Annotated in this window: 49 protein-coding genes (1 of these 49 cut by a window edge); 26 read left to right on the top strand and 23 right to left on the bottom strand. The window is 70.3% G+C overall.

Annotated features, from left to right (window positions below):
* The 4 genes in view from ACZ61C_RS34620 to ACZ61C_RS34605 are tightly spaced (at most 42 nt apart) and all read left to right on the top strand, a layout consistent with a single transcriptional unit that may run on beyond the window.
* A protein-coding gene (locus tag ACZ61C_RS34620) for an AMP-binding protein (RefSeq protein ID WP_465312087.1) crosses the window boundary here: on the top strand, positions 1-776 show its end. The gene continues 871 nt to the left of window position 1, outside the view; the window shows 776 of its 1,647 coding nt (coding positions 872-1,647); its start codon lies beyond the left edge, outside the window; its stop codon occupies positions 774-776.
* 4 nt (positions 777-780) lie between these two features.
* The gene (locus ACZ61C_RS34615) at positions 781-1,749 is read left to right on the top strand and encodes a phosphotriesterase family protein (protein ID WP_465312086.1); all 969 of its coding nucleotides are present in this window, start codon (positions 781-783) and stop codon (positions 1,747-1,749) included.
* Between the two features lie 42 nt (positions 1,750-1,791).
* Positions 1,792-2,415 carry a TetR/AcrR family transcriptional regulator gene (locus ACZ61C_RS34610; RefSeq protein WP_465312085.1) on the top strand — a complete coding sequence of 208 codons (624 nt, stop codon included), beginning with the start codon at positions 1,792-1,794 and terminating at the stop codon, positions 2,413-2,415.
* An 8-nt stretch (positions 2,416-2,423) separates the two neighbouring features.
* Positions 2,424-4,832, top strand: coding sequence for a hypothetical protein (locus tag ACZ61C_RS34605; RefSeq protein ID WP_465312084.1), 2,409 nt, complete (start codon positions 2,424-2,426; stop codon positions 4,830-4,832).
* Here the strand turns inward: ACZ61C_RS34605 and ACZ61C_RS34600 are convergent.
* A complete protein-coding gene (locus ACZ61C_RS34600; RefSeq protein WP_465312083.1) occupies positions 4,829-5,716 on the bottom strand; it encodes an alpha/beta fold hydrolase in 888 nt (295 codons plus the stop codon). The two genes, ACZ61C_RS34605 and ACZ61C_RS34600, sit on opposite strands and share 4 nt — an antisense overlap.
* Positions 5,717-6,555: 839 nt before the next feature.
* Between ACZ61C_RS34600 and ACZ61C_RS34595 the strand changes: the two genes are divergently transcribed.
* From ACZ61C_RS34595 to ACZ61C_RS34580, 4 genes are all read left to right on the top strand, one after another.
* A complete protein-coding gene (locus ACZ61C_RS34595; protein ID WP_465312082.1) occupies positions 6,556-6,915 on the top strand; it encodes a hypothetical protein in 360 nt (119 codons plus the stop codon).
* A 185-nt stretch (positions 6,916-7,100) separates the two neighbouring features.
* On the top strand, positions 7,101-8,210 hold the full coding sequence (locus ACZ61C_RS34590; RefSeq protein ID WP_465312081.1) for a cytochrome P450: 1,110 nt from the start codon (positions 7,101-7,103) through the stop codon (positions 8,208-8,210).
* 65 nt (positions 8,211-8,275) lie between these two features.
* Positions 8,276-9,595 carry an AfsR/SARP family transcriptional regulator gene (locus ACZ61C_RS34585; protein ID WP_465312080.1) on the top strand — a complete coding sequence of 440 codons (1,320 nt, stop codon included), beginning with the start codon at positions 8,276-8,278 and terminating at the stop codon, positions 9,593-9,595.
* A gap of 21 nt (positions 9,596-9,616) precedes the next feature.
* Complete coding sequence (locus ACZ61C_RS34580; RefSeq protein WP_465312079.1) at positions 9,617-11,452, top strand: tetratricopeptide repeat protein; 1,836 nt, start codon at positions 9,617-9,619, stop codon at positions 11,450-11,452.
* A gap of 101 nt (positions 11,453-11,553) precedes the next feature.
* Here ACZ61C_RS34580 and ACZ61C_RS34575 read toward each other — a convergent pair whose 3' ends face one another.
* The 6 genes from ACZ61C_RS34575 to fabG form a co-directional block, all read right to left on the bottom strand.
* Positions 11,554-12,648: an acyl-CoA dehydrogenase family protein gene (locus ACZ61C_RS34575; RefSeq protein ID WP_465312078.1), complete on the bottom strand. Its 1,095-nt coding sequence runs from the start codon at positions 12,646-12,648 to the stop codon at positions 11,554-11,556.
* A complete protein-coding gene (locus tag ACZ61C_RS34570) occupies positions 12,645-13,829 on the bottom strand; it encodes an acyl-CoA dehydrogenase family protein (RefSeq protein ID WP_465312077.1) in 1,185 nt (394 codons plus the stop codon). Before ACZ61C_RS34570 ends, ACZ61C_RS34575 begins: the two co-directional genes overlap by 4 nt.
* Positions 13,826-15,049, bottom strand: a complete 1,224-nt coding sequence (locus tag ACZ61C_RS34565; protein WP_465312076.1) for an acyl-CoA dehydrogenase family protein — start codon at positions 15,047-15,049, stop codon at positions 13,826-13,828. The genes ACZ61C_RS34570 and ACZ61C_RS34565 overlap by 4 nt, the downstream gene beginning before the upstream one ends.
* Positions 15,050-16,066, bottom strand: a complete 1,017-nt coding sequence (locus tag ACZ61C_RS34560) for a phosphotransferase family protein (RefSeq protein ID WP_465312075.1) — start codon at positions 16,064-16,066, stop codon at positions 15,050-15,052.
* A 151-nt stretch (positions 16,067-16,217) separates the two neighbouring features.
* Positions 16,218-16,670 (bottom strand): MaoC family dehydratase, encoded by a 453-nt coding sequence (locus tag ACZ61C_RS34555; protein ID WP_465312074.1) that lies wholly within the window; start codon positions 16,668-16,670, stop codon positions 16,218-16,220.
* A gap of 5 nt (positions 16,671-16,675) precedes the next feature.
* A complete protein-coding gene (fabG, locus tag ACZ61C_RS34550; protein ID WP_465312073.1) occupies positions 16,676-17,437 on the bottom strand; it encodes a 3-oxoacyl-ACP reductase FabG in 762 nt (253 codons plus the stop codon).
* A 296-nt stretch (positions 17,438-17,733) separates the two neighbouring features.
* Here fabG and ACZ61C_RS34545 point away from each other — a divergent pair, with 296 nt between their 5' ends.
* Positions 17,734-18,819, top strand: coding sequence for a helix-turn-helix domain-containing protein (locus tag ACZ61C_RS34545; protein ID WP_465312072.1), 1,086 nt, complete (start codon positions 17,734-17,736; stop codon positions 18,817-18,819).
* Positions 18,820-18,851: 32 nt separating this feature from the next.
* Entirely contained in the window at positions 18,852-19,973 is a 1,122-nt protein-coding gene (locus ACZ61C_RS34540; protein ID WP_465312071.1) for a hypothetical protein, read from the top strand.
* On the opposite strand, the gene ACZ61C_RS34535 is transcribed toward ACZ61C_RS34540, so the two are convergent.
* From ACZ61C_RS34535 to ACZ61C_RS34485, 11 genes are all read right to left on the bottom strand, one after another.
* Positions 19,948-20,529 carry a hypothetical protein gene (locus ACZ61C_RS34535; RefSeq protein WP_465312070.1) on the bottom strand — a complete coding sequence of 194 codons (582 nt, stop codon included), beginning with the start codon at positions 20,527-20,529 and terminating at the stop codon, positions 19,948-19,950. The two genes, ACZ61C_RS34540 and ACZ61C_RS34535, sit on opposite strands and share 26 nt — an antisense overlap.
* A gap of 358 nt (positions 20,530-20,887) precedes the next feature.
* Positions 20,888-21,952: a tyrosine-type recombinase/integrase gene (locus ACZ61C_RS34530; RefSeq protein ID WP_465312069.1), complete on the bottom strand. Its 1,065-nt coding sequence runs from the start codon at positions 21,950-21,952 to the stop codon at positions 20,888-20,890.
* Complete coding sequence (locus tag ACZ61C_RS34525) at positions 21,949-22,482, bottom strand: AbrB/MazE/SpoVT family DNA-binding domain-containing protein (RefSeq protein ID WP_465312068.1); 534 nt, start codon at positions 22,480-22,482, stop codon at positions 21,949-21,951. The genes ACZ61C_RS34530 and ACZ61C_RS34525 overlap by 4 nt, the downstream gene beginning before the upstream one ends.
* Entirely contained in the window at positions 22,482-23,603 is a 1,122-nt protein-coding gene (locus ACZ61C_RS34520; RefSeq protein ID WP_465312102.1) for a 3-oxoacyl-[acyl-carrier-protein] synthase III C-terminal domain-containing protein, read from the bottom strand. Before ACZ61C_RS34520 ends, ACZ61C_RS34525 begins: the two co-directional genes overlap by 1 nt.
* A 5-nt stretch (positions 23,604-23,608) precedes the next feature.
* Complete coding sequence (locus ACZ61C_RS34515; protein WP_465312067.1) at positions 23,609-23,803, bottom strand: hypothetical protein; 195 nt, start codon at positions 23,801-23,803, stop codon at positions 23,609-23,611.
* Between the two features lie 93 nt (positions 23,804-23,896).
* On the bottom strand, positions 23,897-24,370 hold the full coding sequence (locus tag ACZ61C_RS34510) for a hypothetical protein (protein WP_465312066.1): 474 nt from the start codon (positions 24,368-24,370) through the stop codon (positions 23,897-23,899).
* A 22-nt stretch (positions 24,371-24,392) separates the two neighbouring features.
* A complete protein-coding gene (locus tag ACZ61C_RS34505) occupies positions 24,393-25,499 on the bottom strand; it encodes a hypothetical protein (RefSeq protein ID WP_465312065.1) in 1,107 nt (368 codons plus the stop codon).
* A 209-nt stretch (positions 25,500-25,708) separates the two neighbouring features.
* Positions 25,709-26,461, bottom strand: a complete 753-nt coding sequence (locus ACZ61C_RS34500) for a hypothetical protein (protein WP_465312064.1) — start codon at positions 26,459-26,461, stop codon at positions 25,709-25,711.
* A 34-nt stretch (positions 26,462-26,495) separates the two neighbouring features.
* Positions 26,496-27,365 (bottom strand): L,D-transpeptidase family protein, encoded by an 870-nt coding sequence (locus ACZ61C_RS34495; protein ID WP_465312063.1) that lies wholly within the window; start codon positions 27,363-27,365, stop codon positions 26,496-26,498.
* An 84-nt stretch (positions 27,366-27,449) separates the two neighbouring features.
* Positions 27,450-29,369, bottom strand: a complete 1,920-nt coding sequence (locus tag ACZ61C_RS34490) for a S53 family peptidase (protein WP_465312062.1) — start codon at positions 29,367-29,369, stop codon at positions 27,450-27,452.
* A gap of 426 nt (positions 29,370-29,795) precedes the next feature.
* A complete protein-coding gene (locus ACZ61C_RS34485) occupies positions 29,796-30,200 on the bottom strand; it encodes a hypothetical protein (RefSeq protein ID WP_465312061.1) in 405 nt (134 codons plus the stop codon).
* Between ACZ61C_RS34485 and ACZ61C_RS34480 the strand changes: the two genes are divergently transcribed.
* The gene (locus ACZ61C_RS34480; protein ID WP_465312060.1) at positions 30,187-32,538 is read left to right on the top strand and encodes an ATP-binding protein; all 2,352 of its coding nucleotides are present in this window, start codon (positions 30,187-30,189) and stop codon (positions 32,536-32,538) included. The two genes, ACZ61C_RS34485 and ACZ61C_RS34480, sit on opposite strands and share 14 nt — an antisense overlap.
* Here the strand turns inward: ACZ61C_RS34480 and ACZ61C_RS34475 are convergent.
* Positions 32,492-33,727, bottom strand: a complete 1,236-nt coding sequence (locus ACZ61C_RS34475) for a cytochrome P450 (protein WP_465312059.1) — start codon at positions 33,725-33,727, stop codon at positions 32,492-32,494. The two genes, ACZ61C_RS34480 and ACZ61C_RS34475, sit on opposite strands and share 47 nt — an antisense overlap.
* A gap of 249 nt (positions 33,728-33,976) precedes the next feature.
* Here ACZ61C_RS34475 and ACZ61C_RS34470 point away from each other — a divergent pair, with 249 nt between their 5' ends.
* Together ACZ61C_RS34470 and ACZ61C_RS34465 are read left to right on the top strand one after the other, a co-directional pair.
* The gene (locus ACZ61C_RS34470) at positions 33,977-34,453 is read left to right on the top strand and encodes a hypothetical protein (protein ID WP_465312058.1); all 477 of its coding nucleotides are present in this window, start codon (positions 33,977-33,979) and stop codon (positions 34,451-34,453) included.
* Positions 34,446-35,663 (top strand): hypothetical protein, encoded by a 1,218-nt coding sequence (locus ACZ61C_RS34465; RefSeq protein ID WP_465312057.1) that lies wholly within the window; start codon positions 34,446-34,448, stop codon positions 35,661-35,663. The genes ACZ61C_RS34470 and ACZ61C_RS34465 overlap by 8 nt, the downstream gene beginning before the upstream one ends.
* A 10-nt stretch (positions 35,664-35,673) precedes the next feature.
* Here the strand turns inward: ACZ61C_RS34465 and ACZ61C_RS34460 are convergent, their stop codons facing one another.
* Positions 35,674-36,327 carry a hypothetical protein gene (locus ACZ61C_RS34460; RefSeq protein WP_465312056.1) on the bottom strand — a complete coding sequence of 218 codons (654 nt, stop codon included), beginning with the start codon at positions 36,325-36,327 and terminating at the stop codon, positions 35,674-35,676.
* Between the two features lie 235 nt (positions 36,328-36,562).
* On the opposite strand from ACZ61C_RS34460, the gene ACZ61C_RS34455 reads away from it, so the two are divergent.
* The 12 genes from ACZ61C_RS34455 (at position 36,563) to ACZ61C_RS34400 (ending at position 48,963) form a co-directional block, all read left to right on the top strand.
* Complete coding sequence (locus ACZ61C_RS34455) at positions 36,563-37,489, top strand: hypothetical protein (protein WP_465312055.1); 927 nt, start codon at positions 36,563-36,565, stop codon at positions 37,487-37,489.
* Positions 37,490-37,579: 90 nt separating this feature from the next.
* On the top strand, positions 37,580-37,870 hold the full coding sequence (locus ACZ61C_RS34450) for a hypothetical protein (RefSeq protein ID WP_465312054.1): 291 nt from the start codon (positions 37,580-37,582) through the stop codon (positions 37,868-37,870).
* 3 nt (positions 37,871-37,873) lie between these two features.
* A complete protein-coding gene (locus ACZ61C_RS34445) occupies positions 37,874-38,689 on the top strand; it encodes a hypothetical protein (protein ID WP_465312053.1) in 816 nt (271 codons plus the stop codon).
* Positions 38,686-40,125, top strand: a complete 1,440-nt coding sequence (locus ACZ61C_RS34440; protein ID WP_465312052.1) for a hypothetical protein — start codon at positions 38,686-38,688, stop codon at positions 40,123-40,125. Before ACZ61C_RS34445 ends, ACZ61C_RS34440 begins: the two co-directional genes overlap by 4 nt.
* Positions 40,122-41,627, top strand: a complete 1,506-nt coding sequence (locus ACZ61C_RS34435; RefSeq protein WP_465312051.1) for an SCO6880 family protein — start codon at positions 40,122-40,124, stop codon at positions 41,625-41,627. The genes ACZ61C_RS34440 and ACZ61C_RS34435 overlap by 4 nt, the downstream gene beginning before the upstream one ends.
* Complete coding sequence (locus tag ACZ61C_RS34430; RefSeq protein WP_465312050.1) at positions 41,624-43,165, top strand: ATP-binding protein; 1,542 nt, start codon at positions 41,624-41,626, stop codon at positions 43,163-43,165. The genes ACZ61C_RS34435 and ACZ61C_RS34430 overlap by 4 nt, the downstream gene beginning before the upstream one ends.
* Positions 43,166-43,188: 23 nt before the next feature.
* Positions 43,189-44,286 carry a C40 family peptidase gene (locus tag ACZ61C_RS34425; RefSeq protein ID WP_465312049.1) on the top strand — a complete coding sequence of 366 codons (1,098 nt, stop codon included), beginning with the start codon at positions 43,189-43,191 and terminating at the stop codon, positions 44,284-44,286.
* 45 nt (positions 44,287-44,331) lie between these two features.
* A complete protein-coding gene (locus ACZ61C_RS34420; RefSeq protein ID WP_465312048.1) occupies positions 44,332-46,188 on the top strand; it encodes a type IV secretory system conjugative DNA transfer family protein in 1,857 nt (618 codons plus the stop codon).
* On the top strand, positions 46,185-46,826 hold the full coding sequence (locus tag ACZ61C_RS34415) for a hypothetical protein (RefSeq protein ID WP_465312047.1): 642 nt from the start codon (positions 46,185-46,187) through the stop codon (positions 46,824-46,826). The genes ACZ61C_RS34420 and ACZ61C_RS34415 overlap by 4 nt, the downstream gene beginning before the upstream one ends.
* Before the next feature lie 318 nt (positions 46,827-47,144).
* Entirely contained in the window at positions 47,145-47,957 is an 813-nt protein-coding gene (locus ACZ61C_RS34410; protein WP_465312046.1) for a hypothetical protein, read from the top strand.
* A complete protein-coding gene (locus tag ACZ61C_RS34405; RefSeq protein WP_465312045.1) occupies positions 47,954-48,376 on the top strand; it encodes a deazapurine DNA modification protein DpdA family protein in 423 nt (140 codons plus the stop codon). The genes ACZ61C_RS34410 and ACZ61C_RS34405 overlap by 4 nt, the downstream gene beginning before the upstream one ends.
* A 152-nt stretch (positions 48,377-48,528) precedes the next feature.
* Positions 48,529-48,963, top strand: coding sequence for a histone-like nucleoid-structuring protein Lsr2 (locus tag ACZ61C_RS34400; protein ID WP_465312044.1), 435 nt, complete (start codon positions 48,529-48,531; stop codon positions 48,961-48,963).
* Between the two features lie 121 nt (positions 48,964-49,084).
* Here ACZ61C_RS34400 and mobF read toward each other — a convergent pair whose 3' ends face one another.
* The 3 genes from mobF to ACZ61C_RS34385 form a co-directional block, all read right to left on the bottom strand.
* On the bottom strand, positions 49,085-54,199 hold the full coding sequence (mobF, locus tag ACZ61C_RS34395; protein ID WP_465312043.1) for a MobF family relaxase: 5,115 nt from the start codon (positions 54,197-54,199) through the stop codon (positions 49,085-49,087).
* Between the two features lie 358 nt (positions 54,200-54,557).
* The gene (locus ACZ61C_RS34390; protein WP_465312042.1) at positions 54,558-54,779 is read right to left on the bottom strand and encodes a hypothetical protein; all 222 of its coding nucleotides are present in this window, start codon (positions 54,777-54,779) and stop codon (positions 54,558-54,560) included.
* 70 nt (positions 54,780-54,849) lie between these two features.
* Positions 54,850-56,061, bottom strand: coding sequence for a hypothetical protein (locus tag ACZ61C_RS34385; protein WP_465312041.1), 1,212 nt, complete (start codon positions 56,059-56,061; stop codon positions 54,850-54,852).
* Between the two features lie 859 nt (positions 56,062-56,920).
* Here ACZ61C_RS34385 and ACZ61C_RS34380 point away from each other — a divergent pair.
* Complete coding sequence (locus tag ACZ61C_RS34380) at positions 56,921-57,532, top strand: hypothetical protein (protein WP_465312040.1); 612 nt, start codon at positions 56,921-56,923, stop codon at positions 57,530-57,532.
* The last annotated feature ends 139 nt before the right edge of the window (positions 57,533-57,671 follow it).

Below are 57,671 nucleotides of genomic sequence, written 5' to 3'. Positions count from 1 at the left end.
CGGTCGGGCCGTCCACGGCCTACATGGCGCTGATGGCCCACCCGTCCTTCAGCCGCGACCACTTCGCGTCGTTCGCCCTGCTCTACTCGGGCGGGGCCGCGTTGCCGCCCGCCGTCGTCGAGGCCTTCCGCGCGAAGACCGGGCACTACATCCACAACGGGTACGGCCTCACCGAAACCACCGCCGGCTGTGTCGTGGTGCCCGGCCACCTGGAAGCGCCGATCGACCCGGGGTCGGGCACGATCTCGATCGGCCTGCCGGTGCCGGACACGATCGTCCGGATCCTCGGTGAGAACGGGGAAGAGCTGCCGGCCGGGCAGCCCGGCGAGATCGCCGTCGAAGGCCCGATGGTCGTTTCGGGGTACTGGAACCGCCCGGACGCGACGGCCGAGGCGCTGCCCGGCGGACGGCTGCTCACCGGCGACATCGGGTTCATGGACGAACGCGGCTGGGTCTACGTCGTCGACCGCAAGAAGGACATGATCAACGCGTCCGGCTTCAAGGTCTGGCCGCGCGAGGTCGAAGACGTCCTCTACACGCACCCGGCGGTCCGCGAGGCCGCCGTGGTCGGGATCGCCGACGAATACCGCGGCGAGACGGTCAAGGCCTACGTCAGCCCGGCGCCGGGCTCGACCGCCGACCCGCAGGAGCTGGTGGCCTGGTGCAAGGAGCGGCTCGCCGCCTACAAGTACCCGCGCACCATCGAAGTCCTCGACGAGCTGCCGAAGACGACCAGCGGCAAGATCCTCCGCCGCGAACTGCGGGCCCGGGGGTGACGACGTGGTCGAGACCGTCCGCGGCGCGATCGCGCCGGAAGCGCTGGGCCGGGTGCTGATGCACGAGCACCTCTTCGTGCTGAGCCCCGAATTCGCCGAGAACTACCCGGAGCACGAAGGGTTCCGCGAGGAGGAGCACGTCCCCGAGGCGATCCGGCGGCTCAAGGAGCTGAAGGACGCCGGGATCGACACGATCGTCGACCCGACGGTGATCGGCCTGGGCCGCTACATCCCGCGCGTGCAGCGGGTCGCCGCCGAGGTCGAGGTCAACATCGTCGTCGCGACCGGGCTCTACACCTACAACGACGTCCCGCACTACCTGCACTTCCGCGGGCCCGGGACGATGCTGCAGGGCGAGGACCCGCTCGTCGGGATGTTCGTCGGGGACCTCCGCGACGGCATCGCCGGCACCGGCGTCAAGGCCGGGCTGCTCAAGTGCGCCACCGACGAACCCGGCGTGACCCCGGGAGTCGAACGCGTGCTGCGCGCGGTCGCGAAGGCGCACGTCGAAACCGGCGCGCCGATCATGACCCACACCCACGCCGGCACCAAGCGCGGGCTGGAGCAGCAGGCGATCTTCGCGGACGAGGGTGTCGACCTGAGCCGCGTGCTGGTCGGGCACTCCGGCGACTCGACCGACCTCGGGTACCTGACCGAGCTCGCCGACCGCGGGTCGCTGCTGGGCATGGACCGCTTCGGCCTCGACCTGCTGCTGGCGTTCGAAGAGCGCGTGAACACGGTCGCGGCGATGTGCGAGCGCGGGTACGCGGGCAGCATGGTGCTCTCGCACGACGCGTCCTGCTACATCGACTGGCTGCCCGAGGACCAGCTCCCGGTGCTCACGCCGAACTGGCACTACCTGCACATCACCCGCGACGTCCTGCCCGCGCTGCGGGACCGCGGGGTGTCCGAAACGGACATCTCGACGATGCTCGTCGACAACCCCCGGCGGTTCCTCGACTGGGCTCGCTGAGCCGTTATCCTGTGCGTTCGACTGCGGAGAGGGGTACTGGCCGTGACCCGAGCGAGCACCCGTAAGCCCGGCGAGGCGGGTGGCGACGAGCAGGCCGCCGTGCCCCGGCGGCTGCTGGAGCACGCCACGAAGCTGTTCGCCAAGAAGGGCTTCGACCGCACGTCCGTCCAGGAGATCGTCGAAGCCGCGGGGGTCACCAAGGGCGCGATGTACCACTACTTCGGCTCGAAGGACGACCTGCTCTACGAGATCTACGCCCGCGTTCTGCGCGAGCAGACCCGCCAGCTGGAGAGCGTCGCCTCGTCCGACGCGCCGCTGCGCGAGCGGCTCGGCGCCGCCGCGTCCGACGTCGTGGTGTCCAGCATCGACAACCTCGACGACAACACGATCTTCCTGCAGTCGATGCACCAGCTCTCGCCGGACAAGCGGAAGGCGGTGCGCGCCGAGCGGCGCAAGTACCACGAGCGCTTCCGCGGCCTGGTCGAAGAGGGCCAGGCGTCGGGGGAGTTCCGCACGGACAAGCCGGCCGACGTGATCGTCGACTTCTTCTTCGGCTCGGTGCACCACCTGGGCTCGTGGTACCGCCGCGGCGGCACGCTCTCGGCCCGCCAGGTCGGCGACCACTACGCGGACCTGCTGCTGGACGCGCTGCGCCCGCCTGGTTGATTGGGAGCGTGACGCTCCCCGTTCTCGACAAGCTGACCGGGGCGGAGCGCGAGCTGCTCGACGCGGCCCGCCACGGCCTCGCCTACGTGACCGACGCCCCGGTGCGCGCCGCGGTGCTGCGCGAGCTGCTGCTCGGCCTGCGTGGCCCGCTGGACCCGCGCGGGGTGCGTGTCGGCGGCGCCCGGATCGCCGGGACGCTCAACCTCGACCACGTCGAAGCCACGGTGGGGCTCGCGCTGGTCGACTGCGTGGCCGTGAACGAGATCAGCGCCCGGCAGGCCCGGCTGCCGTGGCTCGACCTGTCCGGCAGCCGGATCGCGGGCTTCGACGGCACCGGCGTCCGGATCGGCCACGACCTCGACTTCAGCGGGGTCCGCGCGACCGGCTCCGGCGACTTCGGCGTGATCTGCCTGCGGGACGCCCGCGTCGACGGCCTGGTCGTCTTCGCCCAGGCCGAGATCCGCAGCGGCGACGGCCCCGCGCTGTTCCTCGACGACCTCGAGTGCCGGGATTTCAAGGGACGCGCGCTGCGGGCCACCGGCGCCGGGGACAGCGGCGCGATCCGCCTGCTCGGCGCCCACGTGGCCGGGGAGGTCGCCTTCGACGACGCGGTCCTCGGCAACGAGTCCGGGCCCGTGGTGCACGCCGACAGCGCGGTCGTCGACGGTGACCTGCGCCTGGCCGGGGCCACGGTGACCGGGGCCGGCGCGGAGGGCGCGCTCCGCCTGCTCGGCGCGCGGGTCGGCGGCCAGCTCGACCTCGACGGCGCCACGCTCGTGAACACCAGCGGCCCGGCCGTCGGCGCCGACCGCCTCCGGGCCGGTGGCCTGTACGCCACCGGCGTCACCGTGACCGGGGTCAGCCCGGACGCCGCGATCTCGCTGCTCGGCGCCCGGATCGAGGGCCAGGTCAACCTCGGCGGCGCGGTGCTCGACAACCCTCGCGGCCGGGCGCTGAGCGCCGACAGCGCGCGGATCGAAGGCAGTGTGCACGGCGTCGGGCTGCGCGGGAGCGGGGCGGGGGAGTACGGCCCGGTCTGCCTGCAGAACACGCACGTGGGCGGCCAGCTGTATCTGGAGGACGCAGAACTCGTCAACCAGACCGGACCGGCCTTCAGCGGCGACCGGCTCCAGGTGGGGGCCGGCCTGCGCCTGGCCCGGCTGCGGGCGACCGGCACGCTCGACCTCGACGGCGCGCGGGTCGGCGGCCACGCGGACCTCGGCGGCGTCGAGGTCACGGCGGACAACGGCCCGGCGCTGTCCGCCGACGGCTGCGTGGTCGGCGACACCCTCGACCTCACCGGTGCACGGCTGACCGCCACCGGCCCGTGGGGGGTGCTCCGGCTGCGCCGCGCCGACATCGCCGGCCGGGCCCTGCTCGGGGACGCCGAGCTCACCAACGAGTCAGGCCCCGGCCTCGGCGCCCACGACATCCACGTCGGCACCCACCTGGATCTCGCGCGGCTGAAGGTGACCTGCTCGGCCGCGGCCGGCGCGGTGATCCTGCCGGGCGCCCGGATCGACGGTCCGTGCACCCTCGAGGGCGCCGTGCTCGTGAACGACGCCGGTCCCGCGGTGGCCGCCGACCGGTGCCGGGTCAGGGAGAGCCTGGAGGCGGCCGGGCTGAAGGCGACCGGCGCCGGCCCGGCCGCCGCGGTCGGCCTCCTGGGCGCCCAGGTCGGCGGCCGGCTCGCCTTCACCGGGGCGGAGATCGTCAGCACCGGGACCGTCGTGAGCCTCGAAGACGCGGTGGTCGACGGACCGGTCTTCTTCCCGGCCGAGCTGGTGGGCTCGAGCGGCCTGGTGGACCTCGACGGGTTCCGGTTCGGCTCGCTCGGCGGCGTCACCTGGAGCGAGTGGCTGGAGCTGGTCCGCTCGCACACGGCCGCGTACCGGCCCGGGCCGTACCAGCGGCTCGCCGCATCGGAGCGGGCCGCGGGCCACGACGGCAACGCCCGCCGGATCCTCATCGCCCAGCAGCGCGACCTGCAGCGACGAGCGCCGGAGGCGATCGGCGGCTGGCCCGCGCGGCGGTTCCACGGGCTGTGGGGCGCACTGGCCGGGTACGGCTACCGCGCGCGTCGCACCGCCGCCGCGTTGCTGCTCGCGGTGGTCGCCGCCGGCGGCTTGGGGCTCTGGGCCGGGCACGTCGGCGACGGGAGCCACCGCGCCGCCGAGCGGACGTCGGACCTCACGGCCGCGCGCGGCACGCCCTGCACGACCGTGGAGCTGGTCGGCGTCGGCCTGGACCGCGGGCTGCCGCTGTCGCCGGGGGTGCGCGGGCGGTGCGACCTCAACACCGGGATCCCCGCCGGGCAGTGGTTCACCGTGGCGATCTGGCTGGTCCAGGCCGCGATCTGGGCGCTGGCGACGCTCGCGCTCGTCGGGTACACCGGGCTGGTGCGCAAAACCGGTTAGTGGCGGTGGAGGTGGTCCAGGAGCAGGGCGCTGACCTCGTCCGGGGTCTCCATCGCCATCCACTGGCTGGCGCCCTCGATGATCTGGAAGCGGTACTCGGCGTCGATGTGGTGCACGGTCAGCTCGGCGGCGCTCTGCCCGAGGTAGGGGTCCTCGCTGCCCCAGAGGTACAGGGTCGGCACGGTGACGCGGCCCGCCGGGATGTCGTAAACGTCGTTCGTGGCGCCGCGGTACCAATTCAGCGTCGCGGTCAGCGCGCCGGGCTCCGAAAGGCGCGCGACGGTGCGTTCGAGGATTTCGACGGGTATTCGCCGGTCGTAAACCGCGCGTAGTTGTGCGGCATCGTCGCGTAACAGGAATTTCTCCGCTTTTCCGGCTTGGTGGCGGAAGAATCGGACGTAACCGAGGTCGTGGGCCTGCCCGTCGTCGATCGCGATCGCCTGCTGCAGCGCCGCGGGGTGCGGCGTCCCGAGCACGGCCAGCGAGCGCAGCCGGTGCGGGTGGGACGTGGCCAGCGTCCAGGCCACCATGCTGCCCCAGTCCCGCGCGACCAGGTGAAACCGGTCGGCGCCCTGGCTGTCGGCGAAGGCGAGCGCGTCGGCGACGAGCAGTTCGATGCGGTAGTCCTCGACCCGTTCGGGCCGCGCTTCCCTGGCGTACCCCCGCTGGTCGACGGCCACGGCGCGGTAACCGGCCTCGCCGAGCGCGTGGAGCTGCTCGGTCCAGGCGTCGGCGAACTCGGGAAAGCCGTGCAGCAAGAGGACGAGCTCACCCGACTCGGGCCCGGCCGCGAGCGCGCTGTGCCGATGACCCCCGACCACGACGGTCAATTCCTCCAGCGAGCCGGCGACACGGGCATCCGTCGGCGCGACGGCGAATTCCATGGCGCCCAGGCTAGATCCCGGCGGGTGCGGAAAACCATGGGAAGAAGGGCACTTTTGCCACCCGTTTGCCCGAAAGGTGGTCTAGCTCACAGCATTCTCGCTCAGATGAGCGAAAGCCGGGAGGAAAATGAAGAGTTTTCACGAACTGGAATGGGTGAGGGCGGGCTGGGGTGGCTGCACGAGGGTGGGATGGCGGGCGGGCGGCGAAGTTGCGGGCGGCTGCGGCGGGGCGGGGCGGCGGAGGAAGTGGCCCGCCGGGCGGCAAGGAGCCTGGGGTGGTGGCGATCGGAGCGGCCTCCGCGGCCATCGCGCCAGCCGAGGAGCGACTGGGTGCGGCCATCGCGCCAGCCGAGGAGCGACTGGGCGCGGCCGCCGGGCCGGCTGAGGAGTCGCTGACCGGCCCGCGAGAGTTGGGCTCGGCGCGGCCGCCGGACTGGCTAAGGAGTGGCTGACCGGCCGCACGGGTCGGGTGTCGGCGAGGGGCGCGGCCGCCAGGCTGGCCGAAGAGCTGCCCGCCAAGCGGCCAGGGCCACGTGCTGGCCGGAGCAGGCTCAGCGCGGCCACCAAGCCGGCTGAAGAACGGTTCGCCGTCGCGCGCGCGGCCACCCCGCCCACCGGGTTTTACCCGGCTTTAGCCGCCACCCGGCAGGATCGACCCCGTCAGACGGTCGGCCGTGCAAGCTGGGGGCCACGGCGCGGGGGTGCGCCCGTGGACGGCGGCCGTCTGGCATCGGGGGGCTTCGGGGGAACCAAGTTCCGCGTTGCGGTCGCGACGCGCACTGCCGGGCTGAGAACGCGCAGTGCCGCCCCTCGGGCACACCTGGGGAAAGGGGAATCCAGTGCACAGCACAGTCAAGCGCGTCCTGGTCGCGGGAGCCATCTCGGCGAGTGCGCTCGCCGTCGTCGCGCCCGCCGTCGAGGCGGCCGAACAAGGGGGCATTTCGCGCACCTGTCCCGACAGCGCCTGCAGCACGCCGCCGGTCTGGTTCCCGGGCGGGACCCTCTCGGTCGACGCGGACGTGCACGGGAGCGGACCCGCCGAATGGGTCGTCCGCGGCTCGCGCGGCGTGGTCTGCCGGACCGGTTTCGCCGCCGAAAGCGGCCCGCAGTCGTGGGTCTGCCGCGGTGTCCCGGCCGGCGAACTGGAAGCCGTCGTTTCCGGGCCCGCGGGCCCGTCGAACATCGGCCTCCGCTGGTAGTGAACACCCACTGGGAAAGAGGAGAACAGCCATGACGACGATCCGCTTCTTCACCCGCTCCGTGGTGCGCAGCGTGCGCAACCGCCGGCTCGGCAACACCTGGGTCATCTACTACGAAATCTACTGATCACCCCCGTGCCCGCGGCGGCTCCCGCCGCGGGCACGGCCCGTCCGGGGAGACTTCCGTGCGCACCTCCGCCACCCTCGCCGACCCGCTGCCGACGCTCGCCGGCTGGGCGGCCGACCCGCTGCCGATCCGGCCGTTCGGACCGGGGAAGTACCTCGTGTCCGGGGACGAGCTCGTCCGCGCCGCGCTGGCCTCGACCACCCGCCCGTTCGAAGCGAAGGCCGCGACCTTCGGCGCCGTCGCCGACTGGGTGCCCGGGTCCGACCGGAGCCGTCCGGTCAACGCCGCGCTGGGGCGGGAGCTGGACCGGGCCTGGCAGGCGGTGCCCGACGACACGATCCGGACCGCACTGGCGGCCGCGCGGGACCCGTGGCCCGGCGCGCTCGCCGGCAGCTACCTGCGGTTGTTCGGCGAGCAGCTTTTCCCCGGCCTCGAGCACCAGGCGTTGCACAACGCGCTGGCCGCGTCCGACGGGCTCGACCGGGCCGGCTCGACCCTGCGGCGGCTGCGCGGCCGGATCGCGCACAGCCGGGCCGACGCCGCCCTGCACCGCTGGGCGGCGGGCAACAGCGCCGCGGTCCCCGAGGCGCTCCGGGCCACGCTCGGCGCGTCGGACGACGTCGCGCTGGCCCTGCACGGCCTGGTCGGCGCGGTCTGCCGGGCCGCGTCCCTGGTGGCCGCCTGGACCGTCCTGCTCGACCGGGGCTGGCGCCCCGGCACGCCCGCGGGCACCGTCTTGCGGCCGCGGGAGAGCGCGGCGCCCGCCGATCATCGCGTCCGCGAGGCGCTGCGACTGTGGCCGGTCGCCTGGCAGCTCGCCCGCACCGTCACCGAGGCGACCGAGCTGGGCGGCGTCGACCTGGTCCCGGGTGACCGGCTCTACCTGTGCACCTACCTGCTGCACCGCGACCCGGGCCTCTGGGCGGAGCCGGGGGAGTACCGCCCGCAGCGGTGGGACTCGCCGCCCGAGGGGTACAAGTCCCGCTACCTGCCCTACGGCTTCGGCAGCGCCGCGTGTGTCGGCTCGCGGTTCGTCAACCGGGTGAGCGCCCGGGTCGTCGCCTGTTCGGACGCGCTCGACGACCGTGGCCTGCTGGTCGTCGACCCCGAGCCCGTCTTCGGCTCGCTGCTCGCCCCGCCGGTGGTGCGGCCCGTTCCGCCCGGCTGATCGTTTCCCGCTACCCTCACGACCGGGAATGACCGGTTTGCCCGGTCAGCGGGGGGTGCGGAGAGGTGCTCGAGTTCGGGGTGCTCGGACCGTTGCGGGTCCGGCGGGACGGCGTGCCCGTGCCGGTCAACGGGCCGAAGGTGCGGGCGCTGCTCGCCGTGCTGGCGGTGCGGGCGAACACGACCGTGTCGTTCGACCGGCTCATCGAGCTGCTCTGGGGCGGGGATCCCCCGGAGACCGCGCGCAAAAGCATCCAGGTGCACACCGTCCGGCTCCGGCGGCTGCTCGGCGACGGCGTCGTCGAGACCGGGCCGACCGGGTACCTGCTGCACGCGCGGCCCGAGGGCCACGACCTGCTGCGCTTCCGCCGGCTGCTCGCCGACGCCCGCGCGGAGGCCACACCCGAGGCCGAGCGCGCGCTGCTCGCCGAGGCCCTCGCCTGCTGGCGCGGCCCGTTGCTCGCCGACCTCCCGGCGGACATCCTCAGCCGCGTCGACGCCGGGCCCGCCGAGGAGCGGCTGTCGGCCCAGGAGCGCTTCTTCGAGGTGAGCCTGGAGCTCGGCCGGCACACCGAGGTCACCGCCGAGCTGGGCCGGCTGACCGGCGAGCACCCCTGGCAGGAGGCGTTCTGGGCGTTGTACCTCGAAGCGCTGCACGGCTCGGGGCGCCGCGCCGACGCGCTCGAGGTGTACCGCCGCGTGCACCGGAGGTTCGCCGACGAGCTGGGGATCGGCCCCGGCGAGCGGCTGCGCACCGCCCACCAGGCGGTGCTGGCCGGTGCGCCGGCCGCCGCGCGGCCGCGGTTCCGGCCGCGCCAGCTCCCGCCGGACGTCGGGGCGCTCGCCGGGCGGGGCGCGTTGCTGTCCACTTTGGACGCCGTGCTGGGCCCGGACCGCCCGGCCGCCACCCACCCGCCGATCGCGCTGCTCGTCGGACCGGCCGGCGTCGGCAAGACGACGGCCGCCGTGCACTGGGCGCACCGGGCGGCCCGGCACTTCCCGGACGGCCAGCTCTTCGTCGACCTCCAGGGCAGCTCGACGGTCCCGGCACTGTCCGACGTCGAGGTGCTGACCCGGTTTTCGCACGCGCTCGGCGTCCGGCCGGGGCAGGTCCCCGCCGAGGCCGCGGACGCCGCGGCGCTGTACCGGTCCGTGCTGGCCGACCGGCGTGTGCTGATCGTGCTGGACAACGTGGCCGGGCCGGAGCAGGTCCGCGCGCTGCTGCCCGGCAGTCCCGGCTGCGCGGTGCTGATCACCAGCCGCGACCGGCTCGGCGGCCTCACCGCCACGGTGGACACCCGGCGCGTCGAGCTGGCCGAGCTGCCGCCGGACGACTCGCTGGCGCTGCTGGCCGCAGTCGTCGGCGCGGACCGGGTGCACGCGTAAGAGGACGCGGCGCGCGAGCTCGTGCGGCTGTGCGCCGGGCTGCCCCTGGCGCTGCGGATCGTCGCGGCGAACCTGGCGCTGTGGCCGGACCGGTCGGTGCGCGGGTACCTCGCCGAGCTGGCCGGGCCCGACCTGGTGACCCGGCTCGCGGTGCCCGGCGCCGAGCAGCAGGGCGTGCGCCGGGCGTTCGACCTCTCGTTCGACGCCGTTTCCCCGGCCGCGGCGGGGTTCTTCCGCCTGCTCGGGCTGGTGCCCGGCGCCGACTTCGACGTGCCGAGCGCGGCGGCGCTGGCCGCCGCCGACGAGGTCCGGGCCGGCTCGCTGCTGCGGGAGCTGGCCACGAGCCACCTGGTGCAGTCGCGGGGCGACGACCGGTTCGGGCTGCACGACCTGCTACGCGGCTACGCCGTCGCCCGCGCCGGCGACGACCTCGCGGCGGCCGACCGGGCGGCGGCCCTCGACCGGCTCCTCGAGCACTACCTGCGCACCGGGGCCCGGGCGGCGGCCGCGCTCTACCCGGACCTGCAGCGGCTGTCCGGCCCGCCCGGCGCCGCCGAAGCCGCCGAACCGGCCGAAGCCCGTCGCTGGCTGCTGGCCGAGCACGCGAACCTGCTGGCGGCGATCCGGCAGGCGGCCGGGCCGTTCGCCTGGCGGGCGGCGGACCTGCTGCGCGGGTTCTTCCACTCCCACCGGCTCGACGCGGAGTGGCAGGCGGCCGCGACCGCCGGGCTGACCGCGGCGCGGCGCGCCGGGAACGAGCAGGCGGCGGGCGCGATGCGGCACAGCCTGGGCGCGCTGGCGTGGAGCCGCGGCGACTACCCGGCGGCGCTGGTCGAGCTGGAGGCCGCCCAGGAGTCCTACCGGGTCGCCGACGCGCGCGACGGCGCCGACTCGGTGTTGCACGCCCTCGGTGTGGTGCACCTCGACCTGGGCCGGCTCGACCGCGCGATCGAGCACTTCACGGCGGCGCTGGCCGGCGCCCGGCGGCACGGCACGACGATCCGGGCCGCGAACGGGCTGATCAACCTGGGCGCCGTGCTCATCGAACACGGCAAGCTCGCCGAGGGCATCCGGCACAACGAGCAAGCGCTGGAGCTGTGCCGCGAGCTCGGCTCACCCCACGCGGCGGCGATCGCGCGGTGCAACCTCGGGTACGGCTACCGCGTCACCGGCGACCTGTCCCGCGCGCTGGTGGTGCTGACCGAAGCCCTGGAGGCGTTGCGGGAGCTCGGTTCCCGCGACGACGAGGCCGACGCCCTGGTCCGGCTGGCGGCGGTCCACCGGGTATCGGGCGACGTCGCGCGGGCGTGGCCGGCGGTGCGGCTCGCGGTGACGGTGGCGCGCGAAGCGGGCAACCAGCGGTTCGAGGTGGACGCGCTCTGCGCGCACGGCGACCTCCACCGCCAGGCGGGCGACGCGGCCGCGGCGCGGGCGGACTACGGCCGGGCGCACGCGCTGGCGGAGAAGATCTGCTACCTCCGTGGTGAGCTGACAACGCTGATCGGGATGTCCACTGTGGACGGCACGGCGGCCGACGCGGAGACCGCGCTGCGCGCTGCGGAGCAGGGAGGGTTCCGGCTGCTGGCCGAACAGGCCCGCACGAGCCTGGCCGAAGCGGCCCTGGCGGCCGGGCAGCCGGAGGAGGCGGAGACGTTCGCGGCCGTCGCGGTCGCCGGGTTCCGGAAGGCGGGGCATCGCCTGGGGGAGGCCTGGGCTCTGCTCGTCCTCGGCAAGGCCCGGCGGGAGACCACGGGCCCGGAGCCGGCCCGGGAATGCTGGCGCGAGGCGGAGAACCTCCTGGCAGCGGCCGGAGCGGCACCAGCCCTGGCCGCCGTCCGCCGCCTGCTGTCCACCTGACCGAGCGCCCCAATGCGGCCTTGGGTGCGTCTGACGCACCGAAGGCCACATTGGGTGCGTTCAACGCACCGAAGGCCACATTGGGGCGCGGGTTGCCGGGGCTAAGCGGGGAGGTTCACGAGGTCCGCCAGCCGGGCCCGGTGCTTGCCCGGCGTGCCCAGCGCCAGCTCGTCCGCCTTCGCGCGCTTCAAATACAGGTGCGCCGGGTGCTCCCACGTCATCCCGATGCCGCCGTGGAGCTGGATCGCCTCCTCCGTCGCGTGAACCGCGATCGGCGCGTTGCGGGCCTGCGCCACCGCCACGGCGATCGGGACGTCCGTGCCCGACGCCAAAGCGTCCGCCGCGTTGCGGGCGGCCGCCCGGGCGAGGACCAGGTCCGTGTACAGGTTGGCCAGCCGGTGCTTGAGGGACTGGAACCCGCCGACCGGGCGGCCGAACTGGTACCGGCCCTTCAGGTAGCGCACCGTCTCCGTGAGCGCCCACTCGGCGACGCCCGTCTGCTCCGACGCCAGGATTCCCGCCCCGAACAGCAGCGCGTCCTCCAGGGCCGCGGCCGCGTCCGGGCCCGAGGCCACGAGCACCGCCGGCGCGTTGTCGAGCACCACGTCGGCCACCCGGCGCGTCAGGTCGAACGACACCAGTTCCGTCACCGTCGCGTCGGCCGCCGAGACCACGTACAGCGCCGGTCCGTCCGGGCCCGCCGCCGGAACGACCAGCAGGTCCGCCACCGACGCGTCGGCGACCGTGCCGACCCGGCCGCTCAACGCGCCGGACTCGGACGCCGTCACCGACGACGGGAAACCCGCGCCGGGCGCCGTCGACAGCGGCACGGCCAGCGCGCCGATCGCCGAGCCGGACGCGAGCCGGCGGACGAAGTCACCGGCGGACGCCCGGACCAGCGCCGTCGTCGCCAGCACCACACTGCCGAGGAACGGCACCGGCGCCACGCTGCGGCCCAGCTCCTCGGCCACCACGGCCACTTCGCGGGCCGACGCGCCATGCCCGCCGAGGTCCTCGGGCACCGCCAGCCCGGCCACGCCGACCTCGTCGGCCAGCGTGCGCCACAGCTTCAGGTCGTAGCCCTCGCCCGTCTCGACGCGCGCCAGCAAGGCGGCGGCGTCGGCCTTGGCGGAAAGCAGGTCGCGGACCGAAGCCCGGAGGTCTTCCTCGACGTCGGAGTAGAGCAGGTCGGTCATCGGGGGAGGTCCTTCCAGGCGACGTCCTTGTCGACGCGCGGCTCCGACGGGAGGCCCAGCACGCGCTCGGCGATGATGTTGCGCAGGACCTCCGAGGTGCCGCCCTCGATGGAGTTCCCCTTCGCGCGCAGGTAGCGGTAGCCGGCCTCGCGGCCGAGGAAGTCGACGATCGCCGGGCGCCGGAACGACCAGTCGTCGTAGGCCAGGCCCTCTTCGCCGAGCAGTTCGACCTCCAGGCCGGTCAGCGCCTGGTTCAGCTCCGAGAACGCGACCTTCATGGCCGACCCCTCCGGGCCGGGCGCGCCCGCGGTGAGCTGCTGACGCAGGCGCGTTCCCGCCAGCCGCAGCGTCTCCGCCTCGACCCAGCGCTGCACGAGCCGGTCACGCAGCTCCGGCGTGCGCAGCTCGGGACGCTCGCGCCACGTCTTGGCGACGATCCCGATCAGCCCGCCCTCGCGCGGCAGGACGTGCCCGCCGATCGCGACGCGCTCGTTCATCAACGTCGTCTGCGCGACCTTCCAGCCCTCGCCGACGGCGCCGAGCCGTTGCGTGTCCGGGATCCGGACCTCGGTCAGGAAGACCTCGTTGAACTCGGCCTCGCCGGTGATCTGGCGCAACGGCCGGACTTCGACGCCGGGTGCGGTCATGTCGCACAGGAAGTACGTCATGCCCTGGTGCTTCGGGAGGTCCGGGTCGGTGCGGGTGACCAGGATCGCCCACTGCGACTCGTGCGCGCCCGACGTCCACACCTTCTGGCCGGTGACGACCCAGTCGTCGCCGTCACGCACGGCGCGGGTGCCCAGCGCGGCGAGGTCGGAGCCGGCGCCCGGTTCGCTGAACAGCTGGCACCACACCTCGTCACCGGTCCACAGTGGACGCAGGAAGCGCTCGCGCTGCTCCGGCGTGCCGAAGGCGAGGATCGTCGGGGCGGCCATGCCGAGGCCGATGCCGATCCGGCGCGGGTTGTTGTCCGGCGCGCCCGCCTCGGTGAACACACTGTCCACAGCGGACTGCCACGCGCGCGGCGCGTCCTGCCCGCCGAGCCCGGCGGGGAAGTGGATCCAGGCGAGCCCGGCGTCGAACCGGGCGCGCAGGAAGTCCATCCGGTCGGTCGTGGCCGGGTCGTGCGCGGCCAGGAACTCGCGCGCCTGGCGCGAAAGGTCTTCGGCGGTGACAGTCACTTCGCGCCCTCCGAAAGGTACTTCTTCAGTTCACGGCGGGCCAGGGACCGCTTGTGGACCTCGTCCGGCCCGTCGGCCAGGCGCAGCGTGCGGTTGCCCGCCCACATCGCGGCGAGCGGGAAGTCCTGGCTGACGCCGCCCGCGCCGTGCACCTGCACGGCCTTGTCGAGGATCCACTCGACCGCGGACGGGGTCGAGATCTTGATCGCCTGGATCTCGGTGTGCGCGCCCTGGTTGCCGACGGTGTCCATCAGCCACGCGGTCTTGAGCACCAGCAGCCGCTGCTGCTCGATGCGCACGCGCGACTCGGCGATCCAGTCCTGCACGACACCCTGCTGCGCGATCGGCTTGCCGAACGCCTCGCGCGAGATCGCGCGGCGGCACATCAGCTCCAGCGCCCGCTCGGCCATCCCGATGGCGCGCATGCAGTGGTGGATCCGGCCCGGCCCGAGGCGGGCCTGGGCGATCGCGAAGCCGTCGCCCTCGCCGGCGATGAGGTTCTCGACCGGCACGCGGACGTCCTCGAACAGCACCTCGGCGTGGCCGCCGTGGTCGCTGTCGTCGTACCCGAAGACGTGCATGCCGCGCTTGACCGTGAGGCCCGGTGTGTCGCGGGGGACGAGGATCATGCTCTGCTGCTTGTGTGCGGGTGCGCCCGGGTCGGTCTTGCCCATCACGATGAAGATCTTGCACGCGGGGTTCATCGCGCCGGAGATGTACCACTTGCGGCCGTTGATCACGTACTCGTCGCCGTCGCGGCGGATGCTCGTCTCGATGTTGCGGGCGTCGGAGGAGGCGACGTCCGGCTCGGTCATCGCGAAGGCGGAGCGGATCTCGCCGTTCAGCAACGGGTCCAGCCACTGCTTCTGCTGCTCGTCGCTGCCGAACATGGAGAGCACTTCCATGTTCCCGGTGTCGGGCGCGGCGCAGTTGACCGCGGTCGGCGCCAGCCGGATGCTGCGGCCGGTGATCTCCGCCAGCGGCGCGTACTGCAGGTTGGTCAGGCCCGCGCCGTGCTCGCCGGGGAGGAAGAAGTTCCACAGGCCGCGCTTGCAGGCCTCGGCCTTGAGGTCCTCGACGACCGGGGGCATCGCCCACGGGTCGTCGCGTTCGGCGAGCTGCTGCTCGAACACCGGCTCGGCGGGGTAGATGTGCGAGTCCATGAACTCGAGGAGCTTCCCGCGCAGCTCCTCGGTCTTCTCGTCGAACGCGAAGTCCATTTACTTCTCCTCTTTGAGAATCTCGTTGCCGTGCGTGATGAGCAGCGGGACGCCGGCCCCGACGCCCTCGAAGCCCGCGCCGACCGTCTTGCCCTGCGTGTAGCGGTAGTAGATGCCTTCCAGGATCACGGCCAGCTTGAAGAACGCGAAGCTGACGTACCAGCCGAGCTGCGAGACGTCGCGCCCCGAGCGCTCGGCGTAGCGCGCGATGACCTGGTCGGTGGTCGGGTAGCCCGGGGCCGAGCTGGCGTTCGAGACGAACTGCAGCGACACCTTGTCGCGCTCGGCGTAGGCCACCAGCAGCGCGAGGTCGGTCAGCGGGTCGCCCAGCGTCGACATCTCCCAGTCGAGGACCGCGGAGATCTTGTCGCCCCCGTCGACGAGGACGTTGTCCAGGCGGTAGTCACCGTGGATGATCGACGGCTGCCCCGAGACGGGCACCGCCGCGGCGAGGCGGTCGTGCAGCTCCTCGATGCCGTCCAGGTCGCGGCTGCGGGAGCCGTCGAGCTGCTTCTTCCAGCGCCGCAGCTGGCGCTCCAGGAAGCCCTCGGGCCGGCCGAAGTCGCCCAGCCCGACGGCGGCCGGGTCGACGGCGTGCAGGTCGACGAGCGTGTCGACCAGCGCGTCGGCGATGGCCCGGGTGCGCTGCGCGCCGAGCTGCGCGAGCTGGTCCGCGGTCCGGTAGGGCGTGCCGTCGACGAAGCTCATGACGTAGAACTGCGCGCCGACGACGTCGGCGTCTTCACACAGCAGCAGCGCTTCGGGCACCGGGACGGCGGTGTCGCGCAGGCCCGAGATCACCCGGAACTCGCGCGTCATGTCGTGCGCGGTGGGCAGCACGTGCCCGAGCGGCGGGCGGCGCACCACCCAGCGCGACCGGCCGTCGCCCACGACGTAGGTGAGGTTCGACCGGCCGCCCTCCACGACGTCCGCGGTCAGCTCCCCGGCGACCATCCCGGGCCGCTGCGCGTCCAGGTGGGCGCGCAGCCGGCCGAGGTCGAGTCCTGGCGGGTTCATCCAGCCTCCTCAAGCTTCGTCCAGCCACCATACCGACTAGTCGGTATGGTGCAAAGGTAGACCCGGTAAAGTCGCACTTTCCCTAGGAAAGATGCGTCCAAAGGGTGTTCGGACGCATCTTTCCTGGGGAAAGTGGCGTTAGGGCGTGGGGTCACGCGAGGAATCGGGTGACCCATTCGGCCACGCACGCGGGCTTGGCCTCGCCGTCGATCTCGACCGTCCACTTCGAGACCGCCTGCTTGCCGCCCTCGATGTCGGTGATCTCGACGAGCTCGGCCCCGGCGCGCACCTTCGAGCCGACCTTCACCGGCTGCGGGAAGCGGACCTTGTTGAGGCCGTAGTTGATGCCCATCCGGATCCCGTTGACCTTGTAGATCTTCGGGCCGAACGCCGAGAGCAGCGAAAGCGTCAGGAAGCCGTGGGCGATGGTGCCGCCGAACGGGCCCGCGGCCGCCATCGCCTCGTCGACGTGGATCCACTGGTGGTCGTCGGTGGCGTCGGCGAACTTGTTCACCCGGTCCTGGGTGATCGTGTGCCACTCGCTGTAACCGAGGTGCTCGCCGACCGCGGCGGCGAAGGCGTCGAGGTTCTCGAATTCGCGCATCGGCCTCAGTCCTTCGGTCCGCCGGCGACGTAGATGACCTGACCCGAGACGAACCCGGCGCCCTCGCTGACCAGGAACGAGGTCAGGTGGGCGATGTCGTCGGGCGTGCCGACGCGCTGCACCGGGATCTGCGACGCGGCCGCCGCCTTGAAGTCCTCGAACGACATGCCGATCCGCTCGGCCGTCGCCGCCGTCATGTCGGTGGCGATGAAGCCCGGCGCGATGGCGTTGGCCGTGACGTTGAACTTGCCCAGCTCGATCGCGAGGGTCTTGGTGAAGCCCTGCATGCCGGCCTTGGCCGCGGAGTAGTTGACCTGCCCGCGGTTGCCGAGCGCCGAGGTGCTGGACAGGTTGACGATCCGGCCCCACTTCTGCTCGGTCATGTGCTTCTGCACCGCGCGGGTCATCAGGAACGAGCCCTTGAGGTGCACGCCGAGCACGGAGTCCCAGTCCTGCTCGGTCATCTTGAAGATCAGGTTGTCGCGGGTGATGCCGGCGTTGTTGACCAGCACGACCGGCGGGCCGAGCTCGTCGGCGACCCGGGCGACGGCCGACTCGACCTGCTCGGCGTCACTGACGTCCAGCGGGACGCCGACGGCCTTGCCCCCGGCGGCGATGATCGCCTCGGCGCCCTGCTTGACGCCGGCCTCGTCCAGGTCCAGCAGGCCGACGGCGAACCCGTCGGCGGCCAGCCGCGCCGCGACGGCGGCGCCGATGCCGCGGCCGGCACCGGTGACCACGGCGACACGGGAAGGGGAATCGGTCACGGAGGACCTCCTCGTCGTTGAGAAAGCGGGCACGTGCCCGCGAGCCTACTAAGCGGTCGCTTTCTCGACAATACGCGGGAGTGATCCCCAAAGTGGTGACACCATGCGCAGGATCATAGCCGTGGCCGGAAGCAGGAGGCCTGACTGCTCTGGATGGAGGTACCACTTCGGGTGGCGCCGCCGGGTGTCGCTTGACTTGCCGAAACATGTTGCGGTATACCGAGGGCGTCGGTTCGGAATATTTGAGCGCGAGTTTGGTAGGCTTCAGCTGGCGGGACGGCTGAGAGTGAGGTCCGATGAGCGATACGGCAGCGATCGCGCGCATGGTGCGCACGGTGCGCGAAGCCCGGCGTTGGGCTCAGCTTGATCTGGCTCAAGCGGCCGGGGTCTCGCAGGGCTTCATCTCGAAGGTCGAAAAAGGTCTTCTACCGCTGACGACGGAATACCTCGGTGCGATCGCCGAAGCCTTGGCTGTGCCCGTGGACCTACTTCGGGCGGCGGGTCCTGTCGGCGGCGTAGAGGTGACATGCCTCCACCATCGCCGACGCTCCAGCGTCATGTCGGTGAAGATGATGCGCGCTGTCGAAGGGCTCACTCAGTTGACCCGGTTGTCGGTTGACGGCTTGTCCGCAGGCGTTGCTGACTCGCGGCCGCAGCGCCTCGAACTGACCCGCATGCCACTGGCAGAACACGGCGACCCTGCGGCGGTCGCGACCGCCTTGCGGCGTGCGTGGGGCCTACCGGACAGCCCTGTTGGAAGTCTGATCGGACTCCTCGAGTCCGCCGGTGTCCGAATTGTGCGTCGCGACCTGGGCACTGCCGCGCAGGATGCGGTGAGCACGTGGCCGCCGGGCCAGCCGCCCCTGATCCTCCTCAACCGGGACCTTCCCCCTGACCGTGAGCGCTTCACCCTCGCGCATGAGGTCGGCCATCTCCTCATGCACGAGTTGCCGACCGACGAGCAGGAGAAGGAAGCCAACCGGTTCGCCGGCGAGTTCCTCGCACCGGCCGCGGAGCTACAACCGCTGCTGCGCGGGTTGACCGTGCGACAGTTCGCGAAGCTCGCGGATCTAAAGATGACCTGGAAGGTGTCGATGGCGATGCTCATCCAGCGTGCGGCCGATCTCGAGTGCATCTCCGCGAACCAGTTCAAGACCTTCCGCATCCGGCTAAACCAGTACGGCTGGAGCCAATACGAACCCGGGGACCTCCCGACCGAGGTGCCTCACCACGTTGCTGGCCTGATCACGGCTCAGCTCGAACGGCATGGGCACGATGTGGACGCCGTCGCCCAACTTGCTCTGATGCTCCCGGAGCCGTTTAGGCGCCACTACCTGCCGCTTGTGGTGGAGGAGCCTGCCATCGCGACGGTGCGATCATGAACTTGGACAACTCAGGACCCGAGGGGGTCAGCGTGGCGAACGCGATCGCCGCCACAACGGCGCAGAGCACGCCTTACGGCCGAGTGAAAACCGCCCTGGCTGACGTTCTGCTGGTCCAGGCGGACGCGGGCGACGCCTGTGTCGATGTTGCAATTGAGCGCTCGGACCGCCTGGGCGGCGGTATCGTGCTGACGGGGGAGAGGGCGCTGCAGAAGGCTGAGCACCTCGTCCGCGGTCAGCGTTACCAGAGGCCGATCTTGGTCGACCGCAGCCGGTACACCGGCAAGAACCGGGTGCTGGCCTCGGATTCATTCGATCTCAGCTGGATCCAGCGCCAGCGCCGACTGGGCCTCCCGGTCGTGACCCCGGACGCCGGATACCTCGGCGAGCACGACGACGCCGGACTCAAGAGCGTACTGCAGCGGTCGGCTGCCCTGGGGCCGGACGTCGTCGCTCCCTTGTTTCTGCACGCGAGCTGGCTACATCCGGACAGGCTACCGCGCCTGGTCGACGCCGTCACAGAGGCTGGCACCCCGATCGCGGTCGCCTTCGAACACGCGAAGGACCCTCTGAGCACCAAGTACGCGATCTACGGGTTGGTAGCTCTGCTGCAGATCCCCGCGCCGGTGATCCTGCTCCGGAGCGACACCTCGTCGATCGGCGCACTGGCCTACGGTGCGCTCGCCGCCGCCGTGGGAACAAGATCGAGCTTGCGTCATTTCTACCCGATCTCGGACGGCCCTGGCGGAGGAGCACCCAAGCCGGCCGCCGTCGTCGAGTTGCTGTTGTCCTATGTGCACTTGGAGAAGATCGATCTCACGGCACAGATGGATCCCGACCACCCAGACTGGCACTGCGACTGCGACGCGTGCAACGGGCAGTCGCTCCAGGCGCTTGGCTCGGCTCCTGACCCTGACCTGGCCGCTTTTCTGCACTCGATCGAAATCCTCTATCGCATCCGACGTGAGATCCTGCGAGGGGGCGATCTACCCACGCGCCGAAAGGCCTGGACGGAGCAGTGCTCGCACGCGCAGTTCAAGCACATGGAGATCGACACGACCTACTTCGCGTGGGAAGTGCCTGCGTACCTGGGGCGCTGGGTGCAGCGTGGAAACGATCCGGCGGACCTCAACCTTCCGGCGCTGGCTCGATAGCGCCGGCATCGAGGAGGTGGGCGTAGACCAGTTCCTCGGCCCATCTCGTCACTGTGGTCGGTCGTGATGCGGTTACCGGGCCGACGCGACCACGATGCTCAACGACGACGCCCGAACGGCTGGATCGTAGGACCCAGACTCCGTAGCGCTCGGCCAGCGTCAAACAAGCCTGAGGTGCGGCGGCATCTTGCGTCAGTGCCAGCACGGTCGAGCTAAACCCAGCGAAGCTGCTTACGGCCTTCATCGCTGGTTGCCAGCGCGAACCTGTTGCGATGATCGCAGACAACTTGATAACCGAAGGTGGCACCGCGAGTTCAGGCCATTCCCATAGGGCGACAGACGTGCGGTCAGTGACTGGTGGGAGGCCTTCTCGCAGTCGCACAGCGTGGGCTTCCTCATCGACGGCGGCCAGCACAGAGACTTGCCTGCCGAACAGCGGGATGCCTGTCGCCAATGCCCCGTCCCAACCGAGCTCATCGACCGCGAGGCGTGCGGGATGGCGCTGCGCGGCGGCTTCGGTGGACAGGAGCAGGCCGCCCCGCCGCTCACTCGACATCGGTGGTGTCCTCTTCCCGCATTCGTGCTGACGGCCGGTCCCGCAGCCTAGACGCGTCACCCGATGGCGCACCAGGGTGAGGCTTGTCATTACCGCCTGAGTACCTACGGTGCACTTCTCGTTCAGCCACGAGAGTGACTTCGCCACTCGACTTGTCACGCAACTCGAAGTACACGGAGTCACCGGGCGACAGCCCGAGCGCGCGAAGGACCCTAACCGGGATCGCCACCTGGTTGACGGGCGAGATCTTTCGAGGGCCTATCAGGTGCTGCATTTTGTAAGATTACAAAAAATACAATGTTTTGTCCACCCCTTCACGGTGCCGACCCGCTGTGAGCTGTTATGCGACGCCCTGCGTTTATGCAGCAAGCGGGTGGGGCTCCGCGGTCAAGGCCGACAACGCGGCGGCCAACTCCTCAAGCGGTGCCGCGACGTAGGTCAACGTGCTGCCGGTCTGGTAGCCGGCCGCGTGTCCCGCATAAGTCGCCGCGACCGCGTATCCATAGTTGCGTTCGACCCACGTGAGTGTCGTGTAACGGATCCAGTGCGCGGTGATCCCCATCTCCCGGATCCACGGCAGGTGGTTGCTGAGCCGCCGCCAGAACGTCTCATACCGTGTGTAGCGGACCGGATTGCCGTTGTGGTGCCGAAGAAGCTGGTCGTACTCGCTGAGGTGGTACGAACGTTCTTCTGCGTGATCGAGTAGTCCCAGCGCGAGTGTGCGGGAGATCGGCTGATCGCGTGTCGTGCCGCCCTTTTCCCTGAGTTTGAGCAGGCAGAGCTCTGTGTTGATGTCGCACGGTCGGATCGCGAGGGCGCCGCCTCGTCGGCACGCAGTCTCGGTGTGGAGGCGGAGAATCAGTGAGTCGAGTGCGGGATCGGTTCCGGTTGTTGCGGCAACCTCGTTGATTTCGATCATCTGCCGTGCGGTCAGTGCTCGTCGGAGGTTTGTTCGCTGACGAGGCTTCCGCAGTCCCAGGGCCGGGTTTCTTGATGCTCGGATGAGTTGGTCGTCTACGGCGGCGCGATAGAGGGCTTTGATCGCGTCCGTGAAGGTTGCCTTCGCTGCCTGGCCACCGCGGGCACCGGGACGTTTCGCTGCGCGGGCTTGCACTTCGTTGGCCAAGGCCTTCAACTCGGACGTTGTCGGTTCGTTGATCGCGCGGTCTGGCCACTTGTCGCTGAGGACTCGCCAGTAGACGGACCAGGTCGCGGCCGATTTTGGCGAGGTTGCCGACGCTACGGCGGGGATGTACTCGGCAAAGCTCGGAACGGCGGTGTCTGCCATTCGCTCGTCCGTGAGGATGTCCTCGGCGGTGACGCCAAGGCGCTCGAGGAGAAGTTTCGCCGTCTCCAGATCGGTGTCCCGACGTGGTGCCGGACGGTCGATCTCCAGGGAAGCCGGAGTGAGGTACGCGGTCATCGTGCTGGCGAGGTGGCGTGGAACGCTGCGAGAGCCTTGTCGAGCGTTGCGAGCGGGTAGGCGATGACAATCCGGTGGGTTTCGATCGCGGCGAGCAGGACGCGGTCGCCGGCCTTGATGCCGAATCGGCGACGGGCTGGCGCGGGGATGGCCACACAGCGCTTCGGCGCCACTGTCAGAAGTCCGTTGGGGTGGGGACGAAAGATGACAGCGTGGGTTGTCGCGATTGCTTCGATCGTTTCACCTGGCAGCCATGCGGCGGTGTCGATGACCTGCTGATCGTGCGCCCGGCCGGCCCGGTCGATCCGGGGAAGCGCGAACGTCATGGAGTCGTCGCGACGCGACGAGAGGAGCTGGGCTACCGGCAAGGGCTCCGGCGGAGACAGTTCGACTGCGGCCAGAGCATCAGGTATCACCGCGCGCAGGATGCGATCGGCCGCCGGGGACGTGGCCTTTGCAGCTAGTCGCCTGACGACGAACTCGTGGTCGAGGTCGACCGCTCCGCTGCCGACATCTCTCAGACTGGACATCAGGTATCCCCTTGACACTGTTTGGGCTGCGATTCCGCTGAACCCGCGGGCCAGGGCCAGCGCAAGTCCGGGGCGAAGTTGTCCAGACCGGGCGGTGCGGCGTCAACGCGGAGGATGACGGCGGTCCAGGTCATGCCGATGCCTATGCCGAGCACGGCGATGTGGTCGCCTGGGGCGACGGCGCCGCGAGTGAATAAGTGGGTGAGACCGATGATCTGATCGTTTGGTCCGATGTGACCCCATTGATCGCCGGCGTGGCAGAGGGTGCGGTCGGCGGTGATTCCAAGAGGTTGCAGGCAGTGAGTCTCGAGGAGGTGTCGGCCGTAGTGCGGCAGGATCACCCAGCGCAGCTGGTCGAGGCGAAGGGCAGCGTCGCGGAGCGCTTCGGTCATGACGGCGTTGACGCCGTCGTGGTTCCGGCGGGTGACCGACGTGGCGCCGACGACGTCGGTGTACTGGCGTTTGCGTTCGCTGATGCGTTCGGCTCCAAGTTCAGTGGTGCCGGCGGGGAGGAAGCGGTGGTTGCCACGGTGGAGTTGTTCGAGGGTGGGGTCGGTGTAGGAGCTGGTAGCGAGCACCTGAGCGAGACCGGCGTGGCGGCCGAGGATGAGGGCGGAGCCGCCGTCGCCGTAGGCGATGCCGTGGTCGGCGGTGAGGTGGTCGAAGGCAGGTGGGCCGAAGGTTTCGCCGCCGGTGAGCAGGACGGTGTCGAGGTCGGGGCTGCCGGCCAGGACGCGAGCGGAGATGTCGATGCCGCCGACGAGGCTGTTGCTCATAGCGTTGAGCTCGGTGGCGATGCCGGGGCCGGCGGGGATACCGAGGCGCGTGCGGACGTAGGCGGCGCGGGACCAGAAGTCGATGCCGCGACTGCCGCGCCAGATTGCGGCGTGGAAATGGAGATCCGGTACTCGTAGCGGGCCGGTGGTGGTCATTGCCATGCTGGCAAGGGCGTTGCGGCCGGCGCGGACGGCTAGGTCCATGCCGGTGCTGCCACGCGCGATCGAGATTCCGCGCTGGCTGGTCGCTCTGCCAAGCAAATAGCTGGCATCGAGGTTCTCGACAGGGATGATGTCGCCGAGTGCGGCGCCGATGCCGCGCAGGTGCAGGTTGGTCCAGTGCATCGTCGTCACCGCTCCGCCAGGTTAGAGGGGGTCTGGGTGGCGGTGAGGTCGGCGACGATGGCGTGGACCGAGCTGAAGTAGCCCCGCAGGTAGTGGCTCGTGATGCCAGCGCAAGCGGCGATTTCGTCGAGCGTGACCGGGCCACCAGGCGGCGTGTTGTTGAGTAGGTCGCGCGTGACGTCGGTGATCCAGGTTCGCATGGGCTCTCCCCGGTCGAAAGGGTTGGTTGGTACGCCAGGTGACGGGGAGGCACCGAACGGATCGTTTGTGTGCGTGGTTGGCGGGGGATGGAGTCAGGTGCGGCGGGTGTGGGCGCTGCGCCGGGTGAAGAGCGCTTTGTGGTGGGCGCGGCGCAGGTCGGGGATCTGGTCGCGGACGGCGCGGTCGAGTTCGGGCATGCGGTGCACGTCGGTGTCGAATCCGGGGTCGGTGCGGAAGACCTGGGCGAGTACGGAGGCGTTGTTGCTGAGGTTGACCACCGCGTACGGCAGCGTCGGCGGGATGTAGATCATGTCCCCGGCTTGTGGGTGGAACGGTTGCATGGTGTTGCCGGAGAGGATGACGACGTGGCCGCTGATGATCGCGATCGCGGTTTCGGTGGTGTCGTGCCGTTGCGGGGCGAGGGTGGTGGCGCCGGGCAGGTGCATGCGCCCGCCCGACAGCGCGCGGGTGGGCACGATCCCGGCGCGCAGGATCGGGGTGAGCGTCTCCCCTTCGTCCGCAAGCTGGCCAGCGGCGGACGGGATCGGTGTGGTCGTGGAATCCATGTCGGTAGTCCTCTCCGTGGGTTCAGCGGGCCGGGGTGTCGGTGGTGTGGTGGGCGAGTTCGCAGGTCAGCGCGGCGTTGGCGACGGTGTCCGGGACGAGCCGGCGGCCGTGGCCGCACGCGGCGGCGACCGCGAGCACGGGCCGGTCTAGTTCGGTTTCGACCAGCTCGAGCGCGGTGCGGGATTCTGTGGGGTGGGTTTCGTCGACGAGGCCGGCGATGACGTCGATGTCGCGGCGCAGGTGCCGCAGCGCTCGGTAGAACCGCGGGTCCGTCGGTGGGGCCTGGGTGCCGGTGCACATCGGGATGTGCACGGTCGGCATCGGGGTCCGCAGCCGGTGTAGCTGCTTGTGCAGGGCGTTGAGGAACTGCACGGCGGGTACGAGGTCGGTGAGAGCGAACAGGGGCTGGTGGCCGAGGTCGCCGTGGCAGAGGCGGATCCGCCACGTCGCCTCGCGCGGGCCGTCGGCGAAGACGCGTGCGACCTGCTTGGCCAGTGCCCGCACCGCTGCGGGCCAGAGCGGCCGCGGCGTGCGGTCCAGTGTCGCGAGCACCGCGGGGGTCTCGAGCTGGAAGACGACCCCGCTGCCGTGCTGGCGGTGGATGGTGTGGACGTCGTCGAGCACGGCCTGGCGGAACACCGGCAGGTGGGTGACCGCGGCGGCCGGGCTGCCGAAGGTGAACAGCGCCAGGTCGTACGGGTTCGGGACCGACACCTGGTGCGGCGGGAAGTCCCGGTCGTCGTGCAGCTGGGCGCGGGCGGCCATGACGGCGTCGGTGTGGGCGGCGCGGCCGAGGGACAGGTCTTCGGATTCCAGCCAGGCTCCGCGCTTGAGGCGGTAGGTCGGCATGTCGTCGTAGTCGGCGGAGTGGCCGGTGCGAACAGGCTCGAGGGCGTCGACGGCGGCGAGACCGTCGAGCCAGTCGATGATCCACCGCGGGTCCGGATCGCACGGCAGCCCGGTCAGCGACACATCGGTGCTGTGGTCGAGGAACCACTGCATCGTCGCGCGGTGGTCGCCGGTCAGGGCGGCGGGCAGCGAGCCGACGAAGTGCACGGCCCGGACGTCCTCGTCGGACGTGGCGTCGAAATAGCTGTTGGTGGCGTGGCTGAAGACGAGCGTGGACATGGAGATCTCCCCTGGTTGGGTGAGTCGGGATGGGTTGATGTGCGGGCGTGGGGAGGGGCGCCCGGCGGGGGCGTGGGAGCGGGAGGGGTGGGGGGGGGGGGGGGGGGGGGGGGGGGGGGGCGCGGGGGGGGGGGGGGGGGGGGGGGGGGGGGCGGCCCCCGGGGGGGGGGGGGGGGGGCCCCCCCCCCCCCCCCGCGGCCTGGTGGTGATCAGCCGGTGACGGCGACGTGGCCGGGCTTCGGTTGCGGCTTGGGTGCGGTCCGGTCACCCGGGTTGTCGCTCTGCTGGTGCCGTTCACCTGGCGTGCCCGGCCGGGATGTCCCGGGAGCTCCGGGTTTGTGCGTCGGGGCCGGGCGGGTGCCGGTGGGCGGGTTGCCACTCGGTGGCGGCGGGGTGCCGGCGCCGCAGCTGACGGTCGCTACCGTCACGGTGATCGCCGTGCCCGCGGCCGGCTTGGTCCCGGTCGGGCCGCCGGAGCCACTGGTGCGGGTGGGGGCGGTGCTGGTGGTGACGGTGATGACCCCGGCGGTGCCGTTCCCGCCGCCGGTGACCTTGAGGTTGCCGCTGCCGCTCTTGGGGGCGCTGGTGGAGATGGCGCCGTTGCGGCAGGTCGCGGTGAACGGCCCGACCGTGGTCCCGCCGACTCGCACTGAGGTGACGCGGGCTTCGGCGAACCCGGCGCCGGCCTGCAGGCTGATGCCGCTGGCCACCACGGCGCCGCTGGGACTGGGGACCGAGCCGCCGGCGGTTTTGATCGCGCCGTTGCTGGACACGCTCGGCCGGGCCGAGAGGTGTTCGCCGCCGGAGACGGAGATCCCGGTTGCCGTCGACGTCGCCGCGGCGGCCGCGAGCGCCGGCGGTGCCGCGGTCGCCGGGGTGCAGCTGGAGACGAAGGTGGTGAGGGTGCCGATGAGGAGCGCGCCGGCTCCGGCGGCGGCGAGAGCGGTACGAGAGGTGTTCATGGCTAGTCTCTCCAGAAGTGTTGATGTGGTTGGGTTAGCGGATGAGGACAGGGGTGCCGATGGGCACCGGGTCGAGGGGGTTGGTGAAGGTGGCGAGGGCGTCGGCGGGGACGCGGATGCATCCGTCGCTGGACGGGCGGCCAAACACGTCAGTGCTGGGCCAGCCGTGGATGCCCGTGGTCCCAGGCCCACCGCCATAGGTGGAATAAGTCGTGGAGTGAATGCCGAGCGGGAAGATCACCGGGCTGAACTTCTGCTTCGCGTCGGTCATCGAAGCGAGGACGAACGTCCGCCCCGTCGGGGTCGGCGCGGCGGGAGTGCCGACGCCGACGCTCCAGGTGCCGATCTGCTGGTGGTCGCGGTAGAGCGTGAGCCGTAACGCGGCCCGGTCGATGACGATCCGGTCGGTCGTCGACCGAATCGTGAGCGTCCTGTCCTGGGTGGACAGCCAGCCGGTGGAGCCGTTGGGCCGGGACGGCAGCAGCACCTGCACCCAGCCCGGCTCGTCCGCGATCACTGGTACCCATGTGTCGGATCCCAGCTGGGTGATCGGCAGGACCGCGATGGCCGCGCCACCGGGCTGGTCGAATACCGGAACCGGTTCGGTCGGGTGGACGAGCTGCCCGTCCGGAACCTCGTCGGTAGTCGCGTCCTGCGGGGCGGCCGGGACGTTTCCGAAGGTGCTGGCCTCGGGCAGACCCGCAAGATTCGGGATCGCCCGGGCGGCCACAGCCGGAGCGTGCAGTTCAACTCCGAGCTCGACCGGCTCGGCGCCCCGAGTGGCATCGGGTGCGGGCCGGGACGGCGCGAGCAGGACGCCCGCGGTGCCAACCATCGCGATCCCGGCCAGCCAGAGCGCGAGCACGCGCCACCGTCTCGGCGCTGACTGTGGCGTCTTGGACATGAATAGTCCTTCCCAAGGGGATTAATGGAGGCCGCGGTAGGCCCGCCCGCTAACGAGCGGGCCCACCGCGAGAAGAGGCTGTGATTACTGGGAAAGCGCGCGGATGAAGCCGTCAGCGGGGGTGCCGAGGCCGGTGACGTTGTCCCAGCCGGGGCCGCTTTGGAGGTTCTGCGGGCGGGCGTCGAATTCGATCAGGTAGCTGCCCTGCCCGCCGGGGACGGCGACGCCGCCGAAGGCGTGCATCATCGGCGTCCACACCCCTGCCTTCTGCGGCACGACGTCGGCGATCGCACCGGACCCCTTGAGGCTGTAGAGGACCGGGGTGAGCAGCCCGGCGCGGGCGGTGCCGGAGCGGGCCTGCTGGGCGTCGGCGACGAGCCCGGCGATCAGCGGCGACGCCAGCGACGTGCCGCCGTAGGAGCCGATCCCGAACTGGCCATTGATGGTCTGCCCGACAAGCATCCCGGTGTAGGAGTCGGCCAGCGCCGCGATGTCCGGCACCGCCCGCTTCCCACCCCTGCCGGGGACGATGCCGGCCTGCCAGTCCGGCGCGTCGTAGAGGGCGGAGGTGCCGCCGCCGGCGCCGGAGGCGAACGGCCCGTCCGCGTCGCGCTGCGGCGCCCAGCTGTTGCCGGACTGGGTGTTGCCGCTGTTCTCCCACCCGGTCAGCACCGTGGGCTGGTTGTTCTGGTCCAGGCCGACGCTGGTCCCGCCGACGGCCACGACCCAGGGGCTCGAGGCCGGGAAGCCGGCGGTCGGGTGGCCGACGGGGCCGGAGTTGTTGCCGGCGTCGCCGGTGGACACGGTGATGGTCTGGCCCTGGATCGCGGCCTGCAGCGCCATGCTGTTGAACTGGTCCCGCGCAGCCTGCGGCAAGCTGGCTTCGCCGTCGGCGTTGCCGTAGCTGTTGCTGATCACGTCCACGGCGTTGTCGGTGACGGCCTGGTTGAACGCGTCGTAGATCCCGGTGCCCTTGCAGGTTTTCCCGGCGTAGTAGCGGATCTTCGCGCTCGGCGCGATGGTATGCGAGGCCTGCACGTCCAGGGTCTGCTCGGCGTTCCAGCCGTCGGCGCCGCATTCGGTGCCATCGGTGAACCCGCCCTGCGGCAGGACCGCGCTGTACTGGCCGGCCGCGAGTGGAGGCACGCCGAGCTGGGCGGCGGCCTGGTTGGTGTCGGCCACGACGGTGTCGGAGTTGTAGGCGCCGACGACTCCGATCGTCGTCCCGGCGCCGGTGTTTCCGGCGCCGAGGTTGTACATCGCGCGGACCTGGGTGCCGGTGTAGCCGCACAGCGAGTTGGACTGGGCTCCGGCCGGGTACTTCTGGGGGACGTCGGTGTTGTTCTGCTCGCCCCACCACCGCGCGCAGTGCTGCTCGGCGGCCGCCACGTTCGGGTGCGTGTGTTGGGGCTTGAGCAAGGCGGAGCTGTCGTCGAGGCCGAGCACGGCGGTGATCGAGGCACGCAGTGACGTCGGTACGGTGATCGGCGATGCGGGAGCCGTAAGGGTACGGGTGGTGCCGTCGATGCGTGCTCGGAACGCGGAGATCCGCGTGCCAAAGGCGGTTTCCAGCGCTGTGGTCGGTGCTTCGGCGTCGATGAAGTGACGGTTGCCGCTGACCCCGGTCACGTGCAGGCCTTGCGTGGTCAGCCACCGGGAGACCTGATCGACGGTGTCCTGCGTGGCGGCGAATCGACCGAGGAACTCCGTTGAGGACAGGAAGTGTCCGTGCTCGGCGCTGGCGGGCGTCGCCAGTCGCGTGGCGAGGCGTTCGGCACCGGCCCGGTCGCGCAGCGCGAGCGCGACTTGGATGCGCCGGACGGTGCTTCCCGTGCCGCGAGCGACTTCGGTGTTCGGCGTGGCCCAGGCCGGGGTGCTCCCGGCGATTGGCGCACGGTCGGTGGTGTCGCCAGCGGGAGTGTCGGGTCCCGCTATGGCGGTGGCCGCGGTGGAGGCGAGTAGGGCCGCGGTCGCGACGAGGGCATGCCAAATACGGCTGTGCATCGAGGTTTCTCCTTGTATGAAAAGGGATAGCCGTTCAGCTCGACGCCCATCGGGTGATGGGCGTGCTGAAGGGCGTGCCTCGTGCCGCAGCCAGCGATACGCGAAGAAGGGCTGAGCGGAGACGCCAAAGAGTGACAAGGCCGGCTGTGTGGAGCCGGTCGTGAGGTTCGCTGATCGAGAAGTCCGGCGCAGCATCGGACGTGTGGTGGTGCACTGCGGTTGAGTCGCGCTGCCGGCGGTCCGCGAGCGATCTGCGTACGGCGCTGTGTGGCGGTTGGAAACACGAGAATGTCCCTATGTGTCGGGCTGACTGTGCCGGATTCCACGCCTCCCCAGGTGGAGCACGAGTCTGCCTTGCTGAGACAAATACTAACCAGATCTTGAAGAAAGTTGCAACGTTCGTGGCGACCTTGTTTCGAGTGCGATTCATAATGGATGGCTGAGCTGCGGAAAGTTGCGGTCGGTAGTGATGCGCGTTCGTGTGGTCAGGAGTGCTGCCCACGCTTGCGGCATGTCGCAGCCGTCGGCCGATCTGATTTCTGTCGGTCGACTGAAACGGGTGTTGACGATCTGGTGCTGCTCCGGTGCGGACGGTGTGTTGACGATTAACCCGATCGGGTGTTTGGTTGTGAGGTTGTCGATCTTCGCAGGCCATGGGTGGTACGACATCTGCCACGGAGGGCGACACGAGCCGAGTAAGCGCCGTCCGCCGATCAGGCGGGCGGGGTGCGCCGGCGTGAGGAGGGAACAGTGCAGGACAACGTGAGCCGGGCAGAATCCGCGGTCGGCGCCGATCGGCGTCACCGCATCCGTTGCGGTGGATAAGCGCATTCGCAGACCAGCCGGGCAACCGCCCGCCGGTGTTCAACTGACGACATTCTTCGGGCGATCGCACGAGCTGGTCGAGGTGTGTGAGCGACTGAACACCGGCGAGCGAGCAGTGACACTGACCGGATCACCCGGCGTCGGGAAGACGCGGTTCGCAGGCGAACTGCTCGTGCAGATGAATGAGCACTACGACGCATCGGTGTTCATTCGTCTCGCCGAACTCGGGGCGCATGCCGACAGGCCGGATGCCGAGCGGCGGATCTGCAACTTGCTGATAGCGGCCTTGCGTATCTCACACCATCAGCCGAACGCCGACCCCGTGGACGTTCTGATCGAGCACGTCCGTGACCGGCGCGTGCTGATCGTGCTGGACAACTGCGAGCAAGTGCTCGATGCGGTAGCTGAGCTGGTCAACCGGATCATCACCGAGACCGTGATGGTCCAGGTGATCGCCACCAGCCGCGCCTACCTGGATGTCCAGGGAGAGCACCGCGTGCACCTGGGGCCCCTGTCGACCCCCGCCGAGCACGCCGATCGCGTGGCGGCCGAGAAAAGCGATGCAGTACAGCTGCTCGCCGACCGTGCCACGGCGCTCGGACGGCCACTGACCGGACGGGACGACTGGCAGGCCATCGTCGACCTGGTCCGCTGGTCCTCGGGTATTCCACTGGTGCTGGAGCTCATCGCGGCCCAGTTCGGCCGGGGACGAGCCCCGGCGGTAGTGCTCGAGCGCCTGCAGGGCGGCGTGTCGCTGAAGTATGGCACCGACGCGCGCGGGATCCCGCCACGTCACCTCGCGCTCGACATCGCGATCGCCGAGTCCTGGGACCTGTGTTCGCCGCAGCAGCAACGGGTCTGGGCGCGGCTGACGGTCTTTTCCGAGGGGTTCACACTCGACGCCGCTGAAGAGGTGTGCGCCGATGAGCTGATCGACCGTGGCGAAATCCTGGAAGCGTTGGATCATCTGGTCCGGCACTCGATCATCGACGGCGCTTCCGCCGATGGGCGCTACCGCCAGCACACGTATCTGCGTGAGTACGGCTGGCGCAGCCTGAGCACGTCGGGCGAGCTGGAGGCGATCAATGACCGCTTGTGCCGCTGGATTGGCGGGCTGGTGCGGCAGGCGTCCGAGCGGTGGTTCGGACCGGAAGAGGTCCGGTGGCTGGACCTGGTCAACGCCGAGTCCCGGAACATCGCCGCAGCTGTCGCGTGGTGCGCCGACAACGGCCTGATCGAGCGAGGATTGGCGATCATGGTGGATGTCCTGCTGACGGGGGCGCCGTTCTTCTTCGCCACCGAGGTCCAGGTCTGCCGCCGCGTCGAGGAGCTACTGCGCGAGGGCCCTGTGGTGGCGTCGGACGTGCGGATTTCGGCGCTGGCGATGACCGGCTGGGTGTGGATCGCCCTCGGCGAACAAGCCCGCGCCAAGAATCTCATGGACGAATGCGTGCGCCTGGCGCGCGAGGCGGGCAAGGACGACGCCCCGGCGGTTCAGTTCGTCGAAGGCACCTTCGAGGCACTGGCCCTCGGGCAGCGCAGCGGTTTCGCGAAGCTGGCGGCCGCCAGTGCCGGGTTTCGTGCCGTGGGTGCCGACGGGGCGGCCTACATGGCGGACCTGTTCCACGCCATGACGGCGGGGCTGCTCGGGCCGGCGGAGGAAGCAGACCGGATGTCGCAACGCTGCGTGGCCGAGGCCTCCCGCCGCGGCGCCGACTGGGCCCTGACGTGGGCGGAGTGGACCCGCGGCCTGCCCGCGTGCTCCGAACCAGTGACCAACAACCCCGAGCCGTTGCGGCGCCAAATCGCTCTCGGTGACCTGTGGGGGCCAGGCTGGTGGGTCGAGAGGAAAGCGTGGGAGCTGGCGAAGGACGGGGACTATGTCGGGGCGGCGAGGCGGTTCGGCGGCTCGGACAGCCTGCAAGCCCGCCACGGTGTCCACTTCAACGGCTTGGCCGGCTTCAAACTCCATCGCGGACGGGCGAAAGCCGTGATCGCGCTGGTGCTCGGGCCGGTCGAGTCCACGGAAGCCTACTTCGAGGGGAGCCTGCTGGCCGACGAGCAGATCGTGGCTCTCGCCCTCGACGACGCCGCTGATCCTGCGTCGGAGCCGACGTTGAACGAGCGGCAGTGGAAGGTCGTCCAGCTGGTCGCCCAGGGCCTGAAGAATCAGCAGATCGCGACCTCTGTGCGGTTCTCGGTCCGCACGGTCGAGAATGAGCTGACCACGATCTATGGCCTGCTGGGGTTGCAGGGACGTCGGGAGCTCGCCGAGTGGTACCGGGCCCGGTCGGCGCCTACCGGTGCTTCCACTGCGCCGGCAAGGCCGCGACGCCGCGGATGACCCCGAAGGTCCGCCGCACCGTGGCGCCGGGTTGAAGTCGCAGACCTGGCAGGGCGCGCAGCAGCTCGGTGAGCATGACGCGCAGTTCGACGCGGGCGAGGTGCCGGCCGAGGCAGCGGTGCTCGCCTGCGCCCCACCCGAGGTGCTGCGCCGCGCTGCGGTTGCGGTCGAGGCGGAAGACGTCGCCGTCGTCGAACACTCGCTCGTCGCGGTTGGCGCTGCCCCACGCCAGCAGCAGTCGCTCTCCCGGGGACAGTGGCATTCCGCCGAGATGGGTTGCGGTGGTGACGGTGCGTCCGGTGGCCGCGACGGCTGGCTCGTAGCGGACCAGCTCTTCCACGAACGCCTCCATGGCTGCTGGCTCGGAGGTAATGCGCTCCCGCAGCAGCGGGTCTTCCAATAGGTGCAGGAGCGCGGTGGCGCAGGCGTCGGCGGTCGTCAGGTACCCCGCAGCGACCATCAGCATGGTCATCTTGACCAGCTCGTCATCGTCGGCGGTCCGGCCGTCCACCTGCGCGTTCACCATCGCCGAGAGCAGGTCGCGACCGGGATGAGCGCGGCGTTCCTGGATTTGCCCGAGTAGGAAGTCGGCATAGATCCGGCCTGCCTGCTGGGCGTCGGTGATTGTCTCGGCGCCGGAGAAGGCGCGCACGTGCTCCGACAGCCACGCGCGTTCCAGCTCGGCCAGCCCCAGCACCCGCCCGATCACCAGCGGCGGCACTTGGCGCGTGTAAGCCTCGACGAGGTCGCCGGCGCCGTGCGGCAGGAGTTCTTGGAGCGCCTCCCGGCAGACCGCGCGGACGTACTGTGCCTGTGCGGCTGCGGCGTCCGGGGTGAAGAAGGTGCGCAGAAGTCGCCGCCATTGGTTGTGGTGCTCCTCGTCGGTCTCGAACATCGGCGCGACGGCCTCCCGCATCTCGGTGACCACCGCCGCCGCGCCCAGCCCGTCGACGTAAGCACTGAACCGATCCGACGCGCGCGCGGCCTCCCGGATCTCGGCGTACCCGGTGACCAGCACAAAACCGTCCAGCTCACCGCTGCGCGCGACCGGACACTTGCGCCGGATCGCCCCGAGTGTGTCGTAGGCGGTTTCAGCGATGGCCGGATCGAGATGGTTGAACGACCACGCCACATCCGCCGGATCAGTCCCTGACTTCTGCGCCGCAGCGCCCCCCGCTTTCAGCACCATACCCACCTGGCTACTGCCCGCGAGTGAATCAGGGCAAGGGCCGTGGCCTCGCATTGTGGAAAGAATGTGGACTCCGCAGAGCCGACATGTGGACCGAATGCGGCTCGAAGCGGCGTTGGTTGCGGAGCGTGTCCGTCACTATGGTTCCAACGCCCTGAACAGCCGCGGTGTACGTCGCCAAGGCTGACGGGTGGTCACACAGGGGTGCCGGTGGGGGCCGGCTGGAACGTCGAACGCAGAGGGGTGAAAGTGAGCACTACCGGGCACGGGGATCTGGAGTTCATTCGGTGCTGCGAAACCATCATCAGCGCCTTGCCGATCCGGCATCCGTTCGAATTGCGGGCCTTCCTGGAGGCGGTGGGACAGCAACGGGGCATGTCCGTGGTCCTGGGCCGGATGCCGCTGCGGCGAGGCGGGGCCAGCGGGCTGCTGGCGCGCTCGGCTGAAGAGTGCTGGCTGACGGTCGTGGCGAAAGCCGTGCCAGCGCACGCCGCGCACATCGCCTTCCACGAGATCGGGCACTGGATCCTCGGCCATCCGGGCGACTACGTCTGCGGCCGTCGCACACGCTCCGAGGACCGGTGGGAGGTCGAAGCCGAGCAGTTCGCGTGCCTGCTGCGGGAACACGTGAAGGCCGGGGCAGCGCACCATCGTGATCGGCTGCCGGGCCGCACAGCCTTAAGGGCGGCGTTCGGGTCGCGACGGCACCTGTGCGCAGATGCCTGACGCGGTCTCGCTCCTCTGGCTCGGCGCCGCGGCCGCGGGCGTGCTCGAGGCGATCCGCAAGGCGCTGGTCAACCGGGGGAGCGGCTACGCGCTCAGCCGGCACTTCCTGACCGCCGGCATTGCCTGTATGGCGTTGTCGCTGGCCGCCGGGGCGCCGGTGACCTTGGACTGGGTCGACCGTCTGACGGGCGTGCACAACGCCGCCGTTGTGGCGCAGAACGTGCTGGCGATGCTGGCGATGGTCGTCACCGCCGGGTTCCTGCACACCCTGGGGCAGCTGCGTCTGCCCATGCCGGCGGTGATCTCGATCTTCGTGGTCTGTGCCGCGGCGATGATCACGCTGTACGTGCTGGCCGGCACGCACACGTCGTCCTTCTCCTCGCCCCGGAACCCGACCTGGCCCTCACAGCTCTACTCCGCGATCTACCTGGGCTACCTGGTCGGCTGGCTCGCGTTGCTCCTGCTGGGACTGACCGTGATGGCCCGCGGCGAAGTAGCCGGGGTACGCGGCGGCGTCACCTTGGCGCAGCTGGGGGTCGCGGTGTCGCTGGTCGGGCTCTCCTGGCGGCTCGGCGTCGCACTCCGGCTGCTGATCGACCCCCACCAGCCGCCCCGCGGCGCCCACTTCGGAGTGTTCACCGACGGCGCCGGCTTGGCGCTGTTCGTCGCCGGGTCGCTGTTCGCCGCAGCGACCCGGCGGCTGTTCGACCGGCTCGACCGGCGCCGCACTCAGCGCCGAAACGCCGCGATCGAACGCCTGTGGACGCGCCTGCGCGTGCTGCTCGCTCACCGCCGCCCGCAACCGCTGACCCTGACCCAGAAGCTGGTCGAGATCGAAGACGCCCTGCTGATCGTCGAGCAGCTGGTCGACGATCGAATCCGTCGCGCCATCCGCGACGAACTACGCACCCTTTCCCGCTACCTTTATGTCCCGCCGGGGGCAGCGACGGCGGTCGACATCGAAGTCGCTTTCGCTGCCCTTGTCGCGCAGCTCTCCGACCCGTGCGCCACGCACCCGATCGACGACAACGACGTCGGGTCTCGGGCATGGTGGCCGGAGACCGAACGCGTGCACGTCGACGACGTCGCCAGGACCCGCTGGCTGGCCGACGTCGGCGACGCCCTCCCGCACCGCCGGGTGCAGCGCATGGCCGAGAGCATGAGCGCGGCGCACCGCAAGCTCCGGGAAGCGGGATCGGCGAGGCGGTAGATCGGCAATGTCAGGAGGCGGGATTGTCGCGGGCGGCGCGGCGCGTTCGCGCGATTTCTTCCACTAGTTGCAGCAGCTGCTCGCGGTCCGCGTCGGGGGCATCGCCGATCGAGCTGGTGATGTCGCGTGCGTTGAACCCGACGAGGCCGAGCTCGGTCACCAGTTCATGGGTCCTGCGTGCTATCTCGTCGTCGGGTGGCGCGAAGTCAGTGGCCGGGACGCTGGGGTCGAGCAAGTTCGGGTGGATGCGCCAGAACTCGGCCAACGCCCGGGTGATCGCGGGCCGGCTGTTCTGGCGGGTCCCGCCCCTGAAGTTGCGTAGTGCCTGCTCGGCCAGGGGCAACCCGGTCCGGTCCCGTACCCACTGGGCGATCAGCGCTGAGCGCGCGGTGAAAGTCAGGAACGTTGGGTTGCCTTCAGCGGTGAGCCGGTCGATGAGGTCGGGGTCGACGACTGGGTCTCCGCGCAGGAGGTAGTAGGTCGAGGCGTGGTCGAACAGGTAGGTCAACCGCTCGGCGAAGGTATCCAGGTTCAGCAGAGCGACAGTGAGTTTCTCCTGGTCGGCTGCGCGGCGGCGCGGGATCGGCGAGTGCAGCTCTTCCGATGGCGGCGCGGCTGGAGTGTTATTCTCGGGCCCCGATCCGTCGTCGGATGTTCGTGCCATGGTCCGCCCCCGTAACGTGTCGATAGCAGTAAGCGTCAGGCCTGCATTGGTAGACATTTGACATAAACCAGGTTGGGTCTACCATCGAAGTAAGCGCCACGCTTGTTGCGAGTATCTTCGGAACATCGAGGAAGCGCAACCCACGCCACCCCAACTAGGGGGTTGGAGCACGGTCCCGCTGCGGCCGCCGCACCCTTCACCGGCGCACCACTACCGCTGAGGGGAGGGCCCCGCCATGATCACATCCGAGAACCTGCCCGTGGACGATCGCTCCCGAGTGGACTCGCCGGAGGCCGAGCGGCAGCATGCCGTGCCCACAGAAGTGGTGGCCGAGCTGGTCGACTGGTCGCTCTTCGGTCGGGTCGTGCCGGTCCTGGCCGCGTCGCCCGGGGCCGGCGCGACGATCGCCGCCGTCGCGATCGCCGATGCGCTCCAGCTGGCGGGGCGCTCGGTCCTGCTTGTCGATGCGGGCGATCCGGTGCGTTCTGGACTCGGACGTGCTGCGCGGGCCGATGGGCCACGGCGAGACGGGCCCGGCCCCGCAGCAGGTATTCGGTTCTCCTGGCGTGCTCGCGCAGTCTTGGCGCGCCTGGATGTGGCCGATCTCGCCGCTGAGCCGGTGTTGTTTCCGCCGCCGCTGTACTGGCATCCCGGCGGTGGCCGCGCTGTTGACGTGACTGTGGTCGACATCGGCCACGACCCGTTGCGGCTGGGGATCGATCCCGCGCTCGGACCGGGCCAGTGGCTGCGCGTCGGTAGTCTGTCACCGATTCCCGCGCTCGTACTGCGGCCCACGGTCCCGGGACTCGCACACGCCGAACAGGTCTTGGCCCGCTTGGAGCCGTGGGTGCGGGCGGGCGCGGTGACGCCGCCTACGCAACTGCTTGTCGTGGGCGCGCGCCGGTGGCCGAAGGGCGTGGCCGGTACCGCAGGCCGCCGCACAAGCATCCTGTTACCCGACACGGTGTTCTTTCCGCACGAGCGTGACGTCGCCGAGCACGGGGTCACCGCCGACGTGACACCGTCGTCGCTTCGCGCGCCCGCCGAACAGCTGCTCCGTACCTGGCATGTCCTGCCACCGCGGACACGCCGCCTCCGACTCCCATGGACACGTCGTGCACGCGAAGCCGACTGTCGCGTTGCCGACCACGACACCGACTGAGATCACCTTGCCGTTCAACTAAAAGAACTTCAACGCCCTCCCACTTGACCCGCCTGACGTGATGTCGGGCGGTGCGATGTGGAGGGCGCGATGTCCGCGCACAGTGTCATCGACTGGCTCGGCCAGATCCCCAACCCGACACCGGTGCAGCCCCCGGTCGGCGGCGACAAGATCCTCGGACTGCTCAACAACGTCAAGTGGGGCGCAGGTGTTGCCCTCGTCTTCGGCTTCTTCGTCGGGCTGATCGTCTGGGCCGGCGGCCGCTGGGTCGATCACCACCGCGCCGGGAAAGTCGGCGTCGTCATGATGCTCTGCGCCGTCGCCGGCGCGATCCTCTACGGCATCGGCTGGTCGCTCATCAACAGCTTCGCGGGCGGCTGAGCCATGTTCACCTCCACAGAATCGCCGCGCGCCCGCACACGAGCGCGCCGCCTGATCATCATCGTCGTCCTGCTCCTCCTCGCGGTCGCGGTAGTGCTGGTTGTCCGGCGGGCAACAGCACCACCGTCGTCCCCGACGGCAACAACTCTGCCTGGCGTTGCGCCCTCGCCGACACCCACAGCTCCGGCCGACGAGGCGACTGCGCTGGCCACCCGTCACATGCTGACCCTGCCGCCCGAAGCGGCCCTGCCGCATGAACTGACCACCGCCACGGCCGGTCCGCCGATCACCGTGCCGCGACCGTCGCCGGTCGCGAACCGCGTGCTCTCCGACAGCTTCCCCACCACCACGGAAGGCGCGCTCGGCTGGCTGACTGACTTCAACGAGACCGCGCTGCGCGGCGGCGACCCGGCCACCTACGCGCGAGCGTACGGCGAAGCTGCGCTCCCGCACGCCCCGTCCCTGCAAGGCAGCGGGCCGCTCGCGCTGCTGACCTCGTTCCGCAACGAGGCCGGCATTCGCCCCGGCGAGCTCACGCCTGGCCTGACGGTGACCTACGACGTGTCCCAGGGCTTGATCAAGGGCACCGCCGAGGGCGGGCGGTTCGCGGTGGTGTGCACTCTCGGGCAGCTGAGCTTCGACTACCAGGGCCAGAGCACGAGCATGGGCATCGGCGACTGCCAGGCCCTGCGCTGGACCGGGTCCGACTGGCGCATCGCTCCCGGTGCCCGCGCCGCCTACGCCGCCTGCGCGTGGCCGGGCAGCGCCGAATCGGTCGCAGCCGGCTACCGGCCCCTGACCCGGGACGGTGCCCGGTGAGCCCGCTGGATCTGCTCGACTCATTGGGTGGCCTCGCCGGCAAGGCGGTCGCCGCGACTGCGGCGGGCGTCTTCGAGCCGCTCATGAAGGCCACCTGGGCCTCGGCCTTGTTCATCCTGCGCACCGCGTTCGAGCTCGTCGACCAGTTCTCCCTGTTCACCGTGTCCACCACGGACGGGCCGGTGTCGATCCTGTGGCCGATGACGTTGTGGATCTCCGGGGTCATCGCGCTGGGGATGTTCTTCTGGCAAATCATCACCACCGTCTTGCACGGTGGCCGCGGCTTCGTCCGCCTGATCACCGGACCAATTCAGTACGGCATCGCCCTCGCAGTGACTGTCGGGCTGGTCGCGGCGTTCCTCGCCGCTGCCGACGGCCTGACCGAAGCGATCCTGTCCACGGGGCTGCGGGTGGGGAACTTCCGCGACGCGCTGAACATGACCGGCTTCACCGACGCCCTGTCCGATGAGGTCAAGAACATCGTGCTCGGCTTGGCCGGCGCCTTCGGAGTAATCCCGGCCGGGCTGGGGTTCGCGTTCGAGGCAGTGTTCCGCGAGGCCGCGATCTACGTGCTGGTCGCCACGATCCCCATCGCCGCGGCCGGACTTGTCGCGGAAGTGAGCGCGCGGTGGTACTGGAAAGTCGTCCGCTGGGCCTTGGTCGCGATCGTGATGAAGCCCGCGCTGGCGTTCGTGCTGGTGCTGGCCGTCGCGATCGTCGGCGGCGCCCAGGGTTTGTCCGGGCTGCTGGCCGGCATCGGGGTGCTGTTCCTCGCGTTGTGTGTCCCGCTGGTGCTGTTCAAGCTCTTCGCCTTCGTTGACCCCGACTCCGACCCGCAAGGCGTGTTCCGGGACAAGCTCGCGGACGCCGGCCCGGACTCCTACGGCGCCAACAGCATCGCCGGTCGCGCCGCTGGCGCTTTCGGGAGCATGGCCCGTAAAGACCTGAAAAACAAGGGAAAGGACGGCAGCGACGACGGCAGCGACGACGGCGGCGATAGCCAGGAGCAGGCGAACGTCGACCGCTTTGACCAAGCCGCCGCCGACGACGACACGACCGCCGGGCCGCTCGACACGACCGGCGACCTGCACACACCCGACGGGAACGATGATGCCGGCCCGGCGACCAGCAGCGACGCGCACGACGCCGACGCGTCCGGCGGTAGCGGCGCACCAGAATCCGGGACCGACCCCGCAGCCGAGACGACAGCACCGCCCACCGCCGAAACCGGTGATACCAGTGGCGCGAGCGCGGCCGGGCCGGTCGAAGACGATGACGATGACGACGGTAACGGCGAGTCGCCATCTCCTGACCCGGGAGGAGATACCGGGCCGCCGACACCGCCGGTCCCGAATCCTGATGGCGGCCCGCCGCCGGACGACGACGGCGGCGGTGGTGCTGCGGGCGAAGCTGAGGAAGCGGCGGTGCTGCTGTGAGCGCCGCGACCCGGATCTACAAAGGACTGTCCCGCAGAGAGCGGGCAGGCTGGATCATCGGACTGACCCCGGTTCAGGCGTTCGCGTGCGTCGGGCTGGCAGTGCCGGTGATTCTCGCGCTGGCCGCCGGACGTTTCGGCCAGACGCTGGCCCTGGGTGGTCTCTGCGGTACCGCGGCGGCGCTGGTCGTGGTGCCGGTCCGCGGGCGTCCGGCGCTGCGCTGGCTCGGCCATCTGCTGCTCTATCGCGCCGGGATCGCATTGGGCTGGTCGCGGTGGCAGTCGCGTGCCGTCGCCGGGCAGGCCACGGACTTGGACGAGCCGGATCTGCCTGGGGTGCTGGCGCGGCTGCGGTTTCCCGACGGGCCACCACTGAGAGATCTGGGTCGGGTGTGCCTGATCCACAACACCGGCGACGGGCGGTGGGGCGCCACCGCCCAGCTCACCCACGCCGGGGTCGGGATGCTCTCAGACGCCCAGTGCGAGCGGCTGGCCAACCGGCTCGGGAACCTGCTGCTGTCGATCGGGCACCGCGAGGTCATCGACCGGATGACCCTGCTGGTGCGCACCGTCCCCGACGACGGCGCCGACTACCAGGCCTGGCGAGCCGAACACGACGTCCCGGGTGCTCCCGCGCTCGCTCGGCAGGCGAGTGAGGAGCTGGATCGGCTGGTCGGGGCGGTGTCGGTCCGGCATGAAGTGTTCGTCACGCTGTCCGGCACCGAAGACGCGTTGCGGCGCCCGGCTGCGGCGGCTGGTGGCGGGGTCGCCGGCCGGGCCGCCGTGCTCTACCGCGTGCTCGACGGGCTCGAGGACAAACTCAAGTCCCTCGGCGCGACCGGGGTGAAGTGGCTCTCGGGCCCGGAACTGGCGGTGGCGATCCGCACCGGCTTCAACCCGGCCAGCGCCGCTGGCCTCGCCGCGCGCCGTCACCGTGCTGGGGACGCCGGTGTTCGGTGGGCTACCGCCGGACCGGTGCACGCCCCGGCACCTTCGCCGAGGGCGTATTACCACGACGGTTTCGCGACCGTGTCCTACTCGGTGCTGATGCCCGAGGCGGGAACGGTGTTCGGGTCGCTCGGCGGGCTGCTGGCGGTCAAGACGGCCGGCGAGCGCCACAGTCTGGCCGTCCACTACGAAACCCTGTCGCAGCACCGGTCCCGCAAGGCCGTGCGCCGGCTGCGGTTCCGCACCGGCGTGGTGCGGGACTGGAAGTCCACGAAGGGTTTCAACTCCGGTGCCGCCGAGGCTCGTGAAGCGGGCGGGGCGCGGGCGCAGGAGCACGCGGTCGCGGCCGGGCACGGGATCGTCCGCTTCGCCGTCGCCGCCGCGGTCACGATCCCGGATACGTGGAACGTCGAAGATCACGCGGCCAAGCTGGAGAACGACATAGCCGGCCGCTTTCAGCTGCTGCGGATGGAACTGGCCCAGGACGCCGGGTTCGTCGCCGCTGTCCTGCCCGTCGGTGTCGGGCTGCCCCGCCTGCGCGGCGGCGGATCATGAGCCGCCGCGACGGCGAGCGAACGGCCGCGGAACTGCTCGCCACCTTCGGGCCCGCGGTCGACGCCCGCCCGCCCGGACGCCGCCGGAGCGCGGAGGCCCGCGGTACTCGCCTGAATCAGCGGGCCGCGCCGCGGCGCGGGTTTGCCCGGCCCGGGTACGGGTGGTCGCCGGTCGCGGCGCCGCTGCAGGTCTACCAGGCCAGCACGCACGAGATCGGCGGGTTGTTCCCCTTGCTGGCGGCGAGCCCGCTACCGGCGGTCGGGGCGCGGATGGGCTACGACGTCCACTCCGGCGGCGCGTTCTACCTGCACCCGGTGGAGTTCGTCCTGCGCTCGGTCTGCACCAACCCGAACATGGTCCTGTTCGGCGAGCCTGGCCGCGGCAAGTCCTCCACGGTGGTGGCGTTCCTGCTGCGGATGATGCTCACCGGCGTCCGCACCCTGATCTCCGGCGACGTCAAAGGCGAATACACCCCGCTGCTACACGCCCTCGGGATCACCCCGATCATGCTCGGCCGCGGCAGCACCGCCCGCCTCAACGCCCTCGACCTCGGCCCTCTCTCCGCCCGCTGGGACACGTGGTCGACCGCTCGGCAACGCGACGAGCTCGACGGGGTCCTGGGCCGGTGGGTGCAGCTGCTGGTCGCGCTCGCCGAAGCGCAGGGCTACCGGCCCACCGTCACCGACGAAGCCGCCCTGTCGGCTGTGCTGCGGCAGCTGCTCGGCGTCAGCGACGGCTACACCCGCCTCAAGTCGATCACCATCCCCGACGTTCACCGGGCGCTGGCCGACCCGGACGAGCAGCTCTGGCGCGAGCTGCGGTTCGCCGGCCGCCGCCAGTTCCTCGACCACCTCCGGTCCATCACCGACGCGCTCGCCAATCTGATCAGCGGCCCGCTGGCTGGACTGTTCGACGCCCCGACGAACTTCACCGTCGACTGGGACGCCCCCATTCAGAGCCTGGACCTCTCGCGCCTGCGCACCCGTGGCGACCAAGCCGTCGCCGTCGCGCTGACCTGCCTCGGATCATGGTCGTCACTGGCCACGGATCTGCAGGAGGACGGGGAGCTGCGGATCGTCGTCCGCGACGAGATCTGGCGGCAACTCCGCCTCGGCCTGCGCGCGGTCCAGGCCGTCGACAGCGAACTGCGCCTGTCCCGCGCGGAACGCAAGATCCAGATCCTGGTCAGCCACAAGCCCGGCGACTTCCTCTCCGTCGGCGCCACCGGCTCCCAAGAAGTCGCCATCGCCCGCGACCTGCTCGCCCTGTGCTCGATCCGTGTCCTTCTTGGACAGTCAACGCGCGTGGCGAGCGAGCTGGCCGATTTCCTTGCCCTGTCGGACAAGGAACACGACGCCACGACCGGGTGGGCCAACGACCGGCACGGCCGCGCGCTGTGGAAGATCGAGAACCGGACCGGGCTCAAAGTCCAGACGGTGCTCAGCCGGATCGAGCGGCAGATCTTCGACACGAACTCTCAACTTGTCTCGAAGCCAAACCAGCCACCGAGTAACGACGTCTCGGCGATGCCATCATGAGGCCCCGCGGGATGCTCCCTGGTGTGGCCGGTGCTCTGGTCGCGGTGGTGTTGCTGCCGATCCTGGCGCTGGCCTTGATGATCGGACCCGCGGCGGCCGCGACGATCGTTCAGCTGAGCGGCTGCGACCAGGGCGGTCCGGGCGGCGGCTCGGTCCTCGTGGACCGCCAGGAGCTGGGTGCCGGCGAGATGGACATCGCCCGCACCATCACCGATGTCGTCCAGCAACGCCGCCTGCCTCGGCGGGCCGCGGTCCTCGCGACCGCCACCGGGATGGTCGAGTCCGGGCTGCGCAACCTCACCTACGGCGACCGCGACTCGCTCGGGGTGTTCCAGCAACGCCCCAGCCAGGGGTGGGGCACCCGCGAGCAGGTCCTCAACCCCGTCTACGCCACCGGCAAGTTCCTCGACGCGCTCATCGCCCTGCCCGGCTGGGACACCATGGCGCCGGGCCGGGCCGAGCAGGCGGTGCAGCGCAGCGGCTTCCCCGACCGCTACGCCTCACGCGAACCGGCTGCCGCCGCGGTCGTGGGTCGCTTCTGGACCGGCCCGGACAACCCGACTCCGCCCGTGGCGCCTGGTGGTGGCACGGAGGCGGTGCAGGCGAAGACTCTGTGCCCGGACCAGGGCGGATCCGACGTCCCCCGCAACCCCGGTCAGGTCGACTCGAAAAAGCTGCCGCCGGGGTTCACGCTGCCAGACGATGTGCGCCAGCGTGCCGCGGTCGGCTTCGCGCTGGGTCAGCTCGGCAAACCGTACGTGTGGGGCGCGAAGGGCCCTAACGCCTACGACTGCTCCGGGCTGATGCTCGCCTCCTGGGCCGCCGCCGGTGTCGGCATCCCGGCCGGGACGGTCAGCCAGGTCCACACCGGACACTCCGTCTCTTCGCCGACGCAGGTACAGCCGGGCGATCTGCTGTTCATCCCCGGCTCGCTCGGCACCAAGCAGGTGCCGCGGCATGTCGGGATGTACGCCGGGCACGGGCTGATCGTCGACGCCTACGACACCGACACCGGCGTCATCCTCGAACCGCTCTCGGCCTGGACGTCGAAGATCGTCGCGATCCGCCGGATCGCCGACCCGAGTTCGCCCTCCCCACCACCGGGAGGGAGCCCACTCTGATGAACCTCGTGGTGCTGCTCTCCCGCTGTCCGGGAGGAGCGGCTCATGCCGCGCACACGCACCGACACCCTCAACCTCGACCGCGACGTCGCCCTGATGGGCCTCGCGGTCGCCGCCCTGGCGATGCTGAGCGCGCTCGGCGCGATCATCGTCACCGCCGCCGTTCTGGTGACCGGATTCTCTACAGGCACGTGGACTTGGCCCCCGATCACCGCATGGACAGGCTTCGCCCTAACGACCGCGTTCCACGCCGCTAATCCCGGGCCCGCGCTGCCGATCCCGTGGTCGAGCGCGGTCAGCGACCACCAGATCGCGTTCTACATCTGGTTCACCACCATCACCATGCTCACAGCCGGTCTCACCGTCGGCGTAGCGATCCCGGTCTGGCGGCGGGTGGCACCGACCGATGCCGGACACGCCACCCGCCGCGAACTGACCAGAAGCCTGTCGGTTGCCGCGGCGCGCAAGACCGCGGTGTGGACCCGCGGTGATCTCACCGACGAGCAACGCCGCACCGCGCCGGTCGAGCAGATCGCGGTCCCGCTACATCGAGGCCCCCGGCGCCAGCGGCTGGTGACCTCGCTGGAGACACCGACCGGGACGATCGCGCCGACCCGCTCGGGCAAATCCCGCACGGACCTGGTGCACAAGGTTCTCGCCGCGCCCGGCGCGCTGGTGGCGTCGACGACGAAAAACGACCTCGCCGAGTGGTGCCTGCTGGCCCGCACCCGCCGCCCGGACACCGGACCCGTCGTAGTGATCGACGCCACCGGCACCCTGTCCTGGCCAGCGCACGCGCGCTGGTCCCCAGTCACCGGCTGCGCCGACCCCGCCGTCGCGCTACGACGGGCAGAGACGCTGATCGAAGCGTCCGCGCTCGGGCTGGAGAACGTCGGCGGCAACGACGCGGTATTCCGCGGCCGCGCGACGATCGTCATGCAGGCCTACCTGCTCGCCGCCGCCACCCACAACCGGACGGTCGACTACCTCGTGCGGTGGTCGATCGCCAAACCGGCCGACCGGGAACCGGTCGAGTTGCTTGAGCGGCAGTATCCGCAGCTGGCACAGAACCTGGAGTCGGAGATCGGGATGGTCGCCGAGACCTCCGACGCAGTCTGGATGTCGGTCCGCCGCGCGATCGAGCCGTTCATGAACCCCGCCATCCGCTACTTCGCCACCCCCAGCCCGGCCGACGAACTGGACATCGACGAGTTCCTGCGCCGCCGCGGCAGCCTGTTCATCATCGCCGGCGAGCACCAAGCCCCGCAGGCCCGACCTGTGCTCACGGCGCTGGTGGAGCAGATCCTCACCACCGCGCAGGACACCGCGCTGCGCCGCGAACGTCGGCGGCTGGAACCGCCGACCACCGCGATCCTCGATGAGCTGTTCGCGGGGACGCCGGTGCCGCGGCTGCCGGCGATCATCGCCGACTCCGCGGGCCGCGGCGTTCTCATCCACTGGTCGGTGCAGTCGCGCTCCCAGCTGGACGAGCTCTACGGCGAGCCCGGCCGGTTGCAGCTGATCGACAACACCCTCACCCTGAGCGCGTTCCCGGGGCTCAAGGACGACAAGACGCTCGAGTGGCTGTCCACACTGGCCGGGCAGCACCGGCGCCGGACCCACCAGCACCACAGCGACGGGCTGTTCAGTGTCGGCCGTGGCGCCAGCGGCGAGGAGACCGTCCCGACGTTGCGCGCCGGCGACATCCGCACCGTCGCGCGCGGCCGGGTGCTGATCCTGCACGGCAACCTCCGACCCATCCTCGGCCGCACGGTCGACGTCGAGCAACGGCCGGACTGGTCCCAGCTGCAGGCCGACGTCGCCGTGATCCGCTCCGGGAACGCCGCGATCACGCCCGAGGGCTACCCGCTGGCACTGCCTGGTTTGGGTGATCTGCGATGAGCGACGACGACATCGCCGAGCGCGACGACGATCAGGATGAGCAGGAGCCGCGGTCGCTGCATGAGCTCGACGAGGCGGTCACGGGCCTGGAGACGTTGGCCAAGTCCCTGGGACGGCAGATCGAGCACGTGGCGGAGAAACTGGCGGAGCTGACCGATGAGTCGGAGAGCGACCCACGGCTCGCACGGTGGCTGACGTTCATCCCGCCAGCCGCGGCCGAGGACAAGGAATACCCCGGGGAAACACCGCTGTTCACGATCGCGCACTTCGTGCAGTACTACAACGAGACCTACGTCGGCAATCCCGGCACCCGCGCGGTCGCCATCCCCGACTGCTGGCTCGACCATCCCGGCTTGGTCGCCGAACTGGCCACCCTCACCTACACCTGGCGCGAAGCCCACCTGGGCAAGAACGCCACCGCGCGTGATGCGCAGTACTGGCACGACCACTGGCGCCCCGGCTTCGCCGAACGCATGGCCACCGAGTGGGTCCACCAACGTTGCCGCTCCGACGGCCACAAGACGGCCGGCGCACCGGCTCGCCCCGATCGCTTCACGCTGGAACACCGCCAACGGCGAGCGCAGACAGCGGCGGAGCCCGGTGTCGACGACCGGCAAACCGCGCCCAGTCAGTCGTGATCGCCGAGTCGCGCCACTGGTCGCGGGGGGTGAGAGGGTACCGGGTTCGTGCGTGTGCCGGTGATCGCGCTGTACATCTGATGGCTCGCCTCAACAGAACCACCACCAGCCGCCGGAAGCAGCCATGATCACAGCTGCGCCTTGCCGCCAACAACCGCGGCGGTTCTCCGATCCACACCTTTCATGCGACAATGGGCGTCATGACGACCAGAAAGGGTCATGCCGCGTAGGCGCCCCGGACAACTCCGCGCCCGCCTGCCGATCCCGCAGCGGCCCGGACGCAAAATCCGTCAGATCTCCCGAGTATCCGCGCCGACTATGCGCGCCATCGCCGAGCTGGAACGCGCCCAGCTACGACCGGGCAAGATCGCCGAAGCCCTCGACGGCTGGGCCCGGTACGTGCACGGTCCCGTCCGTGCGCTGGACAACTACGCACCCGAGGCATGCCTCTGCCCCGGCTGCCAGTGGGACGACCCGGTCGTGCGCCGAGAGGCGCTGCGCATGGTCTTGCACGCGTTGCCGGTTAGGGCAGCACGCGAGTTGCGCGCACTCATCCAGCCCCTTGACGAGCTCTACCTGGCCCGCTCGATCCCCGGCCCGGACACCGCCCATGTCCGCGACCTGCTCACGATCACTCCAGCTCGTACCCGCTTCCGCCCACGGTCGGCGGATACGTTCACCTTGGCCGTTGATCTGGTGCACCTGGGTTGGCTGCTTGCCGTCGTCGGTGACGCTCGCGGGGAGCAGCGGCTGCACGCCTCCTATCTCACGCCCGCTCTGGACGACTTGCTCACCGCGTTGGTCGCGCTCACTGCCGGTGAACGGCAGGCGCAAGCGTCCTGGGAAGGCGAACCGACCGAATACCGCTGGCTGCTCACACTTGACGCCCACGTTCACGCTCGGGTGCGGATCCTGCGGTTCTCCAACCGGACGGCGGAACTGCCGGACAGCGACGGGCATCCCATCCTCGACGTCGACCTTCCACTGCGCAGCCTTGTTCGCTTAGTGGCAACTGCGGCGCGGTCGCTGCTGACCCGGCTCGGTGAGGGCGCATACGCCCGCCAATGGGCCGCCGGCCCGTTCCCAACCAACCAACTGCTCACCCTTGAGCACTGGCTCCGCCAACCATGACCCGAGGCATCGGCTCACCTAACTCGCCGACCCCCGCACCTCTCAGTCCCGCTCAACCAGCGGAGTCCGACCAGTCACACGAGAGACCCCCGGGGAACCAGTTTTGCGAGGGCAGTCCATCAAGGACTATCACTGCTGCGCTGACCGTTACGAGCAGCGCGGAGTCGACCTCGCCACGGTTCCCCTGGTGGGGGGTCGGCAGTATTTGCCGGCGCCAGCACACCGCAGAAGTCGATGTCATCGTGCGGTCGCTCGCCCAGCGCGGCTATCAGCTGCACGCCTTCGGAGCGAAAACCCTTGGCCTCGCCCGCTACGCGGACAACATCATCAGCAGCGACTCGCTGGCCTGGTCCTTCGCCGCCGGTGGGAGCCGCCGCTACCGGAATGCCACGGCCACCGTCGATGCAACAACTGCGTAAAGTTCGCGCTCCGCTGGCGCCAGAAGATCCTCCAGACGATCGAAACGTCCGGAAACAATGCCGCGGCTGGGGCGTAACCCGACGGCCTGAGTTATAGTGACACGGTCCGGCACATCGTATTCGCAGCCGGAGTTACTGGAGGTTTTGCCGTTATGGCGCAGAAAGTTCTCGTGGAGATGGTCGACGACATCGACGGCGGCGCGGCCAGTCAGACGGTCCCGTTCAGCCTAGACGGGGTGAACTACGAGATCGACCTGTCGGACGACAATGCCGACGCGCTGCGCGATGAACTCGCCCGCTACGTTGCCGCCGGGCGTCGGATCGGCGGCCGTAAGGTGCGGTTGGCGGCCGGTGAGTCGGCTCAATCGAAGAAGCCTGGCACTGCGGCCGCGGACCGTGAACGGTCACGCCAGATCCGGGAGTGGGCCATCGCCAACGGCTACACCGTGTCCGAACGTGGCCGTCTCTCCAGCGAGATCATCGATGCATTCGAGGCGAACGACGGCCAGCCCATCGTCGTCGACGATCCCGCGCCCGCTGCGCGGAAGCGGGCACCGCGCAAGAAGGTCGCGGCCGCGAAGAAGTAATGCCGGCCAGTCGGCAACTCTGTACTGGAGCTGGCAGAAGAATTCAGGACAACGGCGTCCGGCGAGGACGGCCACGTGCACTATCCATGGCCGCCTTCGCCGGACGTCGTCTGCCGCCGGCTCAGTAACTGAGTCCGCGATGAGAGCTTTCGCCGTAGCCGTGGTCATGGCCGTCGACCAGTTCTTCTTCCAGTTCGATGCGCCGCGCGGCCGCAGCAGTGTCCGACTCGGTGTCTTCTGCCTCCTCCTTGTCGGCGGCGAGCCCGGCGAAGAACCGCGCGGCGTAAGCGTCGGCGTTGTCGCGCAGAGACTCCCGGGTCAGCATGCTGTCCGATGCGGCGTCTTCGCGGTCAGGTGTGGTCATCAGGTGCCTCCAATGCCGGGTGATGTCCCGCCAGGCGTCGGCGCGAAGGTCGTTGCCGAGCGGTGGGTTGCCGAGCGGGGAGGCAGCATCGGCAGTCGTGATGCCGTAGGTTTCACGATACGCCGCAGCAAGCCCAACAAGGTGATCCCACTGCTGAGCGAGCGCAGTGTCGTCGGGGCGGGCACCGAAGCGTGCGAGCCACGCCGGTTGCTCCCAGACAGCCTGGTCTCGCAGCTGCGCTGTTCTCGCGGTGATCTCCGCGTTCAGGGTCGCCAGCCGCTCCAACGAACCGTGAGGGTTCGCCGCGCGCGCGAGATCGGGTTGGGCCTGCCACGGCAGGGCCGGATGGTGCCCGGCGCCGGCGTCGTGCTGGCGCACGAGCGCGCCGACAAGCGCCACACCGGTCTCCCGAGGATCTGCGTGTTCGGCTCCGGTCGTTGTCGCGGCGACCTGTCGGGCGGCGTCGGTGAGCGCGGTGTCAGGGTCGAGTCCCCGGGCGACGCCGCCGGCGGCGTGGCGCCACACGATGCCCCACCTCTCCTCCGCCACGGCGGCGTCGGGCAGGTGCGCGGCGACGATTTGCTGCCAGCGGGCGATCTGCTCGTCGGTGGCGGGGGCGATCCGGGCGGGCGCGTCGTGGGTCCGGACGTGGTCGTTGACCCGCTTGGCGAGCACCGCGGCCGGGTCCTGTGCCCAGCTGAACACGCGGTCGTCGACCAGGTCGCGGACGATCCGTTCGGCCTGCCACCCGCGGTCCTGCGCGCGAGCCAGCGCCGCCAGCGCGGCCGGTTCGGCACCGGCGTTGACCGCGTCGGGGATGTAACGGGCCAGCACATTGAGGTAGCGGTCCTCATCGCCGTCACGAGCCAGCAGCTCGTAGCGGCGAATGAGCACGTTCAACGGCTCGAGGACAACGCGTTCCTCGACGTGATCGAACTCGGCGAACACCTCGTCCAGCTCGGCGGTGCGAGCCGTCGCGCGCGGCCGCGCGGGTGCGGATGGGGCCGGCGCGTGCGACTGGTCAAAGAACTCCCAGCGCTCGCTCAGTGTGCGCCAGGCGCGGGCCCGCGCGCCGTAGCTGTCGGGTTTGGCGCCCAGCGGAGCATCGCCGTCGATGCGGAACGTCTCGCGGTAGGCCGCAACCAGTCCGACCAAGTCGTCCCAGTCCTCGGCCGCGATCGGGCTGTCTGGTCGCGGCCCGAGCCCCGAGACCCATTCCGGCTGCTCGCGGATCACCGCAGCGCGCAGGTGCTCGACACGGTCGGCGATCGCGAGGTTCATCTCGTGCAAGTACTCAGCGTGTCCAGGGTGGTGGCGGACGAGGGCGAAGTCGGGGCGGGCCAGCCAGGGAACGGCGCGCTGATGGGCCTCCCCACGCTCACCTCGGCGCTTTAGCTCGGATGCCAAAGCGGCGTCCGAGTACCGGTCGTCCGGCATCGGATCCGGCACCACCGAACGCGCGGCGAGCTGATGAGCGACCACGGTCAGGGCGGCGTCGATGTCGAACCCGACCGCCAGCGCACCAGCCGCGCGGATCCAGATCTTCTCCCATTCCGGGTCTTCGACAGCCGCGAACGGGGCGATTGCGTCGACGATGTCGCGCCATCGGGTGACGTCGGCTGGCTGCGGTGGTGCGGTCGGCGAGGGCGGCTGGCGTCGCCGGAGGTGGGTGGTGATCCGGGCTTGCAGGGCCGCGCCGGGGTTGTCGGCCTCGTCGAGGGACTGGCGCCAGCGCATGACGGCGGCGACGAGCGGGTCGGGTTCCCAGCCGAGGTCGTAGGCGTTGCGCAGCGTCTGGATCAGCGCCGGCTCGCTGTCCAGGTCCATGGTGGAGGGTGCGTGGCGGGTGAGGATGGCGCGGTAGCGGTCCTCGTCGCGGTAGGTGGCGGTGTAGTTGTAGCGCAGCACCAGCGTGCCCATCGACACTGCCTCGTCTTGGGCCTCCCGCAGCGTCTCGGTCGCCGAGACCTCAGCGCCAGAGTGGTGCAGCACCCCGGTCAGCACCGACCGCCGGGACACTGCTTCGGGGGTTTCACGGTGCTGGTCGATGACGTGGTGGTGGGTGACGACGTAGATGAAGTTGCCGAGCATGGCGCGGGTGATGCCGGGGTAGAACTGCTCCCGGGTCATGGTCGGCGGGACCAGCAGGTGGGCGTTGCCGGTGCTGGTCATGCCCTGGACGCGGTTGATGGTGGCGGCGTAGGCGAGCTCAACGTGGGCCTGGACGTACCCGGCCGGCAGCGTGATCGCGGCCTTGTGGACGCGGTGCTGGACGGTGATCTTGCCGTTGGCGTGCACGTCGGTGACGGTCCAGATGTCACCGTTCTTGACGAAGTCCTTCCCACCGAACAGCGACAACAGCCGCTGATTGTGACGAGTGACGACCCAGTCTCCGACGCTGGCGGTGGTGGCGTCGTGCAGCTCGACCTCCCGATCCTGCTCGACCGCACCCCGGTTGAGGCGTCGTTCGCGGGCGTCGATGTTCAGCGCGACGGTGTCCTCGTTGGTCGGCACGATCAATAGCGACTGCACGCCGGCGTCGAGGTCGGCCTGCCAACGCGAGCGAGCGGCGTCGCGCATCGTCTCCAAAGACCCGCCGGAGACCCGGACTCGGTCGAAGTAGTACTCGAGCCCGGCCGGGTTCGCTGCCCGGATCTGCAACGACGCCGCGGCTTGCTCCTCGCGGTCGTCGCCGCGGAAACGCACGATTTCAGTGAACCGGACCGCACCCACGTTGTGCGCGATCAGCCGGATTGCGCCACCGGCCTCGACCGCTGCCAGCTGTGCGTCGTCGCCGATGAGTCGCACGTCCGCGCCGTTCTTCAGCGCGTACTTGACGACCTTGTGCAGGGTGTGGGTGCCGGCCATGGCCGCTTCGTCGACGATCACGAGGTCCTCGGACTCGATCGGGAACGCGCGGTGGGCGAACCCGAACCGCAGTGCGGTGGTCAGCTGGTGCAGGGTGTGCGGCTTCGCCCCGATCGACGCGCCGAGCTCCTGCGCTGCGCGCGCGGAGGGTCCGAAGGCGTAGACACGGTGTCCGGTGCGCCGCCACGCGGTCGCGAGGACCTTCATCGCCGAGGTTTTCCCGGCCCCGGCTGGGGCGAGTGCGAGCTGTAGGCGCAGGCCGGAGCGGGCGAACTGGCGGACCATGTCCGTCTGTCCCGCGTTCAGTCCCTGGCCGGTGAGGGCCTTGTCGACGGTGTCGGTGCGCAGGCGGTGCCCGCCGCTGCGGCGGGCCCAGGCGACCAGGTCGCTCTCGGCGGCGAGAGTCGCGGTGGTGGTGTAGCGGGTCGAGTGGTGCTCGACGAACACCGACTCGCCGTCTCGCCGACGCAACGAGGCCGGCTCGTTGACTGCGGTCGGGCCGACGAGGGCGAGGGTGTCGGGTTGGGCCAGGATGGTGTCGACGACGTCGACGATCAGCTGTCCGCGCTTGTCGACCGGCATCCGCAGGTGCGCGGACTGGCGGTGCGCTTCGGCGGCGAGGTTCCACCAGGAGAAGTGCGCGTAGTTGTCCGACACCACCTCCCGGGTGACCTCGGCGAGCTTGGCGATGTCGACCGCGTCCGGCTCGGTGTGCCCGCTGAGGAACACCTTCCGGCTCAGCGTGTCCAGCACCGTCGCCGGAACAAGGGTGAGAGCGTGCTCGCGCCACGCGGCAAGATGCTCGGGCAGCGTCTTCGGAGGCTGTTTGCCGGGCCGGTTGTCGTACTGGGCGGCCCGGTCGATCGCGAAGATGTCCTTCGGTGTCGGCTCCTTCCCGTACGTGGACCTGAACTCGACGATACGTTTCGCGCGGGCGGCCTCGAACTGCCGATGACGCTGGGAGAACAGCTTCACCAGCTCCACCGAAACCCCTTCCAGCTGCCAGACCGGGCGTTTCATGTCCACGCCTTCCGCGCCCCGCTGCACCCAGGACGCGCCTCGCTCGCGGAAGAGGTCGCGCAGGTGGTTGTCGAAGTACTCCGACGCGGTGACCGTCGCGGCCAGCACGGTGCGGCCGTCGAGCGCGGTCCATTCGCCGTCGTCGCTGCGCTGCACCTTCGACGAGATGAGTGCGTGGATGTGCAGGTGCGGGTCGGAGGCGCGGGAATCCCAGTGCTCGAACAACACGGCGGTGATCCCGTTGACATCCACCTGGGCCTCGCCCATGTTCCCGCGGCGGGTGAACGCGACGTTGCCCTCCACCCAGGACAACGTGTCACGAGCGGCTTGGCGGACCATCCCGGCGATCAGCTCTCGCTCCGCAGGTTGCGCCATGGCCCACGCGATCGACACTGACTTGTCCGGTGCGAACACCATCTCGAACCCGGACACCGCCGACTTGAGATCGCGTTTCTGTTCCGCCAGCCACTTGTTCAACTCGGTGTCGGTGGCGGGACCGTTGCCGTCATGGGCTTTCCGGTACGCCTGGATCTGGACACCGCGACGAATCTCGGCGCGTCGGGCCGCGGAAATCGGCGCACCGATCGGACGGCCGTTCAGGCGGTTGTGGTCCTTGTACGCCTGCGATACGTGAGAGCGCAGGTGATCCAGCGCGGAGTACTGCGGGAACCGCCGGCCCAGCCGGGTCGCTTTCAACGCCTCTGCGGCGGTGGCTCCGTCGGCGATCATCTCGGCTTCGATGGCGTCGGCGTGCGGGTTGCGGCCTTCGCCGAAGAGGGCGTTCATTTGGGCAGGGGTGACTGCGCCGGAGAGTCCTAAGTGCTCTGCTCCGGCGCCGAACCATTGGCCTGCCGGGTAACCACGGGAGAGGTAGTAGTCACTTAACAGCTCGCCGGGCTCGAGCTCACGGCTGCGATCGGCGCACGCCACCGTGTTCGTGAGATACTCATGACCACCAGGGCTCAGCTTCCGCAAGCCCATCATGTCCACATCAGACTACGCCGAAAAGACGGCGGCATCCACCTGGTTCAGAACGTCTGCAAGACGTGCTGTGTGCGGGGTAGGGGCAGGCTGGGGTGAGGTGGTGGCGGTGGCGTGGTCGGCGGGGTGAGTGGGTGGCGGGGTGGCGTGGGGCGGGGTGTGGTGGTGGGCGGCGTGCGGTAGGCGGGGTGGGGTTGGTGAGGCGTGGTGGTGGTGGCCGAAATTACAGTCGAGCGCCGGCGCCTGCACTAAGGCGCCCCTGGCGCCGTCTGCCGGCGCCGGGGCGGTCCCCGGGCTGTGCCGACACAGCAAAGCGGCCGCCGATCCGGAGATCGGCGGCCGCGTTCCGTGTGGACGGTCGTTACGGCTGGCTGTGCCGCGTGAGGTAGGACAGTTCGAGCCGGATGGCGGCGGCGGGCACGATGTCGACCGTGCCGCCGTCCGGGGCGGGCAGCGTCTGGACGTGGCGGGTGAGTACCTCGCGCAGGAACGCTGCGACGGCGGCAGGCTCGTTGGTCGGGATCGTCTCGGCGGCGGCTAGCTCGCGGTCGAGGTCGGCAAGGAAGTCGTGGAAGGTGCGCACGGTGGCGGCTCCTGGTTACGAGGTGGGGCAGGGGCACCCGGGCCGGGTGCCCCCGCTGGCGAGTGGGTGGTCAGGCGACGGCGACGAGTTCGCGCGACGGCGCGAACGCGACCAGCGGCGGCATGTCCCGGTCCCGGCACATCTCGCACCGGTCATCCGTGCTCGGGGTGCGCTGCTCGCCGGGGGCGCGCTCCAGGTTGCATGCCGCGCACAACCCGCCCGGCGCGACCGGGAGCAAGGCAAGCCGCTCGTAATCCTCATCGGACAGGGCATATCCGGTCAGCTCGCTGAGGACGTCGGCGGTGTCGTCGAGGTCGCCGTGGCGCTGCCGCTCGGCTTCGTAGGCGTCGACACCGCTTTCGTTTTTGCGCACGAGTCCGGCGGACGGGATCGCCTGCTCTACTTCGCGCCACTGCTCGTCGTAGTCGGGCTCTGCCGCGCTGTCGACGTAGCGGCGCGCGGCGCGCTGCTCGATCGGCTCGTGCCGTGCGGCGATCCGGTGGGCGGGCACGGTCGTGGTGTGCTCGCTGTCGGTCGGGCGTTCGGCGTCTTCGGCTTCCTTGCGGCAGGCATCGGAGCAGTACCGCATTTCGGGGAGCTCTGCGAGGTTGCCGTCACAGTTGCCGCACCGGTGGACGTCGGCGGACTCGGCTTCGGTGGCCTGCTGTCGGGCGGCGGTGCGGGCGCGGGCGTGGGCGGCGCGGGCTGGGCTGGCGTACACGCACGCCATGACCAGCGTGCGCAGGTCCTCGGCGAGACCCGCCCACAACCGGTGGGCGGCCTGGATGGCTTCCACGACGGTGGGGTGATCCACGCTGGGGTTCTTCAGCAGATCCGCGCACACGGTGAATACGGCCTTGTGCGCGTCCTGGGTCTGGGCGTTGAGCCACCGGAGCCCGTCGAGAGCGGCGGCGCGGCGCGGCGGGGTCTCGCGCAGCATCACCGTCACGTCGTTGACCTCGGTCACGGCGACGGTTCGGCGGGTCTCGCTGGACCAGACGCACTGGTGGAAAAGCTCGCGCTCAGCGTCGCCGTAGCTGTCCCATTCGGCGTGGGCGGTGCGCGCGGCGGCGAGGACGTCGCCGCTGGTCGCGGACGTGTCTTTGAGCAACGCTGCGCACGCGGCGAGGATCGCGGGCGGGTTTTCGCCGCTGTCGGTGAAGATCTTCCGCAACTCGACGAGTGCGGACCGGTCGCGCGGCGGCTGCGCCTGCAAGTCCTGCACGATGCGCGTGATGCTCTTGCGGTGCTTGGGGTGAATGGTCGAAACCATGATATCCAACTTTCTTGAACGGGATTTGTGAAGACTTTCGGGTTTGCGGTCCCGATCGTCTTGCGATTTCCATATTACCCGAGTTCTGGTGTCCATTCCAGTTGTAGGCAGCGGTTTCCGCTGCGTATTTCAGTGAATTCTGGCCGCGAATTGAGCCGTAGAATCTCATTTGCTGGCGGGCTGCCTGTGCGTCGCCCGCGCGGCTCGCTGGCCGTGTGCCTGTGGCCGCTGGTGTCGCTGGTCGGTGCGGTGAAGGTGACCGACTGCTGAGTGGGTGGTGGGTGGCCCCGAAGCAATCAGGGCAGGCCCCCGGCCTGCCCTTAACGTCTGCCCTAGGGAGTAGGGGCCCCGAATGCAAGGGTGGGGCCTCAAATTATTTTGGCCACGCTTTTCGGTCAAAATAATTTGGGGTGCCCTTGTATTTGGGGGGACGACCGATACAATTTCGGGGCCACCCACCACGCGCGGACGCAAAGAGAACACGTGAAGGTTCCCACTGCCGTCGTGCACGAGGAGCAGCCGCCTGACCAGCTGAGACGGCATGCCGCCTGGTGTCGGGGTGAGGCTCGTGGCCTGTGGGTATGCTGCCGGCAGCGCTCCGTGGGCTTGAACGGGCCTTGTGGCGGAGTGTCAGCGGACCGCCGCGAGTTTTGCGGCTTGCCACTTCGGTGGCGTGGCCCTCCGGGGCTGCTGCGGCGGTACCGCGCCCCTCTCCTCTCTCACTGGTGGTCGGCCGTGAACACGATCGACGCAGTCGGTCGTCGCGTCGGCGGCGTGAACGCCGCGCCGCCGATGCGGCGTGGTGACGCCGCTGCCGCAGGTAGGCTGGGTGGTAGAACCGCAGCCCTCCCCGCGCGGGAGGTGCGTCATGGTTGAACGTCAGACAACGAGTTCGGGGCGTAAGCGTCGGTCGTCGGCGACGCTGGCGCGGCTGGAGGCGGCGCGGCGGCGTCGCGTCGAGCAGCTGGAGCGTGAGCGCGAGAACGAGGCGCGGGTGGATGGGGCGCTGGGGCCGTTCGCGGAGGCGGTGACGGCGATTGAGGCGGTGGAGCGCCGGCGTGGGGACCGGATCGGTGCGCTGGGGGCGCAGCTGGAGCGGAAGCTGTCGGAGCTGGACCGGCTGCGCGCGGCGAAGGTCGCGGAGTTCGAGCGCCAGGCTGAGCAGGTCCGTGCGGATGCGGAGATGGAGATCGGTGAGTGGCGCGCGGTGATGGCGACGTCGGTCGCGGAGATCCGTGCGGCGGATGTCGGGGCGGCGGAGACGGCGGCGTTGCTGGGGATCTCGGCGAAGGCGGTCACCGCGTTGTCGCGTAGCGCGGCGGCAGCGGCGGACGTCGGCGATAAGAGCGCCGAGGAGTCCACGCGCGCGGCAGTAGTGGACGTCGCACCCTCGGGTGACGAGCGGGCTGTCGAGACGGCCGTGGTTGAGCAGGTCGATCCGCCCACACGAGATTCAGAGGCAGACGTTCCGGCAGAGTGATTGGGCTGGGCTGGCCGGGCATGCGACGAGGGGGGGGGGGGGGGGGGGGGGGGGGGAGGCAGGGGGGGGGGGTGGGGGGGGGGGGGCGAGAGGCGGAGAGGGGCGGGGGGGCCGCGTCCGGCGGGGCGGGACTCCCCTC

Source organism: Amycolatopsis sp. NPDC104587 (genome assembly GCF_055583645.1).
The sequence above is the reverse complement of the archived record's forward strand: the minus strand, read 5'-3'. Positions and strand labels throughout refer to the sequence as shown.

Bases quoted from the DNA above. Each gene is read 5' to 3' on its own strand.
- ACZ61C_RS34430 (WP_465312050.1), top strand. From the start codon at position 41,624: ATGAGCCGCCGCGACGGCGAGCGAACGGCCGCGGAACTGCTCGCCACC.
- ACZ61C_RS34565 (WP_465312076.1), bottom strand. From the start codon at position 15,049: ATGGACTTCGCGTTCGACGAGAAGACCGAGGAGCTGCGCGGGAAGCTC.
- ACZ61C_RS34410 (WP_465312046.1), top strand. From the start codon at position 47,145: ATGCGCGCCATCGCCGAGCTGGAACGCGCCCAGCTACGACCGGGCAAG.
- ACZ61C_RS34460 (WP_465312056.1), bottom strand. From the start codon at position 36,327: ATGGCACGAACATCCGACGACGGATCGGGGCCCGAGAATAACACTCCA.
- ACZ61C_RS34415 (WP_465312047.1), top strand. From the start codon at position 46,185: ATGAGCGACGACGACATCGCCGAGCGCGACGACGATCAGGATGAGCAG.
- ACZ61C_RS34405 (WP_465312045.1), top strand. From the start codon at position 47,954: ATGACCCGAGGCATCGGCTCACCTAACTCGCCGACCCCCGCACCTCTC.
- ACZ61C_RS34530 (WP_465312069.1), bottom strand. From the start codon at position 21,952: ATGACCGCGTACCTCACTCCGGCTTCCCTGGAGATCGACCGTCCGGCA.
- ACZ61C_RS34500 (WP_465312064.1), bottom strand. From the start codon at position 26,461: ATGAACACCTCTCGTACCGCTCTCGCCGCCGCCGGAGCCGGCGCGCTC.
- ACZ61C_RS34380 (WP_465312040.1), top strand. From the start codon at position 56,921: ATGGTTGAACGTCAGACAACGAGTTCGGGGCGTAAGCGTCGGTCGTCG.
- mobF (WP_465312043.1), bottom strand. From the start codon at position 54,199: ATGATGGGCTTGCGGAAGCTGAGCCCTGGTGGTCATGAGTATCTCACG.
- ACZ61C_RS34465 (WP_465312057.1), top strand. From the start codon at position 34,446: ATGCCTGACGCGGTCTCGCTCCTCTGGCTCGGCGCCGCGGCCGCGGGC.
- ACZ61C_RS34575 (WP_465312078.1), bottom strand. From the start codon at position 12,648: ATGACCGACCTGCTCTACTCCGACGTCGAGGAAGACCTCCGGGCTTCG.
- ACZ61C_RS34510 (WP_465312066.1), bottom strand. From the start codon at position 24,370: ATGGATTCCACGACCACACCGATCCCGTCCGCCGCTGGCCAGCTTGCG.
- ACZ61C_RS34525 (WP_465312068.1), bottom strand. From the start codon at position 22,482: ATGTCCAGTCTGAGAGATGTCGGCAGCGGAGCGGTCGACCTCGACCAC.
- ACZ61C_RS34600 (WP_465312083.1), bottom strand. From the start codon at position 5,716: ATGGAATTCGCCGTCGCGCCGACGGATGCCCGTGTCGCCGGCTCGCTG.
- ACZ61C_RS34505 (WP_465312065.1), bottom strand. From the start codon at position 25,499: ATGTCCACGCTCGTCTTCAGCCACGCCACCAACAGCTATTTCGACGCC.
- ACZ61C_RS34490 (WP_465312062.1), bottom strand. From the start codon at position 29,369: ATGCACAGCCGTATTTGGCATGCCCTCGTCGCGACCGCGGCCCTACTC.
- ACZ61C_RS34515 (WP_465312067.1), bottom strand. From the start codon at position 23,803: ATGCGAACCTGGATCACCGACGTCACGCGCGACCTACTCAACAACACG.
- ACZ61C_RS34450 (WP_465312054.1), top strand. From the start codon at position 37,580: ATGTCCGCGCACAGTGTCATCGACTGGCTCGGCCAGATCCCCAACCCG.
- ACZ61C_RS34560 (WP_465312075.1), bottom strand. From the start codon at position 16,066: ATGAACCCGCCAGGACTCGACCTCGGCCGGCTGCGCGCCCACCTGGAC.
- ACZ61C_RS34475 (WP_465312059.1), bottom strand. From the start codon at position 33,727: ATGGTGCTGAAAGCGGGGGGCGCTGCGGCGCAGAAGTCAGGGACTGAT.
- ACZ61C_RS34555 (WP_465312074.1), bottom strand. From the start codon at position 16,670: ATGCGCGAATTCGAGAACCTCGACGCCTTCGCCGCCGCGGTCGGCGAG.
- ACZ61C_RS34495 (WP_465312063.1), bottom strand. From the start codon at position 27,365: ATGTCCAAGACGCCACAGTCAGCGCCGAGACGGTGGCGCGTGCTCGCG.
- ACZ61C_RS34535 (WP_465312070.1), bottom strand. From the start codon at position 20,529: ATGTCGAGTGAGCGGCGGGGCGGCCTGCTCCTGTCCACCGAAGCCGCC.
- ACZ61C_RS34520 (WP_465312102.1), bottom strand. From the start codon at position 23,603: ATGCACTGGACCAACCTGCACCTGCGCGGCATCGGCGCCGCACTCGGC.
- ACZ61C_RS34485 (WP_465312061.1), bottom strand. From the start codon at position 30,200: ATGCGCTTATCCACCGCAACGGATGCGGTGACGCCGATCGGCGCCGAC.
- ACZ61C_RS34400 (WP_465312044.1), top strand. From the start codon at position 48,529: ATGGCGCAGAAAGTTCTCGTGGAGATGGTCGACGACATCGACGGCGGC.
- ACZ61C_RS34445 (WP_465312053.1), top strand. From the start codon at position 37,874: ATGTTCACCTCCACAGAATCGCCGCGCGCCCGCACACGAGCGCGCCGC.
- ACZ61C_RS34455 (WP_465312055.1), top strand. From the start codon at position 36,563: ATGATCACATCCGAGAACCTGCCCGTGGACGATCGCTCCCGAGTGGAC.
- ACZ61C_RS34420 (WP_465312048.1), top strand. From the start codon at position 44,332: ATGCCGCGCACACGCACCGACACCCTCAACCTCGACCGCGACGTCGCC.
- ACZ61C_RS34545 (WP_465312072.1), top strand. From the start codon at position 17,734: ATGAGCGATACGGCAGCGATCGCGCGCATGGTGCGCACGGTGCGCGAA.